The following is a 52,923-nucleotide window of genomic DNA, read 5'->3' on the forward strand; positions in this document are numbered from 1 at the left end:
CGCATCATGAACGTGAGCCACGGCGAGGGCGTGTTCTACCACACCTTCCTTGAGTATGGTCCCTATGCTGGTGAGATCGGCAACCGCAACAACGGCGCCATGATCTCCATGACGACCGAGAAGGCGGTGGCCTACGCGCTCGGCACGCTGCAGGAACGTGGCCAGCTGTTCGTCGAGCCCGGTACCGAGTGCTATGAGGGCATGATCGTGGGCGAGCGTTCCAAGCCCGGTGACATGGTCGTCAACATCGCGCGCACCAAGAACCTGGGCAACCAGCGCTCTTCCACGGCGGACATCGCGGTTCAGCTCGTTCCGCCGCGCACCTTCTCGCTTGAGGAGGCGCTGGAGTATATCGCCGATGACGAGCTGGTTGAGATTACGCCCAAGAACATTCGCCTGCGCAAGCGCCTGCTGAACGCGACCGACCGCAAGAAGGCCGCCGCGCGCGCCATGAGCGGCAAGTAAGAAGCGTTTTATCTGGTAGAACGCATATTTGCTATAGAGAAGCGCCCTATCCCCACCGTGGGGATAGGGCGCTTTTTCACGGAATACTGCTTTGCATATTAGTAATAATAAAAATTATTGTCTTCAGCCCTGTCAGAGAGCCTGAGAAAACAAAAAGAGGACTTTTGGGAACCCGGCATTGCGCTGGAAAAGCGGTCAATACGGTCAGTTTAGAGATCGAGACGCCGTTGCTCACGCTGCTGGCGATGCCGCTTGAGCCGATCGAGGGCCGCTTTCTTGCTTTCGCGATGGCGGCGACGTGCGATATCGGCTTGAACGCGCTCGCGTCGACCCTCGAGCTCCTCGATGGAGCGGTTGGTGGTTTCGGGGCGCGTCGTGGTGCGCGTGCGGCGTCGTGACCGATGGATCGCCTCGGCGATGTCCATGTCGGCCGGGCTCTTGATGTCGTAGGCGAGCGAGATGAAGCGCAAGAGCATGGTCGTCGCGACGCAGATGATCAACGCGATGATGTTGGAGATGCCCATATCCGCAAGGACCACGTAGGCGACAGCGCCGGCGATGGCGGCGACAGCGTAGAAATTGCTCGGTTGAAAGATTGCGGGCGTGCGTCCCAGGCACACATCGCGAATCATGCCTCCGCCGACCGCGGTGAAAAACCCCATGGTCACGCAGATAAGCGGCTCGAATCCGTAGACGTACGCCTTATCGGCGCCCGTGGCGGCAAAGAGTCCCACGGAGAAGATATCGAGGATCGCGATAAGGCGGTCCTGCTTCTCCAAAAGCGAGGGGATGACGAAAGTGATGGCCGCCGTGATAACGGATGCGGGCAGCGCGAGCGGCTGGTCGAGGAAGTAAACGCTTCCGACCTGAAGGATCATGTCGCGCAGCAGACCGCCGCCCAGACTGCAGACGACCGCAAGGCATATGGCTCCGATGAGATCGAGTTTCTGCTCGCGCGCGGCAAGCGCTCCGGTGGCCGAAGCGGTGACGACGGCGAGCATCTCGAATCCGATCGGGACGGGAACCATCTGGCTAGCAGCTCCTCCGCCGGCGTTTGCAGCGAGAAGGGCGGGGGTTGCGATGGAAAGCAATGCGGACATGAGGCAATCCTCTTGTAGGGTAGAAGCGGCTTGAAAACCTTCGCTATCTTACATGGAAATGAACCGGTGCATGACCGCTGAATACCCCGATGGCGGGGATTAGCCATATTTGGTTTCAGAAGGTAGTGCAAAGGCAAGATGGCGGAGAGAGAGGGATTCGAACCCTCGGAACGCTCGCGCGCTCAACGGTTTTCAAGACCGCCGCATTCAACCGCTCTGCCATCTCTCCGTGATTGGTAATGATAGCATCAAACGAAAAGGCGGATCGGCGGAAGGACGTGCGTGAACACAATCGAATCAGACGAGCGCTACATGCGCGAGGCTCTGGAGGAGGCGCGCAAGGCGGAGCGTTTGGGGGAAGTGCCCATCGGTGCGGTCGTGGTGTATGAAGACGAGATTATCGCGCGCGCCCACAACCTGCGAGAAACCGCAGGGGACCCGTCGGCTCACGCCGAATTCGCCGCCATGCTGCAGGCGTCCCGGGTGCTGAAGCGCTGGCGCCTGACGGGCTGCACCGTCTACGTTACGCTCGAGCCCTGTCTCATGTGTGCGGGCCTTATGGTCAACGCGCGCATCGACCGCTGCGTGTTCGGTGCCCCGGATCCCAAGGGCGGGGCGACGGGGACGTTATACCAGGTGAACGACGACCCGCGCCTCAACCATGCGTTCGAGGTGACGCAAGGCGTGCTGGAAGACGAATGCGCAGGTTTGCTCCGCGAGTTCTTCGCCACTCTACGCCAAAGGCGCAAGGCGGAACGCGAGAAAGAGAAGGCGAGCGCACCTTCTAGCGACGAGGCGTAGACGCAGGGGCCTGCATGCAATTTTAGGGACTGTCCCCAAAATTGCATGGGGTCTGGTACTATAGTGCAACAGCGCCTAGCGCGTTCGATGGGTTCGGGTGACGATATGTTCCGAATCTGGTCAGGTCCGGGAGGAAGCAGCCATAAGGAGCCTCTGCCGGGCACCCGTTCCCATCGAGCGCACGGGCGCTTTTTTGTTTTTCGGATCGGTCAAGATTCGGCCACGCTCCTGTCATGCTTTCCTTGAGGTACATCTGAGCGACCTGCATCTGGCGTATGATGATGTGAGGGAAACGCCGATCAATTCATTTCGCGCCGGTCGGCCTCGTGGCGGGCGCCGCGAAAGAAATTGATCGGCGTTTCCCTAACCGTGTTGTTCGGTCGCTTGGAGACAATGCCTATGCTGGAGCTAATCAAGCGCTTCTCGGGCGGATATGTTCGGTATTTCGTTATCGGTCCCGCCTGCAAGCTGCTCGAGGTCTTCTTTGATTTGCTGACGCCGCTGGTGATCGCGCGCATGATCGACGAGGGCGTGGGCTCGCACGACGCGGGCGTCGTCGTTCGCTACGGCGTGCTGTTGTTCGTGATGGCCGTGGTAGGCATGGGATTCACTCTCGTATGCCAGAAGATGGCGGCGCTCGCGTCGCAAGGCATGGGAACGGCGGTGCGTTCGCGCCTTTACCGTCGCATCAACGAGTTCTCGCACGCGGAGCTCGACCGATTTGGCACCCCGTCGCTTATCACGCGTATCACCAACGACATCAACCAGATCCAGCTCGCTTTGGCGCTGGGCATCCGCCAGCTCATCCGCTGGCCGTTTCTGGCGATCGGCTCCATGGTCGCGGCGCTGTTGATCGACTTGAAGCTCGGCTTGATCTTCCTGGTCTCGACGCCTTTGATCGGCCTGGTGTTCTGGATTGTCATGGCCCGGTGCGTGCCGTATTTCAAGCAGATGCAGGCCAAGCTCGACCGCATCGGGTTGATTACGCGCGAAGGGCTTTCAGGCGTCCGCGTCATCCGCGCGTTCGTGCGCGAGGAGCACGAGCGCGAGCGCTTCAGGGACGCGGCCTACGATCAGGCGGCCGTCGCGATCGCGGTCGGCAAGCTGTCGTCGATCCTCAATCCGGTGACGTTCCTCGTCATGAATCTCGGTGTCTGCGCCATCTTGTGGATGGGCGGCATCCAGGTGGATACGGGCGAACTCACGCAGGGCGAGGTCATGGCGTTCGTGAACTACATGACGCAGACGCTGCTGTCGATCGTGTACGTGGCGAACCTCGTCGTGGTGTTCACCAAGGCGAGCGCGAGCGCGTCCCGTGTGAACGAGGTGCTGCATTGCGAGCCGTCGATTGTCGACGCGGGCAACGAGCCGGTTGAACTGCCGACCTCCGGGGCCGTTGCTTCGGGCGAGGCTCCCTGTGCGATACGCATGGATGGCGCCTGCTTTGCATTCGGCGATGCCGAGGTGAACACGATCGACCGGGCGACGCTCGAGCTGGGACTCGGAAAGACGCTCGGTGTGATCGGCGGTACCGGTTCGGGCAAGTCGACGCTCGTGTCGCTGATGCTGCGCCTGTACGATACGCGTTCCGGTTCCGTCGAGGTCATGGGCGCCGACGTGCGCGCATGGCCGCTCAAGCAGCTGCGACACGTGGTCAGCATCGTACCGCAGCGGGCATCGTTGCTCTCGGGCACCATACGCAGCAACCTGACATGGCGCGATGCGCATGCGACGGACGATCAGCTGTGGGCCGCGCTGGAGATCGCGCAGGCGGCGGAGTTCGTGCGCAAGCTTCCCCAAGGGCTGGACGCACCTGTCGAGGCAGGGGGCAAGAACTTCTCTGGCGGCCAGCGCCAGCGCCTGACGATCGCGCGCGCCCTGGTGGGCGACCCGCTCATCTTGATTCTCGACGACTCCGCATCGGCGCTCGACTTCAAGACCGATGCCGCCCTGCGCCACGCGATACACGAGCGCGGGCAGCGCAGCGCCGCCGAGGGCGGCCTGCCGCTCACGACGGTGATCGTGAGCCAGCGCGTCTCATCGGTGCGCGACGCCGATGTAATCTGCGTCATGTCGCACGGTCAGGTCGCCGGACTCGGCACGCATGATGAGCTGCTGGCGAACTGCCCTCTGTACGAGGAGATCTGCCTGTCTCAGCTTAGGCGCGAAGAGCTCGGAGGCTCCGCTGCGCCCACGTCGGCGCCTACGGTCGACCGCCCGACGCGCGTCCGTCCCCAACTGGCAGGAGGTGAGGCCTGATGAATCCGTATGCATCTGCCGGATCGGTGTCCACGGTCACGGCCAGCGTTTCGGGAAACGATAATCTGAATGCCGACGGCAGCGGCGCCCCGCGCGGTGAGATCGGCGGCGTTCGCCTGTCGACCGGCGAGGTGACGTGCAGGCTCCTTTCATATGTCAGGCCGCATGCGGTCTCGTTCTCCATCTCCTTCGTTTCCGCTGCCATCTCCGTGGTCCTCCAGCTGTATACGCCCATTTTGATCGGACGCGGTATCGACCTCATCATCGATACCGGGCGCGTCGACTTCGATGCGCTGCTGCCGCTGGTGCAGGTGCTTGCGCTTGTCGTCATCGGCGCCGCGGCGTTCCAATGGCTGCAGGGCTATTGCGTGAACCGTCTCTGCTACGAGACGGTGCGCGACATGCGCATCCAGGCGAGCGAGAAACTCGGTCGCATGCCGCTTTCGTTCATCGATGCGCACCCGCACGGCGACCTCATCTCGCGCGTGGTCAACGATGTCGACCAGGTGGGTGATGGCCTGCTGCAAGGTTTCACGCAGCTGTTCACCGGCGTGGTGACCATCGTGGGCACGCTCGTGTTCATGCTGACGATCTCGGTTCCCATGGCGATCGTGGTCGTGCTCGTGACGCCCGCATCGGTGCTCGCAGCTTCGCTGATCGCTAAATTTTCCAACCGGAGCTTCAACGACCAGCAGCGCGTGCAGGGTCAGCTGGGTGGCTACATCGAGGAATACGTGGGCAATCAGCGCCTGGTCGATGCCTTCGCGCATGGTGACGAGGCTCAAGACGGTTTTGACGCCATCAACGGCGAGCTCTATGTTGCCGGCGAGCGCGCCCAGTTCTTAAGTTCGCTCTCCAATCCGGGGACCCGCTTCATCAATAACCTCATCTATGCGGTGGTGGCGGTTATCGGTTGCGTCGGCGTCATCACGGGCGTGCCGGCTTCGCTGACGGTGGGCGAGGTTCAGACGTTTCTGTCGTACGCCAACCAGTACACCAAGCCGTTCAACGAGGTGACGAGCGTCATCACGCAGGTCCAGACGGCCTACGCTTCGGCACGCCGTCTGTTTGCCCTGCTCGATGCCGTCGAGGAGCAGCCCGATGCGGCCGACGCTGCTGTCGTCGACCATCCCCAGGGCGGCGTGAGCCTGTCCCATGTTGATTTCTCCTATGTGAAGGACCGCAAGCTTCTGCAGGACATTTGCATCGACGCCAAGCCGGGTATGCGGTTTGCGCTCGTCGGTCCGACAGGCTGCGGTAAGACGACGCTGATCAACCTGCTGCTGCGATTTTACGATGTGGATGCCGGTCGCATTGAGCTGGACGGCGTCGAGACGCGCGACATCACGCGCGCGAGCCTGCGCAGGTCGTTCGGCATGGTGCTGCAGGATACGTGGCTGTTCGAGGGCACCGTTCACGACAACATCGCGTACGGCAAACCGGATGCCACGCGCGAGGAGGTTATCGCGGCCGCTCGCCGAGCGCATGCCGACAAGTTCATCGCGCAGCTGCCGCAGGGCTACGACACGGTGATCGGCGAGGACGGCGGGTCCTTCTCGGCAGGCCAGAAGCAGCTTTTGTGCATCGCGCGCGTCATGCTGACCGACCCTGCCATCCTACTGCTCGACGAGGCGACCTCGAGCATCGACACCCGCACCGAGCTGCAGGTCCAAGCGGCCTTCGACGAGCTGATGGACGGTCGTACGAGCTTCGTGGTGGCGCACCGCCTCTCGACGATCCGCAACGCGGACTGCATCCTCTACATGCGCGACGGGCAGATTCTGGAGCGCGGCACGCATGACGAGCTCCTGGCGCGCGGCGGCTTCTATGCGGAGCTGTACAACAGCCAGTTCAGTGAGGGGTAGAGCGGTCGTGGTCCTCCGGCGAATCGCGTGCAGAGGGTCTTTATATCAATTGTTTGGATTTGGTATCAACGTTTGAGGTATCGGAACCGGAGGTTGATACCAAATTCATCTACTGTCGCTTTTGCATCGTGACAAAAGGTTTAATCAGGGTGCGATACTCCTGCCGCAGCCAGACGGCTGCCAGATCTCCGATGGCCTACAGAACCTCGACGCCTGCGGTGGCGCAGGCCTGCAGGAAATCGGCGGGCAGGTTGCCGTCGCTCACGATGATATCGACGCGCTCGAGTCCGCAGACCGAAAACGTACTGCGGGTGCCGACCTTGCTTGAGTCCATGAGGGCGATCACCTCATCGGCCTGCTCGATGCACGCGCGCTTGAGGCTCGCCTCCTTGCTTGAGCCGCAGGAGAACCCGGTTTTTGGCGAATAGCCCGTCACGCCCATGAAATACTGGTCAAACGCCAGTTCCTTGACGGCGTCGACGCTCTGACTGCCGGTGATGCTCATGCTGTAGCGGTTGAGCTTGCCTCCGATGACGTAGACCTGCGGGCGCTCAAGGCGCGCAAGTTCGGCGGCGCAAGTGAGTCCCGAGGTGAAGATCAACGCGTTTTCGTCGGGTAGGGCGGCGGCAAATGCTGTGGTGGTGCTGCCCGAATCAAGGAAGATGCTCGTGTTGGGTTGAACGAGTCCGAGGGCCTTGCGGGCAACGAACTTCTTGGCTTCGGTGTTCTTGCCCGTTCGCGTGCTGAGCAATCCGTCGGTGCCGATGATCTGTTCAACGGAGCGCGCGCCGCCGTGGATGCGGACGATGCGCCCTTCGGCGTCGAGCGCCTTGAGATCGGTGCGGAGTGTCATCTCCGAAACGTTGGGGAAGTTTTCCTTCAGCTGTCGAAACGACACCGTTCCCATGGCTTCGACGAGCTCTACGATGGCATTGCGACGCTCTTCCATGCGATTCTCTCCGTTTGAAGTTGAGCATGTTGCTGTGAGATGCATCATAACAGAGCGCGGTAGTAATTAATCCCGTGCCGGTTTGAAATCAATGCCGCGGGCAGAAAGCGCTGCCCGCGGCATTGATGGTGGGGAGAAGCGGCGACCGCCCCCTGCTGACGGTCGCCGAAAGATGGGATCCGAGGAGAAACCGTCGTGCTACTCGGTCTCGGCCCAGTGCTCGAGCAGGTAGCGCTCGGCGGAGGGGCACCACAGGCCGCGGTTGGCCTCGACGATGTCTGCCAGGCCGGCGTAGCGCTCGTCCTCTGCGGCCTTGGAGCGCAGGTCGTCGAGGGCGGTCAGCGGCATGGAGATGTGCGTGTAGATGAGCTTCTTGCCGCCCGGGATCTTGGGCAGATTGAGCGTGGTGTCGGCTGCGGCATCCAGACCGCCCACGTGGGTGACCATGACGGACGGATCGACGCGGTCCGCCGCGGTGAGCTCCAGCGACTCCACCATGTCGGCGGTGTTCCCGCCGGTGGTGCCCATGACATGGTGGCTGCCGTAATGCACCTCGTAGAAATTGATGGGGGCGCTGAACTGCTTGTCGGTAGGGCCGGCGAAGAAGTTGAGGCAGCCGTCGCGGCCCATGATGGCCGAGGAGAGCGTGACGACCGGAGCGACCGGCGCGTAGCACAGCACGTCATCGAAGCCCGTGCCGCCCGAGGCCTCGCGCAGCGTGGCCACCGGGTCATCGCAGGCGCCGTTGTTGATGAACATGAGGTCGATACCGGTCTCGGCCTTAATCTCCGCAGGCGGAAAGAGCTCGGCGGCGCGGTCCAGACGGTCCTGGTTGATGTCGGCCACCACGACGAGGCTCGGGCGACGGTCGCAGTGCAGCGCGTAGGTGAGCGCGCCCAGGCCCATGGGGCCCGCGCCGGCCACGATGGCCAGCTTGCCGCCCTCGCGGATGCCCATCTCGTGCTCGTACACGCCCATCTGGGTGTGGTACGCGGCATGGAACGCGCCGATGGAGCAGCTCATGGGCTCGGCGAGCGACGCCTGGTAATACGCCTCGCCGGTGTACTCCAGCAGGCAGTCGCACTCCATGACCTCGGCGGGCAGGATGCAGTAGGTGGCGTCGCCGCCGCAGAACTCGTACGAGTAGCCCGGGCTCCACATGGTGCCCTTGTAGTTGAGCGCGGGCTGGATGGTGAACTTCATGCCCGGCTTGAAGCGGTCGGCCCACTTGGCACCCACCTCGACGATATCACCGGCGAACTCGTGACCCATGATGGCAGGGTGCTCGGCCACGTCCTCGTGCACGCGCTTGTGGTCGACGCCCAGCGTGGCGCACTTGTAGGTGGACATGCAGATACTGTCGGACACGACGCGCACGAGCACCTCGTCATCCTTGATGGGGGGCAGCTCGAACTCCTCCAGGCGAAGGTCGTTGGCCGCGTGCAGGCGGACTGCTTTTGCTTTCATGATTACTCCTTTCTTGACGCGCCGCAGATTGCAGCGCGAGATTTCCGATGGGGCGTGGATGAGGGGCTACAGGCGCGTGAGCTGCACCTGCTCCAGCAGGCGATCGATGTCGTCCCGCTTGGCGGGCTCGGTTCCTGGCTGCATGACGGTTGCGGCGCCCACGGCCATGGAGAGGCGCGCCGCCTGCTCGAGGGGAAGGTTCTGGTCGGCGGCGTACGCGAGGGCCGCGACGACGGAGTCTCCGGCGCCGACGGTGGAGATCACCTCGACGGCGGGCTGGTGCAGCCGGTATGCGCCCTTGTCGGTCACAAAGATTGCGCCCGCGCTGCCCATGGAGACCATGACCTGTTCGATGCCGCCGTCGACAAGTTCTTGAGCTGCGGCGATGATGCTGTCGTCGTCGGCAAGCTCGCGTCCGAGCATACGGCCGAGTTCGACTTCGTTCGGCTTGATGAGGCTCGGTTTGGCGGCGAGCCCTTCGACGAGCGCCTCGCCGTCGGCATCGAGGAAGACGCGAGCCCCGGCCTTGCGGCAGGCGCGCGTCCAGGTGGCGTAGGTCTTGGTCGGAGCGCCGGCGGGAAGGCTGCCGGAAAGCACGACGATATCGCCCGGATTGATCTCGAGCGCCAAGATGGCGAGTGCATCGTCGAGCATGGCTTTGGTGACTGCGGCACCTGGCTCGTTGATGTCGGTGTAGGTGTGCGAGACAAGGTCGACGACCTTAGTATTGGTACGTGTGTCGCCCTCGGCTGCGAACGCGCGCACGGGGATGCCCATCTCATCGAGAGCGGAGGTGATGAAGGAGCCCGATGCACCGCCCAAAAACGCAACGGCCGTGCTCGTGCCCCCCAGCTGCTGGATGGTCTTGGAGACGTTGATGCCCTTGCCGCCCGCATCCTGGCGGATGGAGGAGACGCGATTGACCGCATCCAAGGTGAAGTTGTCGACGTAGATGGTCTTGTCGACGGCGGGGTTCAAGGTAACGGTGTAGATCATCGCAAACCTCATTTCTGTTGTTTCGAAAGCTAAGTACAGCCTAAATCAGCGAAATACTTTGTCAATACAACAGTCAAAAATAGTGAAAACAAAAGTCCAGAACTGCCATTAACCGACTAAAAACTACCGTTTACAGTGCAAAAGCAAGGATTAGACAGAACTGTTGAAACAACAACAATAGGATACAGGCTATCGAATCGCTACCCACAAACGAAAGGGAGGACACGATGGCGATCAAAGACAAAGTGTCGTCATTCGGAAAGTTCCTGAGCGGTATGGTGATGCCGAACATCGGCGCCTTTATCGCCTGGGGCTTCCTGACGGCGCTGTTCATCGAGACGGGCTGGTTGCCCAACGAGCAGTTCGCGAGCATTACGGGACCGATGCTTTCCTATCTCATCCCCGTGCTCATCGCGGCTCAGGGCGGCTATCTCACCGGAGGAGATCGCGGACGCATCACCGGTGCCATCGCGGTCATTGGCTGCATCGCCGGCGCGCCCGACACGACGATGCTCATGGGCGCCATGGTGATGGGCCCGTTTGCCGGTTGGGTCATCAAGATGTTCGACAAGGCGATGGAGGGCCGCACGCCCGCTGGCTTTGAGATGCTTATCGACAACTTCTCGGTCGGCATCATCGGCATGCTGCTGGCGATGCTCGGCTACGTCGCCATCGGCCCGATCATGACGGCGATCCTCACCGTCCTTATGGGTGGCGTCCAGATTTTGATCCAGTACAGCCTCATGCCGCTGCTCGCGATCTTCATCGAGCCGGCGAAGGTGCTGTTCCTGAACAACGCCATCAACCACGGCATCTTCACGCCCATCGGCATCGCCCAGGCGCAGGAGACCGGACGCTCGATCATGTACATGCTTGAGGCCAACCCCGGCCCCGGTCTCGGCGTGCTGCTGGCATACTGCTTCTTCTGCCGCGACGCGAAGACGCGCCAGTCTGCGCCCGGTGCCGTCATCATCCACTTCTTCGGCGGCATCCACGAGATCTATTTCCCCTACGTGCTCATGAACCCCAAGGTCATCATCGCTCCCATCGTGGGCAACGCCTGCGCCATCGCGTGGTTCAGCTTCACCGGCACCGGCTTGACCTCTGCGGCTTCTCCTGGTTCCATCATTGCATTTTTGTCCATGACGCCGCCTGAGTTCATGGTCACCAATATCATCGGAGTCGCGATTGCCGCCGGCGTGTCGTTTGCGATCGCCGTCCCGCTGGTGCGTTCCATGGCCGTGGCGGATATCGATCGCGCAAGCGAGCAGATGCGCGAGATGAAGGGCACCTCCGAGGCCGCGGTCATCTCGGACACGAAGGACGGCAAGATCGTGTTCGCGTGCGACGCCGGCATGGGCTCCTCTGCAATGGGCGCCACCAGGTTCCGCAACCGCATCAAGGCGGAGCGCCCCGACCTGACCGTTGAGCATTCGAGCGTCGACACCGTTCCCGCCGACGCGGCCATCGTGGTGTGCCAGCGCGTGCTGTCCGAGCGTGCCCGCAAGAGCGCACCGACCGCGCAGATTGTGACCATCGACAACTTCCTCGACGATCCTGCGCTTGACGCGCTGTATGAAGCGCTTACCAAGCTCACCCGGGCCCACGAGCTCAAGAGCGACGAAGTCGCCGCTCCGGCGCTCGTGGAAGAGCCCAAGCCGGCCGAGGCGTCCGCGCCTGTGCTCAGCGTGACGGCCGACGACATCCGCGTGGGCTGCCAGACGCTTTCACGCGAGGACGCGATTAGGGCTTCCGGCGCGCTGCTCGTGGAGAAGGGCTGCGTCGACGCGAGCTACGTGGATGCCATGGTCGAGCGCGACAAGCTGACCAGCGTCTACATGGGCATGGGCGTGGCGATCCCGCACGGCACGAACGAGGCCAAGGATGCGGTGAAGCATACCGGCGTGGTCCTGCAGCAGTATCCCGACGGCGTGGACTTCGATGGCGAGAAGGCGTATCTGCTCTTTGGCATCGCCGGCAAGGGCAACGAGCATCTGGAGGTGCTGGCCGCCATCTGCAAGGCCATCGAGGACGAGAGCGTGCTCGAGAAGATGAAGACCACCGACGACGTGGCATGGATCGCCGACGTGCTGAACAAGGCGAACTAGCATCACCCGATCCCTTTCATGTGCGCGGGCCTCCGGTTGATCCGGAGGCCCGCGTATGCGTGCGGTGGGTGTATCGCACGGTTGATATGCGCGCCGTGCGGTTATCCGACGCCGAGCTGGGGTATAGAGCGGGGTGATTACGGTTTCATGACGAGTGACAGGGAGAGGGACGTGGACAAGAGGAACGTCGCGCTGCTCTACAACAGCCGTGGGGGCAACACCAAGATGGTCGCCGAGGCGCTGAGGGATGCGCTGGCTCAGCATGGTATCGAGGCGGAAGCGTGCGAGATCACCGCCGCCGACCTCGATGGTGCGCGCTCGGCGATCAAGCCTGCCGATGTGGTGCTGCTGGGCTTCTGGTGTGACAAGGGAACCTGTTCCGAGGAGGTGTCGGCGCTTTTGCCCGAGTTGTCTGGCAAGCAGGTCTTCCTGTTCGGCACGGCCGGATTCGGCGGCGCACCCGAGTATTTCGAGCGGATCCTTGCCGGCGTGAAGGCAAAGCTGCCCGAAGGCGCGGCGTATCTGGGCGGCGCCATGTGTCAGGGGAAGATGGGCCCGGCGATTCGCAAGCGCTATGAGGCCATGCTGGCGGAGAAGCCCGGTGACCAGCGCGTGCAGGCGATGATCGACAATTTCGACGCCGCGGCAAGCCACCCCGATGCGAGCGATGCGCAAAGGATCGCCGACGCGATGCTGGACGCTCTGGACATCAGGTAGCTGCGGATACCCCCGCGTGCCGCGGCGCCTTCCTGTGCGCACCGGTGAAAAAGCGCGCGCCCCTGTTCTCGATGGAAAACAGGGGCGCGCGCTTTATGATGACTGGCTACTGGATCTTGGTCGTTCCCGGTGCGAGGTTCGGATCGGTCTCGTTTGCTGCCGATTGGTATCGCGTCGTGTAGATGTTCTTGCCGTCGTAGAACATCTCGTAGTACTGCATCGTCGCGTAGTCGCTGCGGGCCTGAACGGCTTCCTCCAGCGTGGCGTTTCCGCCTGCGTCGGTGACGCTCGAGAGGTACCAGCGGCCGTCGGCGTCCTCAAAGCCCGTGGTGTTGATGGCGGGCAGCGCCTCGCGCAGGCTGATGAGCGACTTCTGGTAATCGCTGAGCGGCGCGCCGATGACGTTCATGAGAGCGGAGCCCAGGTAGTTGGTAGACAGGTCGACCGTCTCGCTCGTCTGGTCGTTGCCCGCCACGTCGTAGTTGGCCCAGATGAGGTAGTCGGTCTGCCACAGGCGCTCCTGATGCGTCGCCTCGTCCTCGTCGGTGAACCACAGGTCGTTGAAGCGCGAGGGGAAGAAGGGCTGGTGGTCGCCGAAGAACACCACGACGACCTTGCGGTCAAGCCGCTCCAGCTGGCGGATGAAGTAGCGCAGGGCCTCGTCGGATTCCTTGATCAGCGAGACGTACTCGTTGATCTCGGAGTCGGACATGCCGTCGATGCTCAGCTCGACGCGCTTGTCGACAGGAATGAGGCCGGTGTTGTAGCCGGAGTGGTTCTGCATCGTCACGTCGAAGATGAACTGCGGGTTGTTGTTGGTATCGAGCAGCTCGAGAATCTTGTCGTACGTGGCGCGGTCGGTGACCATGCCGCGCAGCGTCTCGGCATCTTGGAAGTCCTCGATGGCCAGGAAATCGTCGAACCCGAAGTCCTCGTAGACGTTCTCGCGGTTCCAGTTCGTTGCATGGTTGGGGTGCATCGCCACCGTGTCGTACCCGAGGTCCTTGAACTGACCAGCGAGGTTCTCGGCGTCCATGAGGTTGTAGATGGTGTAGGGGTACACGCCCGTGCCGAGGTTGGACATTGAGTTTCCGGTCAGGAACTCGTACTCGGTGTTGGCGGTGCCGCCGCCGTACGCCGAGACGTAGAGCTTGCCGCGCTGCAGGCAGTCCGACAGGCTCTTGAAGAACTCGGGACCGGTGTAGTCCGCGTGCATCTGCTGGTAGATGGACAAATCGGCGAACGTCTCGTTCATGATGGCGATGACCGTGGGCTCCTCCTCATCGAACTGGGCCTCGGCCGCGGCGCGGTTCTCGTTGGTCGCGTTCTGCTCATCGTAGGCGCGCGCGTACTCATCGATGAGGGCCTCGGCCGCATCGACGCTGTAATCGTCGGGCTTGGGCGGGTTGATGGTCTGGGCGCCCGAGATGAAGGCGGGCAAAAATCCCTGGCGGTAGTAGCTCTCGAGCGGGCGCCACGTGTAGATCGTGATGCCGAGGGTGTGGTAGTAGTCGATAAGGGTGACGTGCGCACCGACCCCGCCGATAAGAAGCAGGCCGACAAGCAGGTTGATGATGAGGCCCTTGCGCGAACGGGCCTCGGGGGCGGGACGCAGGGTCCCGGCAAGCATGGCGAGCACCATGGCGATCGCGGCGCATGCGAGAGCATACAGGCAGAACGCGGACAGCGTGTAGGTGTAACCCGTCCCCGCCACAGCCGCCGCGGTCGAAAGGGCGGACAGGTCGCCCGGCGTGATGGGCATGGACTTGAAGGTGATGACGAAGTACTCGGCGACGCCGATGATATAGAGGATGAGCGCGAGGGCGGCGCTTGCGGCACCGCGGCGCTGGAGCACCAAGAAGAGGCCCGTGAGAACGCCGGCGATCAGGCCGAACTCAAGCAGCAGGCACAGCGGATACATCCAGGTCAGATCGTGGTTCGATGAAAGCTCGAGCCCGAGCGTGGCGGCGGTACTCGCAAGCAGCATGAACGCGATGGAGAGCACGAGGGGGTGGGGGAAGCGCCCGGTCGGGGACGTCAGGTCTTGCAGGCGGGATGCAAGCTGCTCGCGGTTGAAGGCGGCGGTCGCGCATCCGGTCAGGATGATGTTCAGCACGAGTGCGGAGAGCAGGTCATCCTGAACGAGCCCGATGCCCGACCAGATGGCGATAAAGGCCTGGAGCAGGGCGAACGCTATGCCCCATGCGATGGCATAGGGGGAGATGGATCCTTGCCCGGAGCGGGCGCGACGCACGGCGAGGGCTGCAGAGGTCACCGTACCGGCAAGGCCTAGACACGTGATGATCGTTACGACCATGGCGGAAAACTCCTTTATGGGCCAGGCGGCCCAAAGATTCTTAACCAAAAGGTGACATCGTCTTGATGCTGCAAGAACCAATGGTACAGAACGATTGTCGAGATTGTATCGACTCGACAAGGACCGCACAGTTAGGATGAGAAAACAGCTGGAATACACGCGTGCATGCTCGGTTGTACGCGTGAATGGTCCGCCCGTAGATGATGGAGGATGTGCCTATGAGCGACATGACCCCTGCCTGGAATAACGCCGTGCTCGATGTCATCGAGCGGCGCAGCTCAACGCGTCGATTCGCGCCCGAGCCCGTTTCCGACGCCCAGAGCGAGGCGGTCCTGCACGCCGCGACGCGCGCCTCCTCGGCGGGCGCGATGATGATGTACTCCATTATCGACATCCGCGAGCAGGCGACGCGCGACCGGCTGGCGGAGCTTTGCGACCATCAGCCCATGATCGCGCAGGCTCCGTGGGCGCTCGTGTTCGTGGTGGACTATTGCAAGTGGATCGACCTGTTCGAGCACGTGGGGTGCTTCGACGAGGCGTTCGTCGAGCGCACAGGCAAGCAGCCTCGTCGGACCCCGGGCCTGGGGGAGTTTGCCATCGCGGCGCAAGATGCGGTCATCGCCGCGCAAAACGCGGTGATCGCTGCCGAGGCGGTTGGCCTGGGAAGCTGCTATATCGGCGATATCGTCGAGAATGCCGAGGAGGTGGGCGAGCTGCTCGGGTTGCCGGAGCATACGGTGCCGCTCAGCATGCTCATCTTGGGCGTTCCCGCAAAAGAGCGTCCCGCGACGCCCCATCCCGTCGAGAACATCGTCATGTCCGAGCGCTATCGTCGTGCGGACGAGGCGACGCTCAATGCGCAGATAGCGGAGATGGATGCGATGTTCCGCCCCCATGCGCAGGAGGCGGGGGAGCGGGTGGTCGACATCTACACCCGCAAGCACACCTCGGACTTCATGAAGGAGATGGGCCGCTCGATGGAGCGGTGGCTCGAAAACTGGTAGACGCCGCGGGGCCGGTACGTTTTGGATGGGGACAACCCCGTCCAAAACGTACCGGCCCCGCTCAAAAGTGCCAGCTCGGTTGGCCTGTTTACGAGTGCTGCGAAGGATAGACGCGCGTCAGATGCTCGACCGTCTTGAACTTGGTGAACAGCGGCACGTACTCGTAGATGACGTTGGAGTTCTCCAGGCCGTACCACTGAACCGGCGAGCCGGCGTGACGGCGGATCGCGTACTTCAAGGCGATGGCGCTGCGCTCGCTCGGATCGACGTCGGACTCGGGAGCCAGCGTCTTGTAGACCATGCAGAAGCGGAACGAGCCGATTGGGCCCGGCGTCTTGTATACCGAGTAGTCGCTTTTCTGCGGCGGCAGCTCGCCGGAGGCGGAAAGGTCGCCGACGACCTGGCGCAGGTAGGCGTTCACGCGCTGGTTGACCTTGTAGCCCAGGTAGAACGTCACGCGGAACACGTAGTCGGTGCCGAAGTTCTCGACCGCGTACTCGAACGTATGCGGCTCGTCGGTCACCTGCACGTTCAAGAACCAGTAGGCCTGCGCGCGCTTGGGATGCTTGTCGAAGATGGAATACAGGATGTCGCGGTCGAGATAGTCGGTGCGGGTGTTGTTGGTGAGGTACACCAGGTTGTCGCACAGCTTGTCGTAGGTCTCGTCGTGACGCAGGCGGTCAAGCTGGTCGAGGTAGGAATGGATCGGCAGGAGGTTCGCCTGGCGACGCTCGACGCGGCTGCCGTTGTACCAGCTGACCATGATGGCCATGATCAGCGCGGCGAGCAGGATGGTGAAGTAGCCGCCGTGGAAGAACTTGGTGAGCGACGAGAAGAAGAAGAAGCCCTCGAGCGCCACGAAGAACACCACGAAGATGAACGGGAGCACCTTCACCTTGCGGATCTTATGCAGATAGAAGAACAGCAGCACGGTGGTGCAGATCATCGTGATGGTGATGGCCAGGCCGTAGGCGGCCTCCATGTGCGCCGAGGACTGGAACAGCAGCACGACGACGATGCAGCCGGCCCACATGACGTAGTTGACCATGGGGATGTAGAGCTGGCCTTTGGTCTCTGCCGGATAGAAGACCTGCATGTGCGGCATGAGGTCCAGGCCGCTCGCCTCGGAGACCAGGGAGAACGCGCCGGTGATGAGCGCCTGGGACGCGATGATGGCCGCGCAGGTCGACAGCACGACGCCGAAGGGGCGGATAGCGTCGGGCAGCATCTGGAAGAACGGGTTGAGGTCGGCGATGCCGAACAGCTCGGTGTTGCCGGCGTTGGCGAGCAGCCATGCGCCCTGGCCGAGATAGGAAAGGATCAGGCAGATCTTCACGAACGGCCAGGTGGCGTAGATGTTGCCGCGGCCGACGTGACCCATGTCCGAATACAGCGCCTCGGCACCCGTCGTGGCGAGGAAGCAGCTGCCCAGGATCATGATGCCCGCGTGGTTGTTGGGCGAAAGCAGGAACATGATGCCGCGGACGGGGTTGAACGCCTTGAGCACCACGGGGTTGCCCAGCACGTGCATAAGGCCGCTGACGCCCAAGAAGATGAACCAGAACGTCATGACCGGGCCGAAGGCGCGACCGATCTTGGAGGTGCCGGCGCGCTGGACGATAAACAGCGCGCAGACGATGATGAGCGTGATGATCACCACGTTGAGCTGGTTGTTCCCCATGATGGCGTGCACCTCGGGGATGGTGCGCAAGCCCTCGATGGCGGTGGTGATGGTGACCGCGGGGGTGAGCACGCCGTCGGCGAGCAGGGCGGATCCGCCGAGCATGGCGGGGATGATCAGCCATTTGGCGCCGCGCCGCACGATGCTGTAGAGCGCGAAGATGCCGCCTTCGCCGTGGTTGTCGGCGCGCAGCGAGATGAGGACGTACTTGACGGTGGTCAGCAGGGTCACCGTCCAGATGACGAGCGAGATGGCGCCCAGGATAAACTCCTCGTTGACGGACATGATGCCGCCGTTGCCCGCGAGCAGCGCCTTGGTGACGTACATCGGCGACGTTCCGATGTCGCCGTACACGACACCCAGCGTCACGAGCATGGCCCCGATGCTGATGGGGATTTCAGGAGAATGCTGCGCAGATGATCGCTCAGCAGCATTCGCATTACGGGAAGATCCCATGATGTTCGCTTCTCCCTTGGTAGGACAACAGAATTGCCAGTAATTATCGCAGCTTTGCGCACTTATGCAACGTGGCGGGCCGTCTGCCAGACGAACCCGTCCCCGGTGGCGATTCGGCTACGGGAGACGGGTTCTTGTGCGGAGGGGCGCGGGGGCCTATCGGTTGGTGATGATGAAGCAGCGGTGGATGCGCTTGTTGCGCGCAAAGTCCTCGGGGATGGTCTGCTCGGTGATGTCCTCGACTGCGATTCCCGCGTCGGCGAGCGCGCGCTCGTCCAGGCGGAAGGTCCGCAGGTTGCACGAGAAGATGGCGCGTCCGCCCGGCGCCAGCAGATCGGAGAGGGCGCACAGCAGCTCGACGTGGTCGCGCTGGACGTCCCATGTCCGCTCGCCCATCTTGGTGGAGTTGGAGAAGGTGGGCGGATCGCAGAAGATGAGGTCCCACGTGCGATGGGCGCGCCGCTGCTCGGCGACCCATGCCAGGACGTCATCGCGCACGAAGCGATGCTCAGGTCCGGTGAAGCCGTTTTGAGCCATGTTGTGGCGGGCCCAGTCCAGATACGTGTTGGAGAGGTCGACCGTCGTTGTGCTCAGCGCCCCGCCGTCTGCGGCATAGCACGTGGCCGTTCCGGTATAGGCGAACAGGTTGAGGAAGCGCTTGCAGCCCTTGGCGTACGTGCGCACGAGGTCGCGCGTGACGCGGTGGTCGAGGAAGATGCCCGTGTCGAGGTAGCTGTTGAAGTTGGCTGTGAAGGTCAGGCCGCCCTCCTGGATGTGGACCGCGCCCTGCTCCCAGGCGTTTTGATGGGTCTGGGCACGACCCGTCTCGCGCGCGGAGCCTCCCGACGACGCCCCGCCGCCCGTGGCGTACTGGGAGCCGCCGCGCGAACGGGTGCGCGAGCGCGCGGCGACGTGGTCGGGGTCGACCTTGAGGACGCGCGGGGTGATCTCGAGCATGTCAAGCAGGCGCGCCTGCGCGAGGGAGGGATCGATCGACTTGGGCGCCGCGTATTCCGCGACGACGACCCAGCGGCCCGGCGTGTCGGGAGCCCCTTCGTACAGATCGATGGCTGCGGAGTAGTCGGGAAGGTCGGCGTCGTAGACGCGGTAGCAGGTGACGCCCTCGCGCTTGGCCCATTTGCGGCGCAGGCGCGCGACCTTTTTGAGGCGTGCGGCGAACTGATCGGATTCGGGGACGAGCACGGCGACGGGGGAGCCGTCTCCCACGTCCACGGTGGCGACGGTCTCGACCGGTGCCGACGTGCGTTTCGATGCACTCGGGTGCGTGTCTGCGACTGCGTCCGATCCCGCGTCGGCGGAGCCGTGCGAGCGGTCGAACAGGACGAGGCGCGCGTCCTCGTTGTTGGGCTTGATCGCGATGTCGGCGGTCGGGCGCATGCGCAGGGCGACCTCGAGCAGGCCGTCGCGGGAAAGTGCCGAGACGGGCGCGCATCGCAGCGGGGCGAGCGCCGCGAGCTGTTGGATGAGCCTTGATGCGCGGGACGCGTCGTTGAGCCTGAGCGTGCACATGTTGGCGGCGAGCACGTGGGTGTCCGAGGGGCTGCCGAGGTGCGCCGATATCGCCTCGACGGTCGGCTGGACGAACGTAACGATACCGCCCGCACCGGCTGCTTTGATCAGACGACGGGTGCGTGCGAGCGCGGCGGCATCGAAGTCGGTCGCGATGATGCGCGCGTGCGCCCGCCCGGCCTGTTGAGCTCGCTGCCTGGCCTCTGAGCGCATCCGATCCCATGCGGCGCGGTCGTGTTCCGCCCAGCACGAAAAGCCCCAGCGCGTGCGCTCGAGCCCCGGTGCGCGGCCGGCCGCAATCGATGCCGCTTCCAGAAGGATTCCCCCATCTGCGCAGCAGGGGTCGATCAGCACCGGTGCGTCGTCCGCGTCGCAGCGCGTTTTCCATGCGACCTGCGCCAACACGAGCGCGGCGTAATCGGGGCGCAGGGCAAGCGAGCCTCCCTGGCGGCCGATCTCGCGGGGCAGGCGGCGGAACAGCGGCTCGCCCGACAGGTCGAGCTGCAGGCTGGCGCGGTCGTCATGGAGGGCGATCGAGATGCGGGCATCGGGGTGCCCGGTGTCGACATCGGCGCGGACGCCGACCTCGTCGGCCAGGCGGTCGCAGAGGGCGTCTTTGGCGCGCAGCGCGGTGAAGCGCGTGTTGCGCAGGTTCCCGTTCGTACCCGACGCCGTGATCGCGATGGTCGAGCCGCGCCCCAGGATGTCCTCCCACGGCATGGTATAGACCTCGTCGTAGAGCTCGTCGGCATCGCGGCAGGTAAAGCGCTTCAAGACCACGAAGATGCGGCTTGCCAGACGCGACCATAGGCAGGCGCGCTCCGCGTCTGACGGGGCGCCCGCAAACGACACGCGCCCCTTGAGCTTGCGCACCCGCGGAAGACCCAGGTCGCGCAGCTCGTCGGCGAGAGCGCTTTCAAACCCTTGAGGGCAGCTTGCATAGAATTCCATGAGGGGCCTTTCTGGATGGATGTGCGCGGCGCGCGGGATCGTACGGATATGGCGCGGGCGAATGGAGATGCGCTGAAGAGCGCGCAAGATGATGCCGGTATCGGCATCGCACCATTATATGATGAAGCGAGCGACAAGAAGGGAGACAGGCACCCATGTACGATACCCCTGCCGTGGCGTTCTTCGATGTTGACGGGACGCTCATTTGGCACGACCCGGACGCCAATGCGGCGCAAAACGTTGCGCACGCGCAGGTGACGCCGGGGGTGAAGCGAGCGTTCGATCGCCTGCACGCGCGGGGGAATCTGTCGTTTATCTGCACGGGCCGTCCTCGCAACCTGATCAACCAGGGACTTCTCGATCTCAATCCGACCGGGCTCATCACATCGTCCGGTGCATGTCTGTTTTTCGAGGGGCGCAAGGTGTTCGAGCGGACGATCGACCTCGACCTTCTGCACGCGACGGTCGATTGGCTGATGGGGGAGGGCATCGAGGTGCTGTTCGAGGGCACGGACTGCTCTGCCGCCCTGCTTCCGAACGGCGGCGTCTACACCGATATCCCCGGTGCGCTCTCCGTCCATTCGTGGGAGGAACTGTGCGCCGCGACGGACCTGCGCTTCAGCAAGTTCTCCTATGCGGGCGACATGATCGAGCGCGTCGAGCAGATGGGCGAGCCCCTGCGCTCCCATTACACGTTCTACAACCTGGGGCTCGGTGCGGGCGAGGCGGGGCCCGTGGGTATCGACAAGGCCTTCGGCATCGCGAAGGCGCTGGAGCAGCTGAACCACAGCACGAAGAACACGTACGCCTTCGGCGACTCCGAGAACGACCTCCCCATGTTGCGGGCCGTCGAGACATCGATCGCCATGGGCAACGCCATGGGTGTTGTCAAGGCGCAGGCCGATTACGTGACCGATTCCGCCGCGCACGACGGCGTGGCTACCGGCTTGGCACACTTCGGTTTGATTTAGCGCGGGTTCATAGGGCATGTCCCGGCACCTCGAGGGGCTCGGATGCCGTGCGCGTTGAGGCTCCACGAATTTAGTATTACTATATTAGTGATGACATAGGTCGAGAGCGCCCATAGGTTCTAGGCCAAATGCGTGTCGGCACGCATCCTCCTCAACGCCTTGCGGTGGGTGCGGACCTGCGTGGCAGAGACATCCAAACGGTTTCCGTTTGGAATGACGAAAAGGCGCGCTGGGTCATCATTCACGCCATGCCGGTCACGCAGAACGTCCTTCGAGAGCTCGGCATGATAGGGGGAAGACGATGAGACCGTTCCATACAGAAGACGGGTCACTTGTAACCGAAGACATGCTGATCGAGGCTGCGGAACAATGGGACAAGGGTGAAGTCCCCGGCTCGGCCGGGGTTGTTCGTCCCGGTCGGCCGCGATTGGCAAATGAGCCGACGGCAACTATGTCTTTCAAACTCCCTCAATCGCTCGTGTCGTACGTGAAACGTGCTGCCAAGGCGACAGATCAATCTACGTCGAAATTCATACGCGATGCCGTGGTGGAGAAGGCCCAAAGGGTCCTTTCTTCTCGCTAGTCTTTGTTAGACCGCCCTGGATGCGGAGCCCGCGCGAGCGTGCGCGCCGAAGGGGTGTCCCCAGCATGCAAAAGTGCATGCGGAAGGTACGTCCCCGATATGCACCCGCGGCGCCTTCCCGCAAAAACCGTCGCAACGCCAGACATGGGTTGGAACGAACCCGTCCCCAACCAACCAGGCTGACCGCCTGGCCTAAGCCCTCGTTCATTCATGAAAGAGCGGGTGCCATTTTGACGTTTGCCCAGGATTCGATTGTTCGACACCTCGCTTATTCATGAATGAACGAGCCGGTAGAGGCTTAAAGCATGTCGCCATCATGCGAGCGGCCCCGCGCATCCATGAGATGCACGGGGCCGCTTCAGGTGCTATGAGGGTGCCGGTTACTCCAGCTCGAAGGCACCGGTGTACAGCTGGTAGTACGTGCCGCGCTTGGCGATCAGCTCGTCGTGGCTGCCGCGCTCGATGATGCGGCCGTGGTCGAGCACGATGATCGCGTCGGAGTTGCGGACGGTCGACAGACGGTGCGCGATCACGAACGTGGTGCGCCCGTTCATCAGGGCGTCCATGCCGCGCTGCACGATGGCCTCGGTGCGCGTGTCGATGCTCGAGGTGGCCTCGTCCAAGATCATGACGGGCGGGTCGGCAACGGCGGCGCGGGAGATCGAGAGCAGCTGGCGCTGGCCCTGGGACAGGTTGGAGCCGTTGTCGGTCAGCATCGTGTTGTAGCCCTCGGGCAGGCGCTCGATGAAGCCGTGCGCGCCCGCGAGCTTGGCCGCGGCGATGCACTCCTCGTCCGTGGCGTCCAGGCGGCCGTAGCGGATGTTGTCCATGACGGTGCCGGTGAACAGGTTCACGTCCTGCAGCACCATGCCGAGCGAGCGGCGCAGATCGTTCTTCTTGATCTTGTTGATGTTGATGCCGTCGTAGCGGATCTTGCCGTCGGCGATGTCGTAGAAGCGGTTGATGAGGTTCGTGATGGTGGTCTTGCCGGCACCGGTGGCGCCCACGAAGGCGATCTTCTGGCCGGGCTTCGCCCACACGCTCACGTCATGCAGCACGGTGTGGCCGGGCTTGTAGCCGAAGTCGACGTGGGACAGGCGCACGTCGCCCTCGAGCGGCACGAGCTCGACGGTGCCGTCGTGATGCGGGTGCTTCCAGGCCCAGCGGCCGGTGTGCTTGCCCGTCTCGACCTCCACGAGCTGGCCGTTCTCCATCTTCGTGTTCACGAGCGTGACGTAGCCCTCGTCGTGCTCGGGCTCTTCGTCCATGAGCTCGAAGATGCGCTCGGCGCCTGCGAGGCCCATGACTACGGCGTTGATCTGCTGGGAGATCTGGCCGATCTGGCCGGCGAACTGCTTGGTCATGTTGAGGAACGGCACGGTGACGGCAACGGAGAAGGCCAGGCCGGACACGGACACGTTGGGCGTGCCGAAGGCGATGAAGATACCGCCGGCGAGTGCCACGATGACGTACATCAGGTTGCCCAGGTTCATGAGGATGGGGCCCAGGGTGTTGGTGTACATGTTGGCGGCGCGGGCGGCACGGAAGAGTTTCTCGTTGCGGACATCGAAGTCCTCCTGCGCGGCGTCCTCGTGGCAGAAGACCTTCACGACGCGCTGGCCGTTCATGATCTCCTCGACATGACCCTCGACCACCGAGATCTCATGCTGCTGCGCCACGAAGTTGCGGGCGGAGCGGCCGCCGAGCTGCTTAGTCATGTAGGCCATGAAGCACACGCCCAGGATGACGACGAGCGCCATCCACACGCTGTAGTACACCATGACGCAGATCACCGAGCAGCAGGTGATGACTGTCAGGCAGATGTTGGGCATGGACTGCGAGATCATCTGGCGCAGGGTGTCGATATCGTTGGTGTAGTAGCTCATGATATCGCCGCGCTGGTGCTGGTCGAAGTAGCTGATCGGCAGATCCTGCATGTGGTCGAACAGCATCTCGCGGAACTTCTCGAGCGAACCCTGGGTGATGATGGCCATGAGGCGCGTCTGGGTGAAGTTCGCGGCGAGCGTGACGGCGTACACGCAGATGAGCGTCAGCGTGAGGGTGGTGATGCTGCCGGACACCGATGCCCAGTCGCCCGACTCCCACGTGGCGGTCACGATCTCGAGTGCGCGCTGGATGAAGGTGGCGGGCATGGCGGACAGGATGGCCTGGACCACGATGCACACGACCACGATGGGCAAAAGCTTGGGATAGAACGTGAACAGGGTGCGGATGAGGCGGCCGAGCGTCTTCCCGCGCCCGCCGCGTGCGGGCGCTGCGGGCGCCTGGCGGCCGGCGACGTTCTGGCGGCTGGCCTCGTATTGCTTCTTGGCATCGCTGTTAATGCTCATCGGCGACACCTCCTTTCGCGGTTTCGGCTTGCGTGGCGGGATCCTTTTGCGCCGAGGCGTCGTCGTGGACGGCTGCGGCCTCGGTGTCCTCGTCGTTGGTGCGGTTCTGGGACTCGTACGTGTCGCGGTAGATGTCGCAGGTCTGCATGAGCTCGTCGTGCGTGCCCAGACCCACGATATGGCCGTTGTCGAGCACCAGGATGCGGTCGGCGTGCTCGACGGAGCTCGTGCGCTGCGCGATGATGATCTTGGTGGTCTCGGGCAGGTACTGCGCCAGACCCTCGCGGATGAGCGCGTCGGTCTTGGTGTCGACGGCGCTCGTGGAGTCGTCGAGAATCAGGACCTTCGGGCGCTTCAGCAGGGCGCGCGCGATGCACAGGCGCTGCTTCTGGCCGCCGGATACGTTGGTGCCGCCCTGCTCGATGTAGGTGTCGTACTTCTGCGGGAAGCCCTGGATGAACTCGTCCGCCTGGGCGAGCTTGCAGACCTCGACGAGCTCGTCATAGCTGGCGTTCGGGTCGCCCCAGCGCAGGTTCTCCTTGATGGTGCCGGAGAACAGCACGTTTTTCTGGAGCACCACGGCCACGTTGTTGCGCAGGTACTCGAGGTCGTAGTCGCGCACGTCGACGCCGCCGACCTTCACGGAGCCCTCGGTCACGTCGTACAGGCGGCTGATGAGGTTCACGAGCGAGGTCTTGGCCGATCCGGTGCCGCCCATGATGCCCAGGGTCTCGCCGCTCTTGATGTGCAGGTCGATTTCGGCGAGCGCGCGGTGCTCGGCCTTCTCGGAATACTTGAAGGTAACGTTATCGAAGTCGATGGAGCCGTCGCGCATGAAGGTGATGGGGTGCTCCGGGTTCTTGATGGTGGGCTCGGTCTCGATGACCTCGACAATGCGCTCTGCCGACTCCTGCGCCATGGTGATCATGGCGAACACCATGGACACCATCATGAGCGCCATGAGGATCATGAAGCCGTAGGTGGTCAGCGCGGAGAACTGGCCCACGTTGAGCGCGGTGCCGCGGCTGGAGATGATGAGGTAGGAGCCGAACTGGATGATGATCGTGAACACCGTGAAGACGGCGAGGTTCATCATCGGCGCGTTGAAGGCGAGAATCTTCTCGGCGCGCGTGAAGTCGGCGCACACGTCCTGGGCGGCACGGCCGAACTTCTGCTTCTCGTAGTCCTGACGCACGTAGCTCTTGACGTCGCGCATGCCGGTGACGTTCTCCTCGATGGACTCGTTGAGCGCGTCGTACTTGTGGAACACCGAGCGGAAGATGGGGTGCACCGTGCGGATGACCTTGTAGAGGCCGAAGCCCAGGATGGGCACCACGACGACGAACACGATGGCCATGGGGCCGCCCATGATGAAGGCCATGACGATGCCGCAGATGAGGATGAGCGGGCAGCGGATGGCGGTGCGGATGATCATCATGTAGGCCAGCTGCACGTTGGTGATATCCGTGGTGAGGCGCGTCACCAGCGAGGAGCTGGAGAACTGGTCGATGTTGGCGAAGCTGAAGCGCTGGACGGCGGCGAACACGTCGTGGCGCAGGTTCTTGGCAAAGCCGCAGCTCGCCTCAGAGCAGGTGAGGCCGGCGCCGATGCCGAAGCACAGCGACGCGAGCGCCATGGCGACGAGGATGCCGGCGAAAGGCAGCATCTCGGACACGGTGGCGCCTTGCTGGATGGTGTTGATGAGCTGGGCGGTCACGAAGGGGATGGCGACCTCCATCACCACCTCGCCCGACACGATGATGGGGGTGGCGATAGCCGCTTTCTTGTATTCGCGGATGCTCCCCATGAGCGTTTTAATCATTCAATCCCTCCCAATGCGAACGAATGGTGTCGAGCATGACGACGAGCTGCTCCTGTTCCTCGGCGGTCAGGCAGGAAAACGCCCGCTGCCTGAAGCGCAGGCGCCGCTCCTGCTCGAGCGCCGCCTCCTCGGTGCCCTTTTGGGTCAGGCGGATGGAAAGCTGGCGGCGGTCCTCCGGGTTGCGCGTTCGCTCGATAAGGCCCGCGTTTTCGATCTTGGCGAGAATCTCGGACAGCGAGCCGGGCTTGAGGTCGAAAAACGCACCGAGTTCCTGTTGAGACATCTGGCCGTCATTTTTGGCCAGAAGGCAGATGATGGCCGCCCGCCCAGATCTTCCACCGCTGTGGAAGTGCAGGTAGTGGCCGCAATAGCCGAGGTTCCACAGCAGACGGCGAGCACGCGCCTCTTCAGGCGTGTCGTTGGGCTGCGGAGCGTCCGGAGCAGCGCACGCGGGGCGCGCTGTCGGATCGCTATCGGCAGAATCGCACATGCAGATCTCCTTTCCCCGTATCGAATTATGCAAGTTGGACTCAAGAAGGGTACTACCGTGAATCTACAAGTCAAGGTACCGAATAATTAGGTGAACGAATTATTCACGTTTCCGACGAATTAGCCTCCCTGCGCAAGGGTCGGACCCCTTGCGCAGGGAGGCGCGAAAGCAATGAATCGGCCGTTGTTTCTTAGTCGAGCGCGGCGAGGAGCGCGGTGCAGCCGTCGAGGACGTCGCGGTAGGTGGCGTCGAAGTTGCCGGTGTACCAGGGATCGGCCACATCGCCGGGGCGATCGGTCCAGTCGAGCAGCCGGCTCACCTTGTCGTCGGGGTCGCTTTTGAGGATGCGCTTGAGCCCACGCCGGTTCTCTCCATCCATATATATGATGTGATCCCACCGGTCGTACTCGCTGGGCGAGATGATCCGCGCGCGGTGCGGGACGAGCGGTATGCCCATCTCGCGCAGTTTGGTCTCGGTGCCCCAGTGCGGCGGGTTGCCGATCTCCTCATAGCTGGTGGCGGCGGAGTCGATATCGAATTCCCGCTCGCGGCCTGCGCGGCGCACAAGCTCGGCCATAACCGATTGGGCCATCGTCGACCGGCAGATGTTGCCGTGGCAGATGAACAGGATTCTATGCATGGCCGCTCCTTTGTATAGCAACTCGTTGAGGACGGGTACATTTTGACAGGTTTTGGACGGACGCGTCGTTTGGAGGCGACGGGGGTTCATTCTGCGACGGGCGCCCCCGACCGTCTGTGCGGCGTGGTATCGTTGTTGAACCGATTGTTGAGCAGGAAGGAGAAGGCGAGATGATCTGCCCGACCTGTCATGCTGAGATATCCGACGATGCGTTGTTCTGCAGCTCGTGCGGAACCAAGATCGAGCCGGTCGACGCGGCCGCTTCGGCGGCCGTCTGCCCGCAGTGCGGGGCGGAGCTCGCCCCCGGTGCGCTGTTCTGCTCGCATTGCGGCGCGTCCGTCGCGCCGGCCGGCGTGCCGGCAGCCGTGCCCATGGCCGACGATGCGGCGCAGGCCGCTGCCGCCCTGTGGGGCGACGGCCAAGGCGCGACTCCCACGCGCCGTGCGCTCGTCTGCCCCTCTTGCGGGGCACCCGTCAGCCCCACCGACCCGTACTGCCCCGCTTGCGGCGTGCGCCTGCTCGGGTCGCGCGCGGGGTCTCCCCAATCCGCGCCGAGCGCGCAGCCGGCCGCCGACACGACGATGGTCGACATGGCTCGCGAGGCGGTAGCCCCCGCCGATCCGCGCCTGCGCTCGGGATCGACCGGGCCCATGCCGCGCGTCGCCGTTCCCACGCCGTCCGCTGCCTCGTCGCATGACGACGGAGAGAAGCCGCGCCGGCATGTCGGCAAGACCGTCGGCATCGTCGTCGGGGTCATCGCGGTGGCGGCCCTTGCCGGGGGAGGCCTGTGGTACGCGCTCGATGCGCAGCGCCAGCAGGATCAGGCGACCCAGCAGGCGGAGCAGGCCACGCAGGCGCTCCACAGCGTGACGATCGCGGTGGCGGCCGAGGGGTGGAACACCGACGAGGGCGCCTCGCGCCTACCGGTCCGCGTCGTGGGCACCAACTCCACGGGCGAGGCCGTCGACGAGACGCAGTACGTCACGACGGCGGGCACCGGTCTGATGCTGCGTCAGGGTTCCTACCAGCTGTCCGTTTCCGGCTCGCCCATCGCTGCCGACGGCACCATCTACACGGTTCCCGACACGGTGCTCGACATCACGGTGGCGACCGATAACCCGGGCGACGCCGTCGACGTCACATCGCAGGGCTCCTTCACCCTGACGCCCATCGATGCGCTCGAGGTGACCGACGATCAGATCCTTGCTGCCGCCCAGCTCGCCGCCGCCGACACGGCGGACGGCCATGCCGACGCCGACACCCTGCGCGCCGCCGCCGTCCAGCGCCGCGAGGACGCGGCTGCGGCCCAGCAGGAGCAGCAGGAACAGGAGTCTTACGATTCCCGCCACGTGGTCGCCGACTCCTACGAGTTCTATATGCCCTCGTATTGGGACGGACGCGTGACCGTGCAGGTCGATGGCGACCATGTCTCGGTGTGCTCGGCGAAATACCCGGATCTCGAGCTTTTCAACGTGAGCGTTCAGCGCGGCACCACGCAGGCGGTGGGCGATGTGGGCTATGCCTGCTTGGGCGATGTCGCCCTCGGCGACGGAACCTATGCGTCCGTGTGGGCGCGCCGTTGGGGCTGGCTGATCGGATATGCCTACATGACCAACTCGACGGATCCGAACGACTACTACACGATGGACGAGGCGGAAGAGATCGTCGATCTGCAGACCGGTGGAAACGTCACGTACGAATCCATCCGCGACGAGATGGTCGCAAACGACGGAAACTCGGACCTGGTGTTCGTGACCGATGACTATCTGTACGCCTGCATCGTGGAAAGCCTGCAGCCGCTTGAGTAGCGCATAGGAAAACGGGGGCTTGCGCCCCCGTTTTCCTATGCCGACGCGGCCGCCTTTTCTCGCGCGTCGACGCGCTTGAGCGCCTCGATGGCGCACTCGAGCATTCCCGGGTCCGCCTTGCGCGTGGTGAGGCGCTGCATCTGCAGGCCCGGCCACAGGGCGATTTTGACGAGCGGGTTGTCCGGGTGCGAGCCCGCCCACTTCACGGTGACCTCGTACGAGACGCCGGCGACGATGGGCAGCAGGATCAGGCGCGAGCCCATGACGAACAGGGTGCGCGCGATGCCGGAGAGGCCCAGCGCCTCGGCCCAGGCACCTACGGGCACCACGGCGTGCAGGATCAGCGCGATGCCGACGGTCATGACCAGAAAGGCCGTGCCGCAGCGCACGTGCAGGCGCGAGAACCGCGCGGCGTTCTCCGGCGTGAGCGGCAGCCCGTGCTCAAAGCAGTGGATCGACTGGTGCTCGGCGCCGTGATAGCCGTACATGCGGGCCATGTCGGGGATGAGGCCGACGCCGCCCACGTAGGCGACGAGCACGACCATACGCAGCAGCGCCTCCACGAGGCTCCAGACCAAAGAGTTGCCGCTGTTGAGCTCGCCGACGACCAGGTTGGTTATCAGCAGGGGGAGCAGGATGAACAGGGCGATGCCGATCAGAACTCCGATGCAGGCGGAGACGGCCATCGCGATGCCCATCACGCCGCCCTTCTCCTCGGTATCGCTCTGCTCATGTTCGGGGGAGTCAGACGGAGCGTCCTCCTGCCCCTCGTCCTCTTCGTCGATGAAAACGTGCTCGGAGGCGATGTCGAGTGCGCGGTAGGCAAGCACCATGGATTCGGCGAACGACACGCACCCGCGCACGATAGGCCAGCGGAACCACGCCGGGCGCGACGACGCGTCGGGAAGGTCGTGCTCCTCGACATAGATGCTGCCGTCTTCGCAGCGCACCGCGACGGCCCAATTGAGCTTGCCGCGCATCATGACGCCCTCAAGCGTTGCCGAGCCTCCGATATGCGTACAGAACAGCTCGCCTTCCTCGGCGATGTCCGTGTGCTTTGCTGTCATGCGATCCTCCGGATCTTCGAGATTTCACGCGCATAAGCTTAGCGCGAAGGGTGCTGCGCTGCGGCCCCGCACCGGTATCTTTCGATTTCCCATACCTTGGGGCCGCTTCCGTGGCGGGCGCGTGCGGGACCGGGTTGCGTCGGCGCTGCGGGTCGGATGTGGCTAAAAAGTTCCGTTTTGCTGTTGGGCGGACGGAGCGGAGTTTGTCGTTTTGGCCGAGTTATCCGAATTGGCTGCATGTTGGGCGGCTCCGACGGCCCCGGGCACCCTCATCGGGGCCGGCACGGGGTCATCCGGTGCCCAAGGGCGGGCTTGGGCTCGCTTGCACGGGGTCCGGCAACAGCAAAACAGAACTTTTTAGCCACTTTCGCGAGAGGCCCGTGTCGACCTCTGCGCGGTATAGTGGAATCTAGGGCGCATCGGCGTGATGTCGAGCCCGGATGGCGACGTTTGCTAAGGAGTTCCCATGTCCACCATGACAACCATCTCTCGCGACGGACTGACGGCACGTATCGACAGCATGGGCGCCCAGCTGTGCAGCCTGGCGCTCGACGGGCGCGAGTACCTGTGGCAGGCGGATCCCGCATTTTGGGGCAAGCATGCCCCGGTGCTGTTCCCCATCGTGGGCAATCTGCGCGGTGACGCAGCGACGTCGGCCGCCGGCCCTTGCGCCATGGCCCGTCACGGTCTCGCGCGCATCTATGAGCATGAGCTCGTGGATGTTTCCGAGGATGGGTCGTCGGTTACCTACGAGTTCTCGAGTTCGGACGAGACCCTCAAGGCCTACCCCTATCGGTTCAAGCTCAATATGACGTACGCGCTGACCGGCCCCGCGTCGCTGACGCAGACGTTTACCGTCACCAACACGGGCGATGTCGATCTGCCGTTTTCGGTGGGAGGTCACCCTGCGTTCAACATCCCCGCGCCCGATGCGGGCGATGAGGCGTTCGAGGATTACGAGTTCCGTTTCGCCGAGCCCTGGACGGCCAAGTGCCCCAAGATCCTGGGCGGTGGACTCGCCGATCCCGAGGACACGTTCACGCCGGTCGAGGATGCCGATACGCTTGCGCTGTCCCGCGACTGCTTCGCCTATGACACGATGATCTTCGATCATGTGCCGGGCAACACCGTCACGCTTGTGGGCACCAAGTCGGGTCGTGGCATCCGCGTCGATTTCCCGGGCTTTGATTACCTGGGTGTCTGGTCCGCGCCGGGGGCGCCGTTCGTGGCGCTCGAGCCCTGGACGGGGCATGCGACCTACACGACCGAGGACGACGTGCTCGAGCACAAGGAGAACATCACGATCCTCGAGGCGGGCAAAACGGACACGCGCGCCTTCACCATCACGTTGCTGTAGGGCGGGCGCGGCAGGTTTTCGGGTGGCAAGACGGGGCCAAGCCTTCAGCTTTCGGCCCATAATTGAGTTACGTGCATGTTTCCTTGCAAAATGGGGTGGTTTTCTGCATACGCCCGCGGTATCCTGCCACATTGTGCGCGTAACTTTCTCGCATTAAGTTGCAAGGGGGAGGGGAATGGGTCCCCTCCGGTTGCGTCGCACGGAAGGGGTCATAGACAAAAACTTTTGGAAAGGAAACCATCATGACCAAGAATTCCTTTGCAAACATGCAACCTGGGCAGTGCTCCCGTCGCGATTTCCTCAAGCTCTCCGGGCTTACGGCGTTCAGCGTGGGAGGCATGATGTTCCTTTCCGGATGCGGCCCCGCCGCACAGGACTCGGGCACCGACAGCACGGGTGCCGGTTCCGCTGCGGATGACGCTGACGCCGGCGAGGCTACGCTCGGCGACGGCCAGACCCTGCGCGTCGGCATGGAGGCTGCATACCCTCCGTACAACTGGCAGGTCAACGAGGAATCCGATTACACCATCCCCATCGATAACGTCGACGGTGCTTTCGCTGACGGCTACGACGTCCAGGCCGCGAAGATCATCGCCGAGGGCCTCGGCATGGACTGCGTTGCCGTGAAGCTCTCGTTCGACGGCCTGATCGATGCGCTGAACAGCGGTCAGATCGACATCGTGTGCGCCGGCATGTCCGTCACGCCCGAGCGTGCCGACTCTGCTGACTTCTCCGATTCCTACATCGATGACGACATCGTCATGATCACCAAGAAGGATTCCGCCTACGCAAGCGCCACCACGTTTGCCGACCTCGCGGGCGCGTCCATCTTGGGCCAGGCGGCCACTATGTACGACACCGTTATCGACCAGATCCCGGACGTCAACCACATGACGCCCGCCGAGACGCAGCCGCTCGTCGTGGAGAACCTCAATACCGGTACCTGCGATATCATCACCTACTCTATGCTTTCCGTTCCGAAGCTGATCGAGACCTACCCCGACTTCGTCGAGCTCGAGATGACCGACAAGTTCGAGGATTCCGTCATGCCCGACAACGCGGGAATCGCCAAGGGCCAAGACGCCGTGCTCGAGAAGATCAACGAGATCATCGCCGGCATTTCCGAGGACGATCGCCAGCAGATGTGGAACGAGTGCATGGACCGTCAGCCCGCGTAGCGCTGCGCGAACAGAAGGTTCATCCGTGTCCGTCAGGGCGCGCACCGAGGCCGCAGGGCCGGTGCGCGCCTTACCCATCTCATAGATAAAGGAGAAAACCATGAGCTCTGCCCTATCAGGCGAGCAGACCGAACCGAGGAGACGCGGCAAGATCGCCTCGTTTTTCCTCGATGACCATCGTTACGTGCTGTTGGGAACAAGCGCCGTGGCCCTGGTCGGCATGCTGCTTTCGAGTCAGCCTCGCCCGGAGATGAGCTTTCTGGCGAAGGCGTTCACTGTCGAGCTGGTCATGTACTATCTGCTTGCGGCCTGGCTCGTGCTGAGCGCCGTCGCGCTCGTCTTCAAGCTCACGCACTGGAGCAATTACGCCGAGACTGCGCCGTTCACCAAGCCCGCTGTTCGCCGCGCGCTGCGCTATATCGCGTACGTCGTATGGGCAATCACGCTCGTGCTGATCGTCGACCGCGTGGTCATGGGCGTCGCCTCGGCGTGGAGTGTGGCCGTGACCGCGACCGAGCGCCCCGGTGACGATTTCCTCCAGAACATCCTGTGGATGTTCTGGGTGAGCCGCGATACGTATCTCGTCGGCGTCACTACGACCATCGAGCTTGCCGTCATCGGCACCGTCGTGGCGTTTTTCCTTGCACTTGTGCTCGTGTTCTGCCGTATCCAGACCATCGATAAGCCCGATAATGATTTCATCCGGTTCTGGAAGGTCGTGGGCTCGGGCTTCGCCAAGGTCTACTCAACGGTCGTGCGCGGTACCCCGATGATGGTCCAGGCCATGATCATCTACTACGGAGTCGTGGGCGTGCTGAGCGGCACGGGGCTCACGGCGACCGAGATGAACGCCATATGGTCCCCGTTCGTGGCTGGTTTGGTGACGGTGTCGCTCAACTCCACCGCCTACATGATGGAGGTCCTGCGCGGCGGCATCGCATCGGTTGACAAGGGTCAGACCGAGGCCGCTCGCTCGCTCGGCCTTTCGCAGCTGCAGACGATGGTCAAAGTCGTATTCCCCCAGGGCATCAAGTATGCCATTCCCGGTCTGTCGAACGAGCTCGTCATCAATATCAAGGACTCGTCGGTCCTGTCGATCATCAGCGTGTTCGATCTGACGTTTGGCGCGAGGACCGTCGGCGGCAACTACTATCAGTACTTCCCGGCTTTCCTCATCGCTGCGGTCATCTACCTGATCCTGACAATGATCGCGACGTGGCTTCTGGGCAAGTTCGCCCGCCGCTTCGACGTCAAGGTCGAGACGATGGGCAGCACGTCCGATCAGCCGGTCAAGGTGGAGGAGTAAATCATGGCTATGAATACCGCAACCTCTGCCGAGCCCATGGTCCGCATCGAGGGCCTGCGCAAGTCCTTCGGCAACCTCGAGGTTCTGCGCGACATCAACCTCGCTGTCATGCCCGGCGAGGTCGTGACGATCATCGGCGCATCCGGTTCCGGCAAGTCGACGCTGTTGCGCTGCATCAACCTGCTCGAGACGCCCGATGCGGGCCACGTGTGGTTCCACGGGGCCGACCTCGCCGCCGAGCACGTGGACGTCAACCGCCTGCGCGAGAAGATCGGCATGGTGTTCCAGGGCTTCAACCTGTTCAACAACATGAACGTGCTGGATAACTGCACGCTTGCCCCCGTCACGCTCAAGAAGATGAAGAAGCCCGAGGCCGAGCAGGTCGCCATGAGGCATCTGGAGGCCGTGGGGTTGGCGAACTTCGCCAAAGCCGATGTCAACAACCTTTCCGGCGGTCAGAAGCAGCGCGTGGCGATTGCCCGCGCCCTGTGCATGCAGCCCGACCTGATGCTCTTCGACGAGCCCACGTCCGCACTCGACCCCGAGATCGTGGGCGAAGTGCTCGAGGTCATGCGCGGCCTGGCGCACGACGGCATGACCATGGTCGTGGTGACGCACGAGATGCAGTTCGCCAAGACCGTGTCCGACCGCGTCGTGTTTATGGACAAGGGCATCATCGCGGAGGAGGGGTCGCCTGCCGAGATCTTCGGTTCACCCAAGCATCCGCGCACCCGCGAGTTCCTTGCGCGCTACCTGGATGACAAGTCAGACGAGTAGGAGCGCGGCTACAGCTGTCATCTGCGGGCCGAGGGGATGTTCCCCTCGGCCCTTTTTAAACTCAGAAAAACTCAGAATTCTGAGTTTTTCTGAGTTAGTTGTGAGATAGTCGAGCATTTCCATGAAAGGGCGTCGAGTGCGCGGCAGTCGCATCGCGTGTTTGCTGTGGACGTTTTGCGCAGGTGGGGCGTGCTGTGGGCTCGTTTGGGACGCGCGTGCTTGCCTGCGCGGGAACGCTGGGTATGATAGAAGGCCGAGAGAAAGAGGTTCGCGCGTGTTTATCAAGTTCGACAAGTTCTAGCTGCGCTTGCAGCCTTGCGGCATCTGACCGCTGCCGCCCCGTGCGGGGCATCGTTTCACGTCGAACCATGCAGGGCGAGGACGCCCTCAAGAAAAGGAGAATCCATGCGCGACAAGCTGGAAAAACTCATCGCTGCCTACGAGGAGCTCGAGAAGAAGCTCGCCGACCCCTCGGTGGCTGCCAACATCAAGGAGTACACCCGCCTCAACAAGGAGTATGCGCACCAGACCCCGCTGGTGACGGCGGCGCGCGAGTACCTGGCGGCGCTCGATGACATCGAGATCGCCAAGGAGATGCTGCACGATACGTCCGATCCAGACGAGAAGGCCATGCTCCAGGAGGACATCAACAGCAACGAGGCCAAGCTTCCCCAGCTCGAGGAAGACATCAAGTTCATGCTGATCCCGGGCGACCCCAACGACGAGAAGAACACCATCGTCGAGATCCGGTCGGCCGCCGGCGGCGACGAGGCCGCCATCTTCGCGGGCGATCTGTTCAAGATGTACCAGCGCTTCTGCGAGAGCCAGAAGTGGAAGCTCGAGGTGCTCGATTCCAGCCCGAGCGACGCGGGCGGCTTCAAATCCATCGAGTTCAAGGTGTCTGGCGACAAGGTTTACTCGGTCATGAAGTACGAGTCGGGCGTGCACCGCGTTCAGCGCGTTCCTAAGACCGAGAGCCAGGGCCGCATCCAGACCTCCACGGCTACCGTCGCCGTGCTGCCCGAGGCCGATGAGATCGACATCCACATCGACCCGTCCGACCTGCGCGTCGACACGTACTGCGCCTCCGGCCCCGGCGGCCAGTGCGTGAACACCACGTACTCCGCGGTGCGCATCACGCATCTTCCGACCAACACCGTGGTCCAGTCCCAGGAGCAGCGCTCGCAGATCCAGAACCGCGAGGTCTGCATGCAGATGCTTCGCGCCCGCCTGTACGAGATGGAGCTCGAGAAGCAGCAGGCCGAGCTCGGCGCCGAGCGCCAAAGCCAGATCGGCCATGGCAACCGTTCGGAGAAGATCCGCACGTACAACCAGCCGCAGGACCGCGTGACCGACCACCGTATCGGTTTCAATTCCACGTACAACGGCGTGCTGCTGGGCGACCAGCTCGCCACCGTCATCGACGCGCTGGCGGCAGCCGATCGCGCCGAGAAGCTGGCGGAGGCCGTGGACTAAGGCAGCCGTTTCTAAAACGATGAAGCCGCGGGGCGGGAGGGTGCGCTATCCTCCCGCCCCGCGATTCGTTTTAGGCAGCTGTGGCTTTGTCGGGACTGGTACGAAATGTATAATTCCACTGCAAAAATGCACAAAGTTGCATAAAAAGACGCTCTGAATAAAACCTATAGAGACAGTAGGTTGAGTTTGGTACGATTTTTGAGGCTCATTTCCCCACACGCGCCGCACCCATCAGTAATTCCGCAGGATCCAACTGGGCAAATGCTGAGGGGTGTACCGCCCATGGGCAAAGCTCATCGAAAAATCGCACCAAACTCGCTATACACGTTTTTCGGCGCGTTTGGAGATGGGTTGGTTGGGGACGGGTTCGTTCCAACCCATCCTATTGGGGTGGATTGCCTCCACCCATCCGACCGCCTCGGGCAACAGGCCCTCTTTGCATATGCGCTCTGTGGTTATCGCTTGCTTTTATGGTGGTCTTCTGGCCCCCTGTGCGACAATACGGAAAGCTTTATGTCGATTTCGTCTCACGGCAGATGAACCGTGGATTACCGGGACCGGAAAGGGACGACGCTATGCCGCTCAACAAGAATCCGCGCGTCAAGCGCGATGCCGCACCTGAGGGCCAGCCCACCAAGAGCCAGGCCAAGAAGAGCAAGAAGGAGACGCTTTCCAAGGGCGTGAAGATCCTGATCGTCGCCATCGGCTGCGCGGCGATGCTGCTGTCGGTCACCGCTATGGCGTGCTCGGGTGTCCTGAGCCAGATCACGGGTGACAACAGCGAGGGCTACGAGCTCACCGGCGGCGTGGCCGCAACGGTCAGCGGCGTCAACATCACCGAGGACACCATCACCAAGCAGATCATGGCCGTGCGCAACGCCTACGGCTACGGCAGCGAGGGCAGCTGGGCCCAGTATCTGGTCGACGCGGGCCAGACGCCCGAGAGCTACCGCGAGCAGACCATCAACAGCTACGCCGAGCAGTATCTGCAGCAGCAGGCCATCAGCGAGAACGACATCACCGTCACCGACGAGGACATCGAGGAGGCGTGGCAGAACGCCGCGGCGTCCTACGGCGGCGAGGACGCGTTCATCAAGCAGCTGTCCAGCTACGGCTACACCGAGGATTCCTACAAGCAGAGCCTCTCGAACAGCCTTGCCCTCGACAAGCTGAAGGAGAAGGTGTGCCCGGTCGACGATCCGAGCGACCAGGACATCATCGACTACCTGAACGAGAACCTCGACACCTACAACGATGCGCGTCGCTCCTCCAACCTGCTGGTGAGCGTGGCGTCCGACGCTACCGACGAGGAGAGGGCCGAGGCCCAGGCGAAGGCCCAGGAGGCGCTCGACAAGATCAACTCCGGTGAGCTTTCGTTCGAGGATGCGGTCGAGCAGTACTCCGATGACTCCGGCTCCAAGGAGGACGGCGGCGACGTGGGTTGGGACAAGCTCACGAGCTTCGTGACGGAGTACCAGGACGCGCTGAGCGCCCTGTCGGTCGACCAGGTGAGCGGCATCGTCGAGAGCACCTACGGCTACCACATCATCAAGTGCACCGGCTACTTCCATGTCGACAACGAGGTCACCTCGATCGACGAGGTGCCCGAGGAGATCCGCACCTACATCTCCAACATCGTGAAGACGCAGGCCGAGAGTTCCGCGTGGACCGAGTGGTGGGACAACTACAAGGAGCAGGCCGACATCCAGATCAACCCCATGCCCGAGAACGTTCCCTACAACGTGAGCCTGGACGGCGTCGAGCCCTCTAACGGCAGCGCCCAGTAGGACGGGGCATCGGAGATTCGGCTGCGTCGCCGCGGCACCTTTGGCCCAACCGCCGCGTCTGCGGGCGTGCGCATATGATCGCGAAGAGGCTCGCCGGGACGGTCGAGGGTCCCCCGAACGGGGCCCTCGCCGTCTCGGCGAGCCGCAAGGATAAGGAGGACAAATGACGAGCGAAGAGCTGCACGAGCAGATGATCGCGGCCATGAAGGCCAAGGACAAGACAAGGCTGTCCATCATCCGCCAGGTTATCGGCGAAGTGAAGAACATCGAGGTCAACGAGCGCCGCGATGCGACCGAGACGGACGTCGACAACATGATCAAGCGCCTCATCAAGCAGACGAACGAGACGCTAGAGATGTCGATCAAGGCCGCCAACAATCAGGAGCGCACCGATACGCTCACCGAGCAGGTCAAGATTCTCGAGAGCCTGCTGCCCGAGCAGGTGACGGGCGATGCGCTCATTGCCCTCATCGAGCAGACGATCGCAGAGCTGGGCGCTACGTCCAAGAAGGACATGGGCCGCGTGATGGGCGCGCTCACCAAGGCGACCGGGGGTAACTTCGACAAGCCGATGGCAGCCAAGGAGGTCGGCGCGCGCCTTATCTAGGTTCAGCGGCGTTATACATTCTTGGTAACCAAACTGTTTCGGGAAGCTGCCTGTAAATACTGCATTCAAGCGGTGTGTATAATGGAGCTCCAATAGGGTAAATCCATTTTCACAATACCGGTGGACAATGGTTTTATTCAAAACCTCTGCATGTTTCGCTTCGCGTCGCATGCGCTAACTTGAAAATCAACTCGTCGCGGACGCGTCGCACATCAAAGACGCGTCCCGCACGGAACGTACAGCACATGAGTCGAGCCGCCATGACCGCCCGCTCGCGCGGGTGGTGCATATGCTCCACGCGGTTTCGGCTCGTTGAAGGAGGGGAACCGCGCCAATGGCCGACATGATCGAAATCCGCGGGCTGAACAAGTATTTCGGCGACCTTCATGTCCTGAAGGACATCAACCTCACCGTCAAGGAGGGTGAGAAGGTCGTTGTCATCGGGCCGTCCGGCTCGGGTAAGTCCACGCTCATCCGTTGCGTCGATTACCTCGAGGAGCCCACGAGCGGCCAGGTCATCATCGACGGTATCGAGCTCACCAAGAAGAACCACCTCGAGATGGCCCGCAAGTATTCGTCCATGGTGTTCCAGCAGTTCAACCTGTATCCGAACATGACGGTGCTCGGCAACCTCACGCTCGCCCCGATCAAGCTGCAGAAGAAGACCAAGGAAGAGGCGACGCGCACCGCCATGGCAGCGCTCGAGCGCGTCGGCTTGGCCGCAAAGGCCGGCGAGTACCCGCAGAACCTCTCCGGCGGCCAGCAGCAGCGCGTCGCCATCGCGCGCGCCATGTGCACCAAGCAGCCCATCATCCTGTTCGACGAGCCGACCTCCGCGCTCGACCCCGAGATGATTCAGGAAGTGCTCGACGTCATGATCGAGCTCGCCCAGGACAACATCACCATGATCTGCGTCACGCACGAGATGAACTTCGCCAAGCAGGTCGCCGACCGCGTGATCTTCATGGACGATGGCCAGATCCTGGAGGAGGGCACGCCCGAGCACTTCTTCACCAACCCGCAGAATCCCCGTTGCAAGGACTTCCTCAACAAGATTCTGCACTAGGCGGTCCGGGCGCCCGCAGCGCGCCTGCCGTCCCACCTTCGCAGCCCCGCGCGGTCAGGTGCCGCGTTAGGCGATATCCGTACCGAAAATGGAAGGGGTACCGATTATGAAGAACATCTCTCGTCGCAATTTCCTGCAGGTTTGCGGTCTCGGCATCGTGGCGGCGGCAGGCGCGAGCGCGCTGACCGGCTGCGGCGGCGACTCCGGCTCCAGCAGCGCCGGCTCCACCGGCGGCAGCTCCGATTCCAAGGTCGAGGCCATCAAGGCCCGCGGCAAGCTCAACTGCGGCGTCAAGGCCGACGTGCTCGGCTACGGTTATCTGAACACCGAGACCAACGAGTACGAGGGTCTCGAGATCGACCTATGCTACCAGGTCGCCGCGGCGGTCCTGGGTGTTTCCTACGATGAGGCCAAGGAGCAGAAGCTCTGCGAGTTCACCACCGTGACCCCGAAGACCCGCGGCCCGCTTATCGACAACGACTCCCTCGACATCGTGTGCGCCACCTACACCATCACGCCCGAGCGCGAGGAGGACTGGGACTTCTCCACCTCCTACCGCACCGACTCCGTGGGCATCATGGTCATGAAGTCCTCCGGCATCGCCGAGATGGCCGACTTCGACGGCAAGATCATCGGCGTCTCCCAGGGTTCCACCACCAAGGACGCCATCCTCACCATGTTCGAGGAGAAGGAGATCGGCGCGACGCCCGAGTTCAAGGAGTACCCGGACTACCCGTCCATCAACTCCGCGCTCGAGTCCGGCAACATCGACGCCTTCGCCATGGACCGCTCCACGCTGAACACCTACATGAACGATCAGAAGGAGCTCGTCCAGCCCGACATCGAGTTCGGCACGCAGGATTACGGCATTGCCACCAAGAAGGGCTCCGACCTGTCCGACGTGGTCGAGAACACGGTCGTCGAGCTGCTCGACAACGGCTGGATGGATGAGGAGATTTCCACCTGGCTGGGCGCGAGCGCGTAACCGTAGCCTATAGCTGCATGCGGGGCGGACGCCGTATCAGGACGTCCGCCCCTGTGTTGTCTTCAGACAAGGCTGGTTCGCGGGGTCGCGCCCGCGCGGATTTCGCTGCGCACCGGCCTCATCTTGAGACAGATTGGAAAGGAGAGATATGCTCGAGGGTCTGCTAGACGCCAAGCGTTGGGAGATCACGTTGGCGGAGATGCCTGCGCTGTGGGAGGGCTTCGCCTTCACGCTGCAGGTCGTTGTCGCCGGCTTGCTGATCTCGCTTCTGCTCGGCTCCGTCCTGGGCGTCTTCTCGACGACGCACTCGCGTGTGCTGCGCGCCATCAGCCGCATCTACGTCGAGTTCTTCCAGAACACCCCGCTGCCGGTGCAGGTGTTCTTCTACTACATGGCCGGCCCGAGGCTGCTGCAGGCCATCACCGGCGCCGACTCGCCGGTCCGCCTGTCGGCCTTCGCCATCGGCGCGCTCGGCGTGGGCCTCTATCACGCGGCCTACATCTCCGAGGTCATCCGCACGGGCATCGAGTCGGTGCCGCGCGGCCAGATGGAGGCGGCGCTGTCGCAGGGCTTCACCCGCCCGCAGGCCTACGCCTACATCATCCTGCCGCAGACGTTCAAGGTCATCCTGCCCCCGCTGTGCAACCAGGCGCTGAACCTGGTCAAGAACACCTCGGTGCTCGCGCTCATCGCCGGCGGCGACCTCATGTACAACGCGGACAACTTCGTGTCGACCTACGGCTACCTGCAGGGTTACATCATGGCCTGCGTGCTGTACTTCCTCATCTGCTTCCCGCTGGCGCTGCTCGTCCAGTTCCTGGAGCGCCGCTCCAAGCGCCGTCCGCGCGCCAAGAACATCCCGGGCATCACCCCTGCCCCCGAGCCCGCGAAGGAGGCGTAGCGCATGGAGATCTTTACCCAAGCCAACGTCACGTTCATGCTGATGGGCTTCGTGAGGACCATCGAGATCTCGGTTCTCGCCATCATCTTCTCGGTCATCTTGGGCACGGTGCTCGCGCTCGCCAAGCAGTTCTGCACGGGCAAGCTCGCCATCTTCAAGTGGCTCGTGAGCGCCTACATCGAGCTGTTCCGCTGCACGCCGAACCTGCTGTGGATCCTGTTCATCTACTTCACGGTCAAGGGCGATGACATCTTCATCTCGGTGCTCGCCTTCACGATCTTCACGTCGGCGGTCATGGCCGAGATAATCCGCGGCGGCCTGAACTCCATCCCCAAGAGCCAGTTCGAGGCGGCGCGCTCCCAGGGCTTCGGCTTCTTTGCGAGCATGCGCCTCATCATCCTGCCGCAGACGTTCAAGACGATTATCCCCGCGCTGTTCAGCCAGTGCACGACGGTCATCAAGGACTCCTCGTACCTGGCCGGCATCAACGTGGCCGAGTTCATGTTCCAGTCCAAGGTGGTCATGGGCTACACGACCAATCTCGACCAGGTGCTGCTCGTGTACGGTTTCGTGTTCGCGCTATACTTCATCTTGAACTTCGGCATCTCGCTGATCGTGCGCGCCTACCAGCGTCGCGTGGTCGCCGCGTAGCGAACGAGCCGCCGGGGCGCACGCCTCCGGCAGATTGGACGGCCTCCCATGGCACTTGCGAACAAGAAATCGGTGGATGTGACCAAGCTCTACGCGCAGGACATGTACGCCAACGACGCCCTCGGCGCGCCGACCGAGACGAGCGATCCGGAGTACCCCGTGGTGATCACCATCGCGCGCGAGTACGGCACCGATGCGCACGAGATCGGCATCGCGCTGCAGGAGCGCCTCGGCATCCCGCTGTACGACAACGAGCTGCTCATCCGCGCCGCCCGCCGCTCGGACACGGTGGTCGACAAGGTCGCGTCCTACGACGAGATGGTCGCGGCGGAGATGATGACGTTTCTGCCGGACCGCTTCGACTCGCGCACCACGGCCGACAAGCTGTTCGAGAGCCTGAAGCAGGTCATTCTGGACGTGGGTTCCTCGGAGTCGTGCATCATCATCGGGCGCCTGTCCGACTACATCCTGCGCGACAACCCGAACCTCATCACGGTCTACGTTACCGCGCCGCTCGCCGAGCGCGTGGAGATCGTGCAGCGCCGTCGCGGCCTGACCGAGGCCAAGGCCATCAAGCTCATCAAGAAGATGCAGCGCAACCGCGAGCTGTTCTACAAGCGCTACTCCGCGGGTAAGCGCAAGCTGCGCCAGGGCAAGGACCTCGTCATCAACCGCGCCCTGTTCGGCGTGGAGGGCTGCTGCGAGATCATCGCCACGGCCTACGAGCTCAAGATGCGCGAGCTCGGTCGCATGTAGTCCGGGAGGGGCGAACTTTTGGGGACAGTCCCTTTTTGTTCACGGCGGCGCAGCTGCGCCGCCGTGAACAAAAAGGGACTGTCCCCAAAAGTTCGCCCCAAAATCAGGCCATGAGGCGCACGACCAAGATGGCCACCTGCGGCATGAGCGCCGACGCGTAGATGACGCGGCAGATCTGCAGCACGGCGATCTTGGCCAGGTCGGCCCCCAGGTCGCCGGCGATGAGCGCCATATCGCTCGCGCCGCCCGGCGAAGAGGCGAACAGGGCGCTCTTCATATCGAGCATGCCGGTCTTGGTCGCGATCTTCGAAAACGTGAAGTTCACGATCATGTACATGGCCATCATGATGATGACCGGGCCAACGATGGTGTTGAGGTGCGAAATGGTCTCGGGCGTGACCGATGAGCCCACGAGGCTGCCGGCGAGCACCTGTGCGATGCGCTTGATGGTCATGGGCATCGCACAGGCATCGGTGAAGATGTTGAGCGCAGCGACCACGATCAGCGAGCAGACAAGCGAACCCGCGGGGATTCCGCTCGCATAGCCCACAGCGCCGCAGGTCAGAGCGATAATCAGGGTGAAGGCGGTCTTGCGCCTCTGCGTGTTGATGAATCGGTCCAGCACGGTCGGGTTGTCGACATGGCTCATGTCGAGCGAGGGGCCGGAATCCTCCTCCTCATCGATGTTGCGCGTCATGAACTGCACCCATGAGGGCAGAAAGGCGAGCACGGTGGCCAGACGCAGCGTCTGCATGATGGCGACGGTGCTCGCATCCGCATCGAGATCCATGGCGATGAGCGAGACGTCGGCGATGCCTCCCGCGACGCAGGAGAGCAGGCCCGTCATGAGGTCCCATCCAAAGAAGACGTGGAACACGATGCCGAGAGAAATCGTGTTGACGGTCAGCAGCGTGATCAGCAGGATAAGCGGCTTGATCATGTGCGGGACGTTGCGCACGTCGCGCCGTGAGATGGAAAGGCCGATGAATGCGCCCGAGATGCCCTGGGAAATCGCCTTGATGGGAGCGGGCATCTCGGTGAAGCCGGTGAACGCGCTGACGATGCCCACGGCAAGCATGGAGCCGATCATGGCGGGGACGGGTATGCCGATGCGGCGGGCGACCAAAAAGCCCGCAACGGCGATGAACAGGGTTGCCAGGATATGAATCAGTTCCACAGGGCCTCGCGAATCTCGAGAATACTTGACATGTCAACTATTTTAATATGCCCCGAGTGGGTCTGCAAGCCGGGGACGATCTTTTGGGGACAGTCCCTTTTTGTTCACGACGGCGCGGCTGCGCCGTCGTGAACAAAAAGGGACTGTCCCCAAAAGCCCAAAAGTTCGCCTAGTAGTGGACCACGTTCTCCGCAGCGCGGATGCGCTCGAGTACCGGGGCGGCCTCCGGGCTTCGGAAGTAGCTGTAGGTCGTCTCGGGCACGAGCTCGCGAACGCGGTTCCAGTCTCCCGCCTGCAGGGCGCGGCGCACGGTCGAGGCGCTGACGGGGGCTCCGTCGACGCCCACACGCGGCACCACGACGACCTCGATGCCCTCGCGGGGCAGCTCCTCGAGCATGACGCGGTTGTAGACGCCGGTGACCTGGCTGGTCGGCTCCTCGCCCACATAGCGGCGCGTGATGCCGAGCTCGTGCGCGATGCGGCTGAAGATGGCGATGTCGAGGCGCGCATGGCCCTCGTTGACGGCGGCGTCGTCTTTCAGGAAGTAGCTCGGGAAGGTGGCCGACGAGATGATGTAGGGGCCGGAGTCGTGCACCACGACGTTGTCGATTTCGGCGACGCCGTCGCACACGAGCTTCTTGCGCACGGCGAACGGCACCAGACTCGCATCCTCGCTCACGACGAACAGGTGGAGCGTGTCGACATCCGCGGCGGCGACTTCGACCAGATGCTGATGGCCGAGGGTAAAGGGGTTGGCGTTCATGATGACGGCGCCTGCGGTGCCCTCTCGACGCGTCGCGGAGAGGTTGCGCAGGTAGGAGGCGAAGCCGTCGAGGCGGTTTTCCAAAAAGACGAGCATGCCGTCGACGCGGGCGATCTCCTTGAAGCCGAGGTCGCAGAAGAACTTCGCCGACGAGACCTTCGTATACACGAACAGATGGTTGTTCCCGCGCTCATACTGCACATCGATCAGATGGGTGATGAGCTTGTTCATGAGGCCCTCGCCCTGATAGCGGCTGTCGACCGCGAGGCAGCGCAGGGTGTTGCCAAAGCAGCTGCCCGTGGCGATGACGTTTAGGTCGTCATCTTGGATTGCGCAGGTGTAGTCGAGGTTGCCGTCGCGCTGGATGCCCTCCCGTTCGAGCAGGGCGTCGACTTTGGAGAGGGTGTAGGCGTCTGACGGCCAGACCTTGGACACGGTGTAGTCTTCCATGGTGGTCCTTTCTGGATGGGGGAGGAGGCGGTCGAAAAGAGCGTTACGGCAGGTCAGACAGGGCGCTTTGGGGCGATATCGCGGTGTTGACCGGACTTGCGCCCGATCCGCGGGCGTACTGCTCCTTGATGAGGTCCACAAGCGCCTGGACTTGGGGGAGCTGCTCCGCCTCCTTCTGGCAGTCGATGTACATACGCCGGATGAACGGCTCGCCGTTGGAGAACATGCACGGACGAATGCAGCCGTCGAAGCCGCCGAGCACGATTTCGGGAAGCAGCGCCCAGCCGATGCCCTGCTTGACGAGCTCCTGACAGGTCATGAGGGCGGTGACGTTGATTCGATTCGCGGTCTGCGCAAGGTTGTTCTCGTGCAGCCACCGCGTCATGAGCGCGGTGTGCGCCACGTCGGTGGTGTGGTTGATATAGGTCAGCTCGGAGAGCGGCGTATGCTCGTTCTCGTGCGTGCAGACGGCGCAGATGCGCTCTTGCGACAGAAGGTACTGCATACCGTCCCAGGGAAACTCGCCGCGCAGCACCGCGACATCGAGCTCGCCGCGCTGCAGCAGTCCGTGCAGGTCGCGGCTCTGTCCGGTGACGATGTTGAGCTGCACCTGGGGGTAGCGCCGGTGATACTCGGTGAGCAGCTCGGACAGGTGGATGAAGGCGTAGTTGACCGAGAAGCCCGCGCTCAGCGTGCCGCAGACCTTGTCTTGGGCGGCGTCGAGCTCGCGGCGCAGCAGACCGAGTTCGCGGGCCGCCTGCGCGGTGTGCTCGAGCACCAGTTCGCCGGCGGGCGTGAAGCGGACGCCCTTGCGCGTGCGCAGGACGATCTCGCACCCTAGCTCGCGCTCAACCGCCTTGATGCGTTTGGAAAGGGCCGACTGCGTGAGATAGAGCCGGTCGGCGGCATGGGTGATGTTGCCGCACTCCTTGAGCACATGTAGCAGCGCGAAGTCCTTTTCGTCCACCGGCGGCCCTCCTTTCATGTCTATACGCCGGCTTCATGGAAACCGGTGTATAGGATTCCGCAACGTAATGGAAATGGTAGCAACGCATGGATTGCATTCTATGCAATATCGTTCTGGACCGCGTTTCATATTTGGAATGTTAGCTGCAAGAACAGCATAAGAACAGGCAGACGGATGGGTTTTGGAGCTGAACGGTCGCGCGCTGCAAGAAATGTTGACGAGTGCTGAACAATTCCTATCTGGAATGGAATACAAGGTAAATCAAGAACTTCTAATACTGATAACCACTTCCTATGATTGCGATGAAGCGCTTGGGAGGGCAAATCGGACCGCAAGGGTCATCCCGAGCATTGGAAGAAGGGAGTGCAAATGGTTATCGAGAAGACCGCGATGGCCGGCACGCTCGAGTCGAGCGACGCTCAAGTGACCGTGTCGCCCGCCGATACATTGGAAGTCGTCATCGAGAGCAGCGTCATCAACCAGTACGGTCGCCAGATCAAGGCCACGGTCGAGGATGTCCTCGACCGCCTGGACATCAAGCAGGGCCTGATCTCCGTCGTGGACAAGGGCGCGCTGGACTGCACGATCAAGGCCCGCGTCGAGTGCGCGGTGTTCCGCAGCTACGACGCATCGCTCACCGATATCCCCTGGGGAGGTGCTATTCGATAATGGCAGACAAGATTACCCGCCCGCGCCCGAAGAAGGATCGCCTGCGCCGCACCATGATGTTCATGAACGCGCAGCGCCCGGGCCTCATCAAGGACGCCTATATCTATGGTGTCGACTCGATCATCCTCGACCTCGAGGACGCGGTCGCCGTCAACCAGAAGGACGCTGCTCGGTTCAGCCTCTACCACGCGTTGACCACGATCGACTACGGCGACACCGAGGTCATCGTCCGCATCAACGGTCTCGATACGGAGTACTGGCAGGAGGACGTGCGCGTGTGCGTCGCCGGCGGTGCCGACGGCATCCGCATCGCCAAGTGCGAGAGCGCCGACATGGTCCGCCAGGTTGAGGCCGCCGTCGAGGCCGCGGAGCGCGAGTTCGGCGTCGAGGTCGGCCGCACCCTGCTCATGGCTGCGCTCGAGAGCCCGCTCGGCATCATGAACGCGTATGAGATCTGCACCGCGAGCGACCGTATGCTCGGCTGCGCCATCTCCGGCGGCGACTTCCGTCAGAGCATGCATGTCCAGATTGAGCCGGACGGCATCGAGATGCAGGCGGCCCGCGGCCAGATGCTGCTTGCGGCCCGCGCCGCCGGCGTGCAGTGCCTCGACACCATGTTCCCGAATCTGGATGACGAGGAGGGCTTCCGCCGCGAGGTCGATCTGGTCGCACGCATGGGCTTCGACGGCAAATCCGTCATCAATCCCAAGCAGATCGCCTATATCCACGAGAAGTTCGCCCCCACCCAGAAGCAGATCGCCCATGCGGAGAACATCGCGCGCAGCTGCCGTGCTCAGTCCGAGGCGGGCATCGGCGTGTACGTCGTCGACGGCAAGATGGTCGACCCTCCGTTCTACAAGGAGGCCGAGCGCATCATAGAGCTCGCCAAGAAGTGCGGCGTCTACCACGGTGACCTGTAAGAGAGGAGTGGATCACCCATGATCAACGCAGTCGGAAGGGATATCCCCGACTACCTGCTCGCAGACGGCAAGGAGGTCTATCAAGGCCGTTTCGCCAAGGACGGGCAGCTTGTTAAACGCGATTCGCCCACGTGCGTGATGCATGAGAAGCCCGTGGCCGACAAGCTGTGCGCGAGCATCCACGAGGCCTGCGAGCACTGCGACGTGCACGACGGCATGACCATCTCGTTCCACAGCGAGTTCCGCAACGGCGACTACACGGCAAGTCAGGTCGTCAAGGTGCTTGTCGAGGATTTCGGCGTGCGCGACCTGCACGTCGCCGCCACCTCCCTGGGCGACGCGCACGACCTGCTCGCCGACTACATCGAGCAGGGCATCATCACCCATATCGAGTCCTCGGGCGTGCGCGGCCGCATCGGCGAGGCCATCTCGCATGGCAAGCTGAAGGAGCCCGCGATCATCCGCTCGCATGGTGGTCGTCCCCGCGCCATGATGGCCGGCGAGCTGCACGTCGACGTCGCGTTCCTCGCCGCGTCCACGTCGGACAAGGCGGGCAATGCCAGCGGCGTCGGCGGCAAGAACAACTGCGGTTCGCTCGGGTTCGCCATCCCCGACTCGCAGTATGCCGACAAGGTCGTTATCATCACGGACACCCTGGTCGATTTCCCGAACGTGCCCGCATCCATCAAGTGCGAGGACGTGGATTACGTCGTCGTGGTCGACGAGATCGGCGACCCCAAGCGCATCGCCTCTAAGGAGGCACGCTTCACCCAGGATCCGCGTGAGCTCATGATGGCCAAGAATGCTGCCGACGTCATCGCCGCGCTGCCATACTTCAAGAACGGCTTTTCGTTCCAGACCGGTGTCGGCGGCCCGTCGCTCGCGGTGAATCGATTCCTCGAGGATCACATGCGCGAGAAGAACATCAAGATGGGCTTCGCTCTGGGTGGCGTGTCCGGTGCTATCTGCAATCTGTTGGACAAGGGACTTGTCGGCAAAATCATCGATGTGCAGGATTTCGATCAGACCGCAATCAATCACCTTGCGAATAACCCGAACCATGTGGAGATGAGTCAGAGCGAGTACGCGAACCCCGGATCCAAGGGCTCGTTCGTGAACTATCTGGACTACATGGTGCTTTCCGCTCTCGAGATCGACACCAAGTTCAACGTCAATGTCGTTACCGGCTCCGATGGCGTGGTCCGCGGCGCTCCCGGCGGTCACCCCGACACCGCGGCGACCTCGAAGTGCTGCATCATCGTGACGCCGCTCGTGCGTGGTCGCATGCCCGTTGTGTGCAAGGATGTCACCACCGTCACCACGCCGGGCGAGTGCGTTGACGTGCTCGTGACCGACTACGGCACCGCGGTGAACCCCGCCCGCACCGATATCATCGAGTGCCTGGATGCGGCCGGCATCCCGCATGTCAGCATAGAGAGCCTGCAGGAGAAGGCCTACTCCATCGTGGGCGAGCCCGACCCGCTGCAGTGGGAGGACAAGGTCGTCGCCATCGTCGAGGCGCGCGACGGCACCATCCTCGACGTCATCCGCCAGATCAAGCCGTACGACTTCGAGTAGCGTCCCCTGACGGCGACAGTTTTCCGAGCATGCGCACCGGGCCCCCGACAGCATCTGCTGCCGGGGGCCCGGTCCTTTCTGCGGGCGTTAAGTGCCTGGCTCAAACATTCTCAAAACTCATGGAAAAACATTACAAAATGGAATGCCTGACTGAGAGACATCAGAAAAACAAGCAAGCGGATGCTGAGATACGCTGAGCGGTCAAAAAACATCTGAGGAACACCGCTTTTCTTAACTATTCCTCATACGACTCAATTCCAAGCTATCATGACCCAAAAAGTTATTGCTGATTCTTCTATGATGGTCGCGACGTGCAAAGCACATGAATCCGTCATGCGTCGAAGCTGCTCGCCCCGACGCATGACGGGAGCAACGGAAGGGAGTGCGAATGGTTATCGAGAAGACCGCAATGGCCGGCACGCTCGAGTCGAGCGACGCCCAAGTGACCGTGTCGCCTGCAGACAAGCTCGAGGTTGTCATCGAGAGCAGCGTCATCAACCAGTACGGTCGCCAGATCAAGGCCACGGTCGAGGAGACCCTGGGCCGCCTCGGCGTCGAGACCGGTCTGGTCTCCGTCGTGGACAAGGGCGCGCTTGACTGCACGCTCAAGGCCCGCGTCGAGTGCGCGGTGTTCCGCAGCTGCGACGCGTCCATGGTCAACATCCCCTGGGGAGGTGTCATCCAGTAATGGCAGGCAAGATCACCCGTCCGCGTCCGAACAAGGACCGTCTGCGCCGCACCATGATGTTCATGAACGCGCAGCGCCCGGGCCTCATCAAGGATGCTTATATTTACGGCTGCGACTCCATCATGCTCGACCTCGAGGACGCGGTCGCCGTCAACCAGAAGGACGCCGCCCGCTTCTCGCTGTATCACGCGCTGACCACGATCGACTATGGCGACACCGAGGTCATCGTCCGCATCAACGGCACGGACACCGAGTACTGGCAGGAGGACGTGCGCGTGTGCGTCGCCGGCGGTGCCGACGGTATCCGTATCCCGAAGTGCGAGAGCGCTGAGCAGGTCAAAGAGGTCGAGGCCGCCGTCGAGGCTGCCGAGAAGGAGTTCGGCGTCGAGGTCGGCCGCACGCTGCTCATGGCTGCGCTCGAGAGCCCGCTGGGCATCATGAACGCCTACGAGATCTGCACCGCGAGCGACCGCATGCTCGGCTGCGCCATCTCCGGCGGCGACTTCCGCACCTCGATGCGCGTGCAGATCGAGCCCGACGGCATCGAGATCAACACCGCTCGCTCCATGATGCTGCTCGCCGCCCGCGCTGCCGGCGTTCAGTGCCTCGACACCATGTATCCCAACCTGGATGACGAGGAAGGCTTCCGCCGCGAGGTCGATCTCATCGTCCGCATGGGCTTCGACGGCAAGTCGCTGATCAACCCCAAGCAGATCGCATATGTCCACGAGCGCCTGGCGCCCACCCAGAAGCAGATCGCTCACTCCGAGAAGATCGTGCGCAGCTGCCGCGAGCAGGCAGACGCCGGTGTTGGCGTGTACGTCGTCGACGGCAAGATGGTCGATCCTCCGTTCTTCAAGGAGGCGGAGCGCATCATCGAGCTCGCCAAGAAGTGCGGCGTCTACCACGGCGATCTGTAAGAGAGGAGCCAAGATATGATTAATGCAGTCGGAAGGGATATCCCCGACTACCTGCTCGTCGACGGCAAGGAAGTCTATCAGGGCCGCTTCGCCAAGGACGGCCAGATCCTGAAGCGCGACGCGCCGACGACCGTCATGAACGAGAAGCCCGTCGCCGACAAGCTGTGTGCGAGCATCCGCGAGGCGTGCGAGAAGTGCGGCGCCCACGACGGTATGACCATTTCGTTCCACCATGCGTTCCGCAACGGCGACTACACCGCCTCCATGGTGTGCAAGGTCCTCGTCGAGGAGATGGGCATCAAGGACCTGCGCGTGGCCGCCACCTCCCTCGGTGATGCCCACAACCTGCTCGCCGACTACATCGAGCAGGGCATCATCGTCCAGGTCCAGGCCTCCGGCGTCCGCGGTCGCATCGGTGATGTCATCTCCGCTGGCAAGCTGAAGGAGCCGGCGATCATCCGCTCCCACGGCGGTCGTCCCCGCGCCCTCATGGCCGGCGAGCTGCACGTCGACATCGCATTCCTCGCTGCCGCGTCGTGCGACAAGGTCGGTAACGCCAGCGGCAACGGCGGCAAGAACAACTGCGGTTCCATGGGTTACGCCATTCCCGATTCCAAGTACGCCGACCGCGTCGTCGTGCTGACCGATACACTGGCTCCCTTCCCGAACGTGCCCGCGTCCATCAAGTGCGAGGACGTTGACTGCGTCGTCGTGGTCGACGAGATCGGCGACCCCAAGCGCATCGGCACCAAGGAGGCCCGCGTCACCCAGGATCCGCGCGACCTCATGATGGCCGAGCGCGCTGCCGACATCATCGCGGCCACCCCGTGGTTCGTCGACGGCTTCTCCTATCAGACCGGCGCCGGCGGCCCGTCCCTTGCCGTGACCCGCTTCCTCGAGGAGCGCATGGACGCCAAGGAGATCAAGATGGGCGTCGCCTTCGGCGGCATCACCGGCAACATGTGCGACCTGCAGGATCGCGGCTACGTGCGCAAGATCGTCGACACGCAGGACTTCGACACCAAGGCCATCGCGCACCTGCACGATTGCCCCGATCACGTTGAGATGACCGTGAGCGACTATGCGAACCCCGCGAACAAGGGCGCCTACGTCAACTACCTTGACTACATGATCCTCGCGGCCCTCGAGGTCGACACCAAGTTCAACGTCAACGTCATCACCGGCTCCGACGGCGTGGTCCGCGGCGCGCCCGGCGGTCATCCCGACACCGCCGCTGGCTCCAAGTGCTGCATCATCGTGACCCCGCTCGTGCGCGGCCGCATGCCGACCATCTGCAAGGACGTCACCACGGTGACGACCCCCGGCGAGTGCGTCGACGTCGTCGTGACCGACTACGGCACCGCCGTCAACCCGGCGCGCCAGGACATCATCGATTGCATGGACGCCGCGGGCATCCCGCACGTCTCGATCGAGGAGCTGCAGGAGAAGGCCTACTCCATCGTGGGCGAGCCCGACCCGCTGCAGTGGGAGGACAAGGTCGTCGCCATCGTCGAGGCGCGCGACGGCACCATCCTCGACGTCATCC

At 62.9% G+C, this 52,923-nt stretch carries 42 protein-coding genes, 1 tRNA gene and 1 other RNA gene (1 of these 44 only partly in view); 28 read left to right on the plus strand and 16 right to left on the minus strand.

Annotated features, from left to right (window positions below; translation table 11 throughout):
* Window positions 1-465: the end of a translational GTPase TypA gene (typA, locus tag B5F74_RS06310; RefSeq protein ID WP_087200931.1), read on the plus strand. Its footprint begins 1,371 nt before the window's first position; 465 of the gene's 1,836 nt are visible here — the last part of the coding sequence; its start codon lies off the left edge, out of view; its stop codon occupies window positions 463-465.
* Window positions 466-674: 209 nt separating this feature from the next.
* Here the strand turns inward: typA and B5F74_RS06315 are convergent, their stop codons facing one another.
* Window positions 675-1,565 carry a TRIC cation channel family protein gene (locus tag B5F74_RS06315; RefSeq protein ID WP_087200933.1) on the minus strand — a complete coding sequence of 297 codons (891 nt, stop codon included), beginning with the start codon at window positions 1,563-1,565 and terminating at the stop codon, window positions 675-677.
* A 139-nt stretch (window positions 1,566-1,704) separates the two neighbouring features.
* Window positions 1,705-1,794 (minus strand) — tRNA-Ser (locus B5F74_RS06320).
* 53 nt (window positions 1,795-1,847) lie between these two features.
* Between B5F74_RS06320 and tadA the strand changes: the two genes are divergently transcribed.
* From tadA to B5F74_RS06340, 4 genes are all read left to right on the plus strand, one after another.
* Window positions 1,848-2,366: a tRNA adenosine(34) deaminase TadA gene (gene tadA, locus B5F74_RS06325; protein WP_255375107.1), complete on the plus strand. Its 519-nt coding sequence runs from the start codon at window positions 1,848-1,850 to the stop codon at window positions 2,364-2,366.
* 84 nt (window positions 2,367-2,450) lie between these two features.
* Window positions 2,451-2,546: signal recognition particle sRNA small type (gene ffs / locus B5F74_RS06330), an RNA gene on the plus strand.
* Between the two features lie 219 nt (window positions 2,547-2,765).
* A complete protein-coding gene (locus B5F74_RS06335) occupies window positions 2,766-4,625 on the plus strand; it encodes an ABC transporter ATP-binding protein (RefSeq protein ID WP_087200935.1) in 1,860 nt (619 codons plus the stop codon).
* Complete coding sequence (locus tag B5F74_RS06340) at window positions 4,625-6,490, plus strand: ABC transporter ATP-binding protein (protein WP_204212469.1); 1,866 nt, start codon at window positions 4,625-4,627, stop codon at window positions 6,488-6,490. The genes B5F74_RS06335 and B5F74_RS06340 overlap by 1 nt, the downstream gene beginning before the upstream one ends.
* A 196-nt stretch (window positions 6,491-6,686) precedes the next feature.
* On the opposite strand, the gene B5F74_RS06345 is transcribed toward B5F74_RS06340, so the two are convergent.
* The 3 genes from B5F74_RS06345 to pfkB form a co-directional block, all read right to left on the minus strand.
* On the minus strand, window positions 6,687-7,439 hold the full coding sequence (locus tag B5F74_RS06345) for a DeoR/GlpR family DNA-binding transcription regulator (protein ID WP_087200939.1): 753 nt from the start codon (window positions 7,437-7,439) through the stop codon (window positions 6,687-6,689).
* A gap of 198 nt (window positions 7,440-7,637) precedes the next feature.
* A complete protein-coding gene (locus tag B5F74_RS06350; protein ID WP_087200941.1) occupies window positions 7,638-8,906 on the minus strand; it encodes a zinc-binding dehydrogenase in 1,269 nt (422 codons plus the stop codon).
* A 66-nt stretch (window positions 8,907-8,972) separates the two neighbouring features.
* A complete protein-coding gene (pfkB, locus tag B5F74_RS06355) occupies window positions 8,973-9,902 on the minus strand; it encodes a 1-phosphofructokinase (protein WP_087200943.1) in 930 nt (309 codons plus the stop codon).
* A gap of 227 nt (window positions 9,903-10,129) precedes the next feature.
* Here pfkB and B5F74_RS06360 point away from each other — a divergent pair, with 227 nt between their 5' ends.
* Window positions 10,130-12,010 carry a PTS mannitol transporter subunit IICBA gene (locus B5F74_RS06360; RefSeq protein ID WP_204212471.1) on the plus strand — a complete coding sequence of 627 codons (1,881 nt, stop codon included), beginning with the start codon at window positions 10,130-10,132 and terminating at the stop codon, window positions 12,008-12,010.
* 171 nt (window positions 12,011-12,181) lie between these two features.
* The gene (gene bilS, locus B5F74_RS06365; protein ID WP_239283380.1) at window positions 12,182-12,727 is read left to right on the plus strand and encodes a flavodoxin family protein BilS; all 546 of its coding nucleotides are present in this window, start codon (window positions 12,182-12,184) and stop codon (window positions 12,725-12,727) included.
* 106 nt (window positions 12,728-12,833) lie between these two features.
* Here the strand turns inward: bilS and B5F74_RS06370 are convergent, their stop codons facing one another.
* A complete protein-coding gene (locus B5F74_RS06370; RefSeq protein WP_087200947.1) occupies window positions 12,834-15,044 on the minus strand; it encodes an LTA synthase family protein in 2,211 nt (736 codons plus the stop codon).
* A gap of 218 nt (window positions 15,045-15,262) precedes the next feature.
* On the opposite strand from B5F74_RS06370, the gene B5F74_RS06375 reads away from it, so the two are divergent.
* Window positions 15,263-16,048, plus strand: coding sequence for a nitroreductase family protein (locus tag B5F74_RS06375; protein WP_087200949.1), 786 nt, complete (start codon window positions 15,263-15,265; stop codon window positions 16,046-16,048).
* Window positions 16,049-16,136: 88 nt separating this feature from the next.
* On the opposite strand, the gene B5F74_RS06380 is transcribed toward B5F74_RS06375, so the two are convergent.
* Window positions 16,137-18,185: a KUP/HAK/KT family potassium transporter gene (locus B5F74_RS06380; protein ID WP_087200951.1), complete on the minus strand. Its 2,049-nt coding sequence runs from the start codon at window positions 18,183-18,185 to the stop codon at window positions 16,137-16,139.
* Window positions 18,186-18,341: 156 nt separating this feature from the next.
* A complete protein-coding gene (rlmKL, locus tag B5F74_RS06385; protein ID WP_087200953.1) occupies window positions 18,342-20,666 on the minus strand; it encodes a bifunctional 23S rRNA (guanine(2069)-N(7))-methyltransferase RlmK/23S rRNA (guanine(2445)-N(2))-methyltransferase RlmL in 2,325 nt (774 codons plus the stop codon).
* A 155-nt stretch (window positions 20,667-20,821) separates the two neighbouring features.
* On the opposite strand from rlmKL, the gene B5F74_RS06390 reads away from it, so the two are divergent.
* Window positions 20,822-21,637: an HAD hydrolase family protein gene (locus B5F74_RS06390; RefSeq protein WP_087200955.1), complete on the plus strand. Its 816-nt coding sequence runs from the start codon at window positions 20,822-20,824 to the stop codon at window positions 21,635-21,637.
* 963 nt (window positions 21,638-22,600) lie between these two features.
* Here the strand turns inward: B5F74_RS06390 and B5F74_RS06395 are convergent.
* The 4 genes from B5F74_RS06395 to B5F74_RS06410 all read right to left on the minus strand — a co-directional run bounded on the left by B5F74_RS06395 (window position 22,601) and on the right by B5F74_RS06410 (window position 27,523).
* Window positions 22,601-24,571 carry an ABC transporter ATP-binding protein gene (locus B5F74_RS06395; RefSeq protein WP_066830594.1) on the minus strand — a complete coding sequence of 657 codons (1,971 nt, stop codon included), beginning with the start codon at window positions 24,569-24,571 and terminating at the stop codon, window positions 22,601-22,603.
* Complete coding sequence (locus B5F74_RS06400) at window positions 24,561-26,393, minus strand: ABC transporter ATP-binding protein (RefSeq protein WP_239283381.1); 1,833 nt, start codon at window positions 26,391-26,393, stop codon at window positions 24,561-24,563. The genes B5F74_RS06395 and B5F74_RS06400 overlap by 11 nt, the downstream gene beginning before the upstream one ends.
* Window positions 26,386-26,883: a MarR family transcriptional regulator gene (locus B5F74_RS06405; RefSeq protein WP_087200957.1), complete on the minus strand. Its 498-nt coding sequence runs from the start codon at window positions 26,881-26,883 to the stop codon at window positions 26,386-26,388. Before B5F74_RS06405 ends, B5F74_RS06400 begins: the two co-directional genes overlap by 8 nt.
* A gap of 190 nt (window positions 26,884-27,073) precedes the next feature.
* Window positions 27,074-27,523 carry a low molecular weight protein-tyrosine-phosphatase gene (locus B5F74_RS06410; RefSeq protein ID WP_087200959.1) on the minus strand — a complete coding sequence of 150 codons (450 nt, stop codon included), beginning with the start codon at window positions 27,521-27,523 and terminating at the stop codon, window positions 27,074-27,076.
* Window positions 27,524-27,693: 170 nt separating this feature from the next.
* Between B5F74_RS06410 and B5F74_RS06415 the strand changes: the two genes are divergently transcribed.
* Window positions 27,694-29,331 carry a zinc ribbon domain-containing protein gene (locus B5F74_RS06415; RefSeq protein WP_087200961.1) on the plus strand — a complete coding sequence of 546 codons (1,638 nt, stop codon included), beginning with the start codon at window positions 27,694-27,696 and terminating at the stop codon, window positions 29,329-29,331.
* A gap of 35 nt (window positions 29,332-29,366) precedes the next feature.
* Here the strand turns inward: B5F74_RS06415 and B5F74_RS06420 are convergent, their stop codons facing one another.
* Window positions 29,367-30,398 (minus strand): DUF1385 domain-containing protein, encoded by a 1,032-nt coding sequence (locus tag B5F74_RS06420; RefSeq protein WP_087200963.1) that lies wholly within the window; start codon window positions 30,396-30,398, stop codon window positions 29,367-29,369.
* Between the two features lie 466 nt (window positions 30,399-30,864).
* On the opposite strand from B5F74_RS06420, the gene B5F74_RS06425 reads away from it, so the two are divergent.
* From B5F74_RS06425 to B5F74_RS06480, 12 genes are all read left to right on the plus strand, one after another.
* Window positions 30,865-31,755: an aldose 1-epimerase family protein gene (locus B5F74_RS06425; RefSeq protein ID WP_087200964.1), complete on the plus strand. Its 891-nt coding sequence runs from the start codon at window positions 30,865-30,867 to the stop codon at window positions 31,753-31,755.
* A 242-nt stretch (window positions 31,756-31,997) separates the two neighbouring features.
* Window positions 31,998-32,933 carry a transporter substrate-binding domain-containing protein gene (locus tag B5F74_RS06430; protein ID WP_187119111.1) on the plus strand — a complete coding sequence of 312 codons (936 nt, stop codon included), beginning with the start codon at window positions 31,998-32,000 and terminating at the stop codon, window positions 32,931-32,933.
* A gap of 100 nt (window positions 32,934-33,033) precedes the next feature.
* A complete protein-coding gene (locus B5F74_RS06435) occupies window positions 33,034-34,239 on the plus strand; it encodes an amino acid ABC transporter permease (RefSeq protein WP_204212473.1) in 1,206 nt (401 codons plus the stop codon).
* A gap of 3 nt (window positions 34,240-34,242) precedes the next feature.
* Window positions 34,243-35,016, plus strand: a complete 774-nt coding sequence (locus tag B5F74_RS06440) for an amino acid ABC transporter ATP-binding protein (protein WP_275531973.1) — start codon at window positions 34,243-34,245, stop codon at window positions 35,014-35,016.
* Window positions 35,017-35,421: 405 nt separating this feature from the next.
* A complete protein-coding gene (prfA, locus tag B5F74_RS06445) occupies window positions 35,422-36,492 on the plus strand; it encodes a peptide chain release factor 1 (protein WP_087200966.1) in 1,071 nt (356 codons plus the stop codon).
* A 575-nt stretch (window positions 36,493-37,067) separates the two neighbouring features.
* Entirely contained in the window at window positions 37,068-38,279 is a 1,212-nt protein-coding gene (locus B5F74_RS06450) for a peptidylprolyl isomerase (protein ID WP_087200970.1), read from the plus strand.
* Window positions 38,280-38,442: 163 nt separating this feature from the next.
* Entirely contained in the window at window positions 38,443-38,886 is a 444-nt protein-coding gene (locus tag B5F74_RS06455) for a GatB/YqeY domain-containing protein (RefSeq protein ID WP_087200972.1), read from the plus strand.
* A gap of 334 nt (window positions 38,887-39,220) precedes the next feature.
* The gene (locus B5F74_RS06460; protein ID WP_066830551.1) at window positions 39,221-39,952 is read left to right on the plus strand and encodes an amino acid ABC transporter ATP-binding protein; all 732 of its coding nucleotides are present in this window, start codon (window positions 39,221-39,223) and stop codon (window positions 39,950-39,952) included.
* A gap of 106 nt (window positions 39,953-40,058) precedes the next feature.
* Entirely contained in the window at window positions 40,059-40,937 is an 879-nt protein-coding gene (locus B5F74_RS06465; RefSeq protein ID WP_239283383.1) for a transporter substrate-binding domain-containing protein, read from the plus strand.
* A 148-nt stretch (window positions 40,938-41,085) separates the two neighbouring features.
* A complete protein-coding gene (locus tag B5F74_RS06470) occupies window positions 41,086-41,838 on the plus strand; it encodes an amino acid ABC transporter permease (protein WP_087200975.1) in 753 nt (250 codons plus the stop codon).
* A 3-nt stretch (window positions 41,839-41,841) separates the two neighbouring features.
* Window positions 41,842-42,489, plus strand: a complete 648-nt coding sequence (locus B5F74_RS06475) for an amino acid ABC transporter permease (protein WP_087200977.1) — start codon at window positions 41,842-41,844, stop codon at window positions 42,487-42,489.
* Window positions 42,490-42,537: 48 nt separating this feature from the next.
* Window positions 42,538-43,245, plus strand: coding sequence for a cytidylate kinase-like family protein (locus tag B5F74_RS06480; protein ID WP_343217551.1), 708 nt, complete (start codon window positions 42,538-42,540; stop codon window positions 43,243-43,245).
* A 103-nt stretch (window positions 43,246-43,348) separates the two neighbouring features.
* Here B5F74_RS06480 and B5F74_RS06485 read toward each other — a convergent pair whose 3' ends face one another.
* The 3 genes from B5F74_RS06485 to B5F74_RS06495 all read right to left on the minus strand — a co-directional run bounded on the left by B5F74_RS06485 (window position 43,349) and on the right by B5F74_RS06495 (window position 46,602).
* Window positions 43,349-44,422 carry an AbrB family transcriptional regulator gene (locus tag B5F74_RS06485; RefSeq protein ID WP_087200979.1) on the minus strand — a complete coding sequence of 358 codons (1,074 nt, stop codon included), beginning with the start codon at window positions 44,420-44,422 and terminating at the stop codon, window positions 43,349-43,351.
* A 169-nt stretch (window positions 44,423-44,591) separates the two neighbouring features.
* Window positions 44,592-45,635 (minus strand): [citrate (pro-3S)-lyase] ligase, encoded by a 1,044-nt coding sequence (gene citC / locus B5F74_RS06490; RefSeq protein ID WP_087200981.1) that lies wholly within the window; start codon window positions 45,633-45,635, stop codon window positions 44,592-44,594.
* Window positions 45,636-45,678: 43 nt separating this feature from the next.
* Entirely contained in the window at window positions 45,679-46,602 is a 924-nt protein-coding gene (locus B5F74_RS06495; RefSeq protein ID WP_079989084.1) for a LysR family transcriptional regulator, read from the minus strand.
* 369 nt (window positions 46,603-46,971) lie between these two features.
* On the opposite strand from B5F74_RS06495, the gene citD (B5F74_RS06500) reads away from it, so the two are divergent.
* From citD (B5F74_RS06500) to citF (B5F74_RS06525), 6 genes are all read left to right on the plus strand, one after another.
* Entirely contained in the window at window positions 46,972-47,271 is a 300-nt protein-coding gene (gene citD / locus B5F74_RS06500; RefSeq protein WP_087200983.1) for a citrate lyase acyl carrier protein, read from the plus strand.
* Complete coding sequence (locus tag B5F74_RS06505; RefSeq protein WP_204212475.1) at window positions 47,271-48,191, plus strand: aldolase/citrate lyase family protein; 921 nt, start codon at window positions 47,271-47,273, stop codon at window positions 48,189-48,191. The genes citD (B5F74_RS06500) and B5F74_RS06505 overlap by 1 nt, the downstream gene beginning before the upstream one ends.
* Before the next feature lie 18 nt (window positions 48,192-48,209).
* The gene (gene citF / locus B5F74_RS06510) at window positions 48,210-49,769 is read left to right on the plus strand and encodes a citrate lyase subunit alpha (RefSeq protein ID WP_087200985.1); all 1,560 of its coding nucleotides are present in this window, start codon (window positions 48,210-48,212) and stop codon (window positions 49,767-49,769) included.
* A gap of 388 nt (window positions 49,770-50,157) precedes the next feature.
* A complete protein-coding gene (citD, locus tag B5F74_RS06515) occupies window positions 50,158-50,457 on the plus strand; it encodes a citrate lyase acyl carrier protein (protein ID WP_066830528.1) in 300 nt (99 codons plus the stop codon).
* Window positions 50,457-51,377: an aldolase/citrate lyase family protein gene (locus B5F74_RS06520; RefSeq protein WP_066830526.1), complete on the plus strand. Its 921-nt coding sequence runs from the start codon at window positions 50,457-50,459 to the stop codon at window positions 51,375-51,377. The genes citD (B5F74_RS06515) and B5F74_RS06520 overlap by 1 nt, the downstream gene beginning before the upstream one ends.
* 15 nt (window positions 51,378-51,392) lie before the next feature.
* A partial coding sequence (gene citF / locus B5F74_RS06525; protein WP_087200987.1) for a citrate lyase subunit alpha occupies window positions 51,393-52,923 on the plus strand: 1,531 nt, incomplete at its 3' end.

It is taken from the genome of Collinsella sp. An271 (assembly GCF_002159695.1).
In the GTDB taxonomy this organism is placed as follows: Bacteria; Actinomycetota; Coriobacteriia; order Coriobacteriales; family Coriobacteriaceae; genus Collinsella; species Collinsella ihumii.

Excerpts from the sequence above, each read along its gene's own strand:
- B5F74_RS06415 (WP_087200961.1), top strand. The coding sequence starts at position 27,694 with ATGATCTGCCCGACCTGTCATGCTGAGATATCCGACGATGCGTTGTTC.
- citF (WP_087200985.1), top strand. The coding sequence starts at position 48,210 with ATGATCAACGCAGTCGGAAGGGATATCCCCGACTACCTGCTCGCAGAC.
- B5F74_RS06360 (WP_204212471.1), top strand. The coding sequence starts at position 10,130 with ATGGCGATCAAAGACAAAGTGTCGTCATTCGGAAAGTTCCTGAGCGGT.
- B5F74_RS06465 (WP_239283383.1), top strand. The coding sequence starts at position 40,059 with ATGAAGAACATCTCTCGTCGCAATTTCCTGCAGGTTTGCGGTCTCGGC.
- B5F74_RS06505 (WP_204212475.1), top strand. The coding sequence starts at position 47,271 with ATGGCAGACAAGATTACCCGCCCGCGCCCGAAGAAGGATCGCCTGCGC.
- B5F74_RS06520 (WP_066830526.1), top strand. The coding sequence starts at position 50,457 with ATGGCAGGCAAGATCACCCGTCCGCGTCCGAACAAGGACCGTCTGCGC.
- citC (WP_087200981.1), bottom strand. The coding sequence starts at position 45,635 with ATGGAAGACTACACCGTGTCCAAGGTCTGGCCGTCAGACGCCTACACC.
- B5F74_RS06475 (WP_087200977.1), top strand. The coding sequence starts at position 41,842 with ATGGAGATCTTTACCCAAGCCAACGTCACGTTCATGCTGATGGGCTTC.
- B5F74_RS06430 (WP_187119111.1), top strand. The coding sequence starts at position 31,998 with ATGACCAAGAATTCCTTTGCAAACATGCAACCTGGGCAGTGCTCCCGT.
- B5F74_RS06480 (WP_343217551.1), top strand. The coding sequence starts at position 42,538 with ATGGCACTTGCGAACAAGAAATCGGTGGATGTGACCAAGCTCTACGCG.
- B5F74_RS06380 (WP_087200951.1), bottom strand. The coding sequence starts at position 18,185 with ATGGGATCTTCCCGTAATGCGAATGCTGCTGAGCGATCATCTGCGCAG.
- prfA (WP_087200966.1), top strand. The coding sequence starts at position 35,422 with ATGCGCGACAAGCTGGAAAAACTCATCGCTGCCTACGAGGAGCTCGAG.
- B5F74_RS06335 (WP_087200935.1), top strand. The coding sequence starts at position 2,766 with ATGCTGGAGCTAATCAAGCGCTTCTCGGGCGGATATGTTCGGTATTTC.
- pfkB (WP_087200943.1), bottom strand. The coding sequence starts at position 9,902 with ATGATCTACACCGTTACCTTGAACCCCGCCGTCGACAAGACCATCTAC.
- B5F74_RS06340 (WP_204212469.1), top strand. The coding sequence starts at position 4,625 with ATGAATCCGTATGCATCTGCCGGATCGGTGTCCACGGTCACGGCCAGC.
- B5F74_RS06395 (WP_066830594.1), bottom strand. The coding sequence starts at position 24,571 with ATGAGCATTAACAGCGATGCCAAGAAGCAATACGAGGCCAGCCGCCAG.
- B5F74_RS06455 (WP_087200972.1), top strand. The coding sequence starts at position 38,443 with ATGACGAGCGAAGAGCTGCACGAGCAGATGATCGCGGCCATGAAGGCC.
- B5F74_RS06345 (WP_087200939.1), bottom strand. The coding sequence starts at position 7,439 with ATGGAAGAGCGTCGCAATGCCATCGTAGAGCTCGTCGAAGCCATGGGA.
- B5F74_RS06405 (WP_087200957.1), bottom strand. The coding sequence starts at position 26,883 with ATGTGCGATTCTGCCGATAGCGATCCGACAGCGCGCCCCGCGTGCGCT.
- B5F74_RS06410 (WP_087200959.1), bottom strand. The coding sequence starts at position 27,523 with ATGCATAGAATCCTGTTCATCTGCCACGGCAACATCTGCCGGTCGACG.
- B5F74_RS06435 (WP_204212473.1), top strand. The coding sequence starts at position 33,034 with ATGAGCTCTGCCCTATCAGGCGAGCAGACCGAACCGAGGAGACGCGGC.
- B5F74_RS06420 (WP_087200963.1), bottom strand. The coding sequence starts at position 30,398 with ATGACAGCAAAGCACACGGACATCGCCGAGGAAGGCGAGCTGTTCTGT.
- B5F74_RS06450 (WP_087200970.1), top strand. The coding sequence starts at position 37,068 with ATGCCGCTCAACAAGAATCCGCGCGTCAAGCGCGATGCCGCACCTGAG.
- B5F74_RS06390 (WP_087200955.1), top strand. The coding sequence starts at position 20,822 with ATGTACGATACCCCTGCCGTGGCGTTCTTCGATGTTGACGGGACGCTC.
- B5F74_RS06350 (WP_087200941.1), bottom strand. The coding sequence starts at position 8,906 with ATGAAAGCAAAAGCAGTCCGCCTGCACGCGGCCAACGACCTTCGCCTG.
- citD (WP_066830528.1), top strand. The coding sequence starts at position 50,158 with ATGGTTATCGAGAAGACCGCAATGGCCGGCACGCTCGAGTCGAGCGAC.
- B5F74_RS06440 (WP_275531973.1), top strand. The coding sequence starts at position 34,243 with ATGGCTATGAATACCGCAACCTCTGCCGAGCCCATGGTCCGCATCGAG.
- B5F74_RS06470 (WP_087200975.1), top strand. The coding sequence starts at position 41,086 with ATGCTCGAGGGTCTGCTAGACGCCAAGCGTTGGGAGATCACGTTGGCG.
- citD (WP_087200983.1), top strand. The coding sequence starts at position 46,972 with ATGGTTATCGAGAAGACCGCGATGGCCGGCACGCTCGAGTCGAGCGAC.
- B5F74_RS06400 (WP_239283381.1), bottom strand. The coding sequence starts at position 26,393 with ATGATTAAAACGCTCATGGGGAGCATCCGCGAATACAAGAAAGCGGCT.
- B5F74_RS06370 (WP_087200947.1), bottom strand. The coding sequence starts at position 15,044 with ATGGTCGTAACGATCATCACGTGTCTAGGCCTTGCCGGTACGGTGACC.
- B5F74_RS06315 (WP_087200933.1), bottom strand. The coding sequence starts at position 1,565 with ATGTCCGCATTGCTTTCCATCGCAACCCCCGCCCTTCTCGCTGCAAAC.
- B5F74_RS06460 (WP_066830551.1), top strand. The coding sequence starts at position 39,221 with ATGGCCGACATGATCGAAATCCGCGGGCTGAACAAGTATTTCGGCGAC.
- B5F74_RS06375 (WP_087200949.1), top strand. The coding sequence starts at position 15,263 with ATGAGCGACATGACCCCTGCCTGGAATAACGCCGTGCTCGATGTCATC.
- rlmKL (WP_087200953.1), bottom strand. The coding sequence starts at position 20,666 with ATGGAATTCTATGCAAGCTGCCCTCAAGGGTTTGAAAGCGCTCTCGCC.
- B5F74_RS06425 (WP_087200964.1), top strand. The coding sequence starts at position 30,865 with ATGTCCACCATGACAACCATCTCTCGCGACGGACTGACGGCACGTATC.